Source organism: Collinsella aerofaciens (assembly GCF_015556945.1).
GTDB classification, from domain to species: Bacteria; Actinomycetota; Coriobacteriia; order Coriobacteriales; family Coriobacteriaceae; genus Collinsella; species Collinsella aerofaciens_AO.
Genome location: NZ_JADNNH010000003.1, coordinates 57,672 through 115,342, shown reverse-complemented (window position 1 = coordinate 115,342; position 57,671 = coordinate 57,672). Strand labels below are relative to the sequence as shown.

At 61.2% G+C, this 57,671-nt stretch carries 42 protein-coding genes and 1 tRNA gene (1 of these 43 only partly in view); 32 read left to right on the top strand and 11 right to left on the bottom strand.

The features are described from left to right. On the top strand, nucleotides 1-638 hold the 3' portion of the coding sequence (locus I2F59_RS01855) for an amino acid ABC transporter permease (protein WP_006235796.1). The gene continues 1 nt to the left of window position 1, outside the view; the window shows 638 of its 639 coding nt (coding positions 2-639); only part of the start codon is in view: it crosses the left edge, with 2 bases visible at nucleotides 1-2; it ends in the stop codon at nucleotides 636-638. 48 nt (nucleotides 639-686) lie between these two features. Next, nucleotides 687-1,310: a cytidylate kinase-like family protein gene (locus tag I2F59_RS01850; protein WP_195503073.1), complete on the top strand. Its 624-nt coding sequence runs from the start codon at nucleotides 687-689 to the stop codon at nucleotides 1,308-1,310. A gap of 126 nt (nucleotides 1,311-1,436) precedes the next feature. Here I2F59_RS01850 and gltA read toward each other — a convergent pair whose 3' ends face one another. The 6 genes from gltA to glmU all read right to left on the bottom strand — a co-directional run bounded on the left by gltA (nucleotide 1,437) and on the right by glmU (nucleotide 9,202). Continuing rightward, nucleotides 1,437-2,846, bottom strand: a complete 1,410-nt coding sequence (gltA, locus tag I2F59_RS01845) for an NADPH-dependent glutamate synthase (RefSeq protein ID WP_006235794.1) — start codon at nucleotides 2,844-2,846, stop codon at nucleotides 1,437-1,439. Then, nucleotides 2,837-3,676, bottom strand: coding sequence for a sulfide/dihydroorotate dehydrogenase-like FAD/NAD-binding protein (locus tag I2F59_RS01840; RefSeq protein ID WP_006235793.1), 840 nt, complete (start codon nucleotides 3,674-3,676; stop codon nucleotides 2,837-2,839). Before I2F59_RS01840 ends, gltA begins: the two co-directional genes overlap by 10 nt. A 372-nt stretch (nucleotides 3,677-4,048) precedes the next feature. Continuing rightward, nucleotides 4,049-4,678 carry an aminoacyl-tRNA hydrolase gene (gene pth, locus I2F59_RS01835; RefSeq protein WP_195503072.1) on the bottom strand — a complete coding sequence of 210 codons (630 nt, stop codon included), beginning with the start codon at nucleotides 4,676-4,678 and terminating at the stop codon, nucleotides 4,049-4,051. Between the two features lie 348 nt (nucleotides 4,679-5,026). Further along, nucleotides 5,027-5,863: an endonuclease domain-containing protein gene (locus I2F59_RS01830; protein WP_229065275.1), complete on the bottom strand. Its 837-nt coding sequence runs from the start codon at nucleotides 5,861-5,863 to the stop codon at nucleotides 5,027-5,029. Between the two features lie 746 nt (nucleotides 5,864-6,609). Beyond that, nucleotides 6,610-7,596, bottom strand: a complete 987-nt coding sequence (locus I2F59_RS01825; RefSeq protein ID WP_022094252.1) for a ribose-phosphate diphosphokinase — start codon at nucleotides 7,594-7,596, stop codon at nucleotides 6,610-6,612. Between the two features lie 193 nt (nucleotides 7,597-7,789). Beyond that, nucleotides 7,790-9,202, bottom strand: a complete 1,413-nt coding sequence (gene glmU / locus I2F59_RS01820; protein WP_195503070.1) for a bifunctional UDP-N-acetylglucosamine diphosphorylase/glucosamine-1-phosphate N-acetyltransferase GlmU — start codon at nucleotides 9,200-9,202, stop codon at nucleotides 7,790-7,792. Between the two features lie 199 nt (nucleotides 9,203-9,401). Between glmU and I2F59_RS01815 the strand changes: the two genes are divergently transcribed. The 3 genes from I2F59_RS01815 to I2F59_RS01805 are packed head-to-tail and all read left to right on the top strand — an operon-like array spanning nucleotide 9,402 to nucleotide 12,650. Further along, nucleotides 9,402-10,289 carry an energy-coupling factor transporter transmembrane component T gene (locus I2F59_RS01815; protein WP_271755737.1) on the top strand — a complete coding sequence of 296 codons (888 nt, stop codon included), beginning with the start codon at nucleotides 9,402-9,404 and terminating at the stop codon, nucleotides 10,287-10,289. Further along, complete coding sequence (locus I2F59_RS01810) at nucleotides 10,289-11,932, top strand: ABC transporter ATP-binding protein (RefSeq protein WP_195503066.1); 1,644 nt, start codon at nucleotides 10,289-10,291, stop codon at nucleotides 11,930-11,932. The genes I2F59_RS01815 and I2F59_RS01810 overlap by 1 nt, the downstream gene beginning before the upstream one ends. Nucleotides 11,933-11,936: 4 nt before the next feature. Next, nucleotides 11,937-12,650 (top strand): DUF6580 family putative transport protein, encoded by a 714-nt coding sequence (locus tag I2F59_RS01805; protein ID WP_195503064.1) that lies wholly within the window; start codon nucleotides 11,937-11,939, stop codon nucleotides 12,648-12,650. A gap of 148 nt (nucleotides 12,651-12,798) precedes the next feature. On the opposite strand, the gene I2F59_RS01800 is transcribed toward I2F59_RS01805, so the two are convergent. Continuing rightward, a complete protein-coding gene (locus I2F59_RS01800; protein WP_195503062.1) occupies nucleotides 12,799-13,617 on the bottom strand; it encodes an exodeoxyribonuclease III in 819 nt (272 codons plus the stop codon). Nucleotides 13,618-13,753: 136 nt separating this feature from the next. On the opposite strand from I2F59_RS01800, the gene I2F59_RS01795 reads away from it, so the two are divergent. The 4 genes from I2F59_RS01795 to I2F59_RS01780 all read left to right on the top strand — a co-directional run bounded on the left by I2F59_RS01795 (nucleotide 13,754) and on the right by I2F59_RS01780 (nucleotide 18,484). Continuing rightward, entirely contained in the window at nucleotides 13,754-14,506 is a 753-nt protein-coding gene (locus I2F59_RS01795) for an NAD-dependent protein deacylase (protein WP_195361661.1), read from the top strand. Between the two features lie 95 nt (nucleotides 14,507-14,601). After that, nucleotides 14,602-16,332: a dihydropteroate synthase gene (gene folP / locus I2F59_RS01790; protein WP_195503060.1), complete on the top strand. Its 1,731-nt coding sequence runs from the start codon at nucleotides 14,602-14,604 to the stop codon at nucleotides 16,330-16,332. After that, nucleotides 16,333-17,034, top strand: coding sequence for a hypothetical protein (locus I2F59_RS01785; protein WP_195503058.1), 702 nt, complete (start codon nucleotides 16,333-16,335; stop codon nucleotides 17,032-17,034). A 253-nt stretch (nucleotides 17,035-17,287) separates the two neighbouring features. After that, entirely contained in the window at nucleotides 17,288-18,484 is a 1,197-nt protein-coding gene (locus I2F59_RS01780) for an ATP-binding protein (protein ID WP_195503056.1), read from the top strand. A 105-nt stretch (nucleotides 18,485-18,589) separates the two neighbouring features. Here I2F59_RS01780 and I2F59_RS01775 read toward each other — a convergent pair whose 3' ends face one another. Next, nucleotides 18,590-19,363 (bottom strand): type III pantothenate kinase, encoded by a 774-nt coding sequence (locus I2F59_RS01775; RefSeq protein WP_158554584.1) that lies wholly within the window; start codon nucleotides 19,361-19,363, stop codon nucleotides 18,590-18,592. Between the two features lie 197 nt (nucleotides 19,364-19,560). Between I2F59_RS01775 and I2F59_RS01770 the strand changes: the two genes are divergently transcribed. From I2F59_RS01770 to I2F59_RS01730, 9 genes are all read left to right on the top strand, one after another. After that, nucleotides 19,561-19,637: transfer RNA gene (locus I2F59_RS01770), tRNA-Met, on the top strand. A 528-nt stretch (nucleotides 19,638-20,165) separates the two neighbouring features. Then, nucleotides 20,166-22,196: a bilirubin reductase, long form gene (gene bilR, locus I2F59_RS01765; RefSeq protein ID WP_229065274.1), complete on the top strand. Its 2,031-nt coding sequence runs from the start codon at nucleotides 20,166-20,168 to the stop codon at nucleotides 22,194-22,196. Between the two features lie 449 nt (nucleotides 22,197-22,645). After that, on the top strand, nucleotides 22,646-23,128 hold the full coding sequence (locus I2F59_RS01760) for a helix-turn-helix domain-containing protein (RefSeq protein ID WP_195503054.1): 483 nt from the start codon (nucleotides 22,646-22,648) through the stop codon (nucleotides 23,126-23,128). A gap of 94 nt (nucleotides 23,129-23,222) precedes the next feature. Further along, entirely contained in the window at nucleotides 23,223-26,105 is a 2,883-nt protein-coding gene (locus I2F59_RS01755) for a proton-conducting transporter transmembrane domain-containing protein (protein ID WP_195503053.1), read from the top strand. A 12-nt stretch (nucleotides 26,106-26,117) separates the two neighbouring features. Beyond that, the gene (locus tag I2F59_RS01750) at nucleotides 26,118-26,672 is read left to right on the top strand and encodes an NADH-quinone oxidoreductase subunit B family protein (protein ID WP_195503052.1); all 555 of its coding nucleotides are present in this window, start codon (nucleotides 26,118-26,120) and stop codon (nucleotides 26,670-26,672) included. Further along, entirely contained in the window at nucleotides 26,672-27,388 is a 717-nt protein-coding gene (locus I2F59_RS01745) for an NADH-quinone oxidoreductase subunit C (RefSeq protein WP_195503051.1), read from the top strand. Before I2F59_RS01750 ends, I2F59_RS01745 begins: the two co-directional genes overlap by 1 nt. A gap of 5 nt (nucleotides 27,389-27,393) precedes the next feature. Beyond that, nucleotides 27,394-28,482, top strand: coding sequence for a hydrogenase large subunit (locus tag I2F59_RS01740; RefSeq protein WP_195503050.1), 1,089 nt, complete (start codon nucleotides 27,394-27,396; stop codon nucleotides 28,480-28,482). A 7-nt stretch (nucleotides 28,483-28,489) separates the two neighbouring features. Then, nucleotides 28,490-28,831: a 4Fe-4S dicluster domain-containing protein gene (locus tag I2F59_RS01735; protein ID WP_055251494.1), complete on the top strand. Its 342-nt coding sequence runs from the start codon at nucleotides 28,490-28,492 to the stop codon at nucleotides 28,829-28,831. A gap of 729 nt (nucleotides 28,832-29,560) precedes the next feature. Next, on the top strand, nucleotides 29,561-35,857 hold the full coding sequence (locus tag I2F59_RS01730) for a Spy0128 family protein (protein WP_195503048.1): 6,297 nt from the start codon (nucleotides 29,561-29,563) through the stop codon (nucleotides 35,855-35,857). A 576-nt stretch (nucleotides 35,858-36,433) separates the two neighbouring features. Here I2F59_RS01730 and I2F59_RS01725 read toward each other — a convergent pair. After that, the gene (locus I2F59_RS01725) at nucleotides 36,434-37,063 is read right to left on the bottom strand and encodes a response regulator (RefSeq protein ID WP_195503047.1); all 630 of its coding nucleotides are present in this window, start codon (nucleotides 37,061-37,063) and stop codon (nucleotides 36,434-36,436) included. Next, on the bottom strand, nucleotides 37,060-38,205 hold the full coding sequence (locus I2F59_RS01720) for a sensor histidine kinase (protein ID WP_195503046.1): 1,146 nt from the start codon (nucleotides 38,203-38,205) through the stop codon (nucleotides 37,060-37,062). Before I2F59_RS01720 ends, I2F59_RS01725 begins: the two co-directional genes overlap by 4 nt. A 199-nt stretch (nucleotides 38,206-38,404) precedes the next feature. Between I2F59_RS01720 and I2F59_RS01715 the strand changes: the two genes are divergently transcribed. The 6 genes from I2F59_RS01715 (at nucleotide 38,405) to I2F59_RS01690 (ending at nucleotide 46,899) form a co-directional block, all read left to right on the top strand. After that, nucleotides 38,405-39,343, top strand: coding sequence for an ABC transporter ATP-binding protein (locus I2F59_RS01715; protein ID WP_195503045.1), 939 nt, complete (start codon nucleotides 38,405-38,407; stop codon nucleotides 39,341-39,343). A gap of 9 nt (nucleotides 39,344-39,352) precedes the next feature. Next, nucleotides 39,353-40,540 carry an ABC transporter permease gene (locus I2F59_RS01710; RefSeq protein WP_195503044.1) on the top strand — a complete coding sequence of 396 codons (1,188 nt, stop codon included), beginning with the start codon at nucleotides 39,353-39,355 and terminating at the stop codon, nucleotides 40,538-40,540. After that, nucleotides 40,527-41,732, top strand: a complete 1,206-nt coding sequence (locus I2F59_RS01705; RefSeq protein WP_195503043.1) for an ABC transporter permease — start codon at nucleotides 40,527-40,529, stop codon at nucleotides 41,730-41,732. The genes I2F59_RS01710 and I2F59_RS01705 overlap by 14 nt, the downstream gene beginning before the upstream one ends. 282 nt (nucleotides 41,733-42,014) lie before the next feature. Further along, nucleotides 42,015-42,728 (top strand): ABC transporter ATP-binding protein, encoded by a 714-nt coding sequence (locus tag I2F59_RS01700; protein ID WP_229065273.1) that lies wholly within the window; start codon nucleotides 42,015-42,017, stop codon nucleotides 42,726-42,728. A gap of 8 nt (nucleotides 42,729-42,736) precedes the next feature. Continuing rightward, entirely contained in the window at nucleotides 42,737-45,403 is a 2,667-nt protein-coding gene (locus I2F59_RS01695; protein WP_195503041.1) for an ABC transporter permease, read from the top strand. Between the two features lie 290 nt (nucleotides 45,404-45,693). After that, nucleotides 45,694-46,899 carry a DUF362 domain-containing protein gene (locus I2F59_RS01690; RefSeq protein ID WP_195503040.1) on the top strand — a complete coding sequence of 402 codons (1,206 nt, stop codon included), beginning with the start codon at nucleotides 45,694-45,696 and terminating at the stop codon, nucleotides 46,897-46,899. 251 nt (nucleotides 46,900-47,150) lie between these two features. Here the strand turns inward: I2F59_RS01690 and I2F59_RS01685 are convergent, their stop codons facing one another. Further along, nucleotides 47,151-48,116 carry an alpha/beta hydrolase gene (locus I2F59_RS01685; protein ID WP_195503039.1) on the bottom strand — a complete coding sequence of 322 codons (966 nt, stop codon included), beginning with the start codon at nucleotides 48,114-48,116 and terminating at the stop codon, nucleotides 47,151-47,153. 186 nt (nucleotides 48,117-48,302) lie between these two features. Between I2F59_RS01685 and trhA the strand changes: the two genes are divergently transcribed. From trhA to I2F59_RS01645, 8 genes are all read left to right on the top strand, one after another. Continuing rightward, on the top strand, nucleotides 48,303-48,986 hold the full coding sequence (gene trhA, locus I2F59_RS01680; RefSeq protein WP_172674639.1) for a PAQR family membrane homeostasis protein TrhA: 684 nt from the start codon (nucleotides 48,303-48,305) through the stop codon (nucleotides 48,984-48,986). 114 nt (nucleotides 48,987-49,100) lie between these two features. Then, the gene (locus I2F59_RS01675) at nucleotides 49,101-50,474 is read left to right on the top strand and encodes a hemolysin family protein (RefSeq protein WP_195503038.1); all 1,374 of its coding nucleotides are present in this window, start codon (nucleotides 49,101-49,103) and stop codon (nucleotides 50,472-50,474) included. 24 nt (nucleotides 50,475-50,498) lie between these two features. Further along, nucleotides 50,499-51,332, top strand: coding sequence for a cyanophycin synthetase family protein (locus I2F59_RS09855; RefSeq protein WP_229065272.1), 834 nt, complete (start codon nucleotides 50,499-50,501; stop codon nucleotides 51,330-51,332). 136 nt (nucleotides 51,333-51,468) lie between these two features. Next, on the top strand, nucleotides 51,469-51,858 hold the full coding sequence (locus tag I2F59_RS01665) for a YtxH domain-containing protein (protein ID WP_035136593.1): 390 nt from the start codon (nucleotides 51,469-51,471) through the stop codon (nucleotides 51,856-51,858). Next, on the top strand, nucleotides 51,858-52,613 hold the full coding sequence (locus tag I2F59_RS01660; RefSeq protein ID WP_055252569.1) for a PRC-barrel domain-containing protein: 756 nt from the start codon (nucleotides 51,858-51,860) through the stop codon (nucleotides 52,611-52,613). The genes I2F59_RS01665 and I2F59_RS01660 overlap by 1 nt, the downstream gene beginning before the upstream one ends. A 72-nt stretch (nucleotides 52,614-52,685) precedes the next feature. Then, on the top strand, nucleotides 52,686-54,092 hold the full coding sequence (locus tag I2F59_RS01655) for a polysaccharide deacetylase family protein (RefSeq protein WP_229065271.1): 1,407 nt from the start codon (nucleotides 52,686-52,688) through the stop codon (nucleotides 54,090-54,092). 328 nt (nucleotides 54,093-54,420) lie between these two features. Beyond that, the gene (locus I2F59_RS01650; protein ID WP_195503035.1) at nucleotides 54,421-56,265 is read left to right on the top strand and encodes a magnesium transporter; all 1,845 of its coding nucleotides are present in this window, start codon (nucleotides 54,421-54,423) and stop codon (nucleotides 56,263-56,265) included. Between the two features lie 74 nt (nucleotides 56,266-56,339). Further along, nucleotides 56,340-57,536 (top strand): Nramp family divalent metal transporter, encoded by a 1,197-nt coding sequence (locus tag I2F59_RS01645; protein WP_006235731.1) that lies wholly within the window; start codon nucleotides 56,340-56,342, stop codon nucleotides 57,534-57,536. Nucleotides 57,537-57,671 lie beyond the last annotated feature (135 nt).

Here is a 57,671-nt window from a genome sequence, read left to right as displayed (position 1 = left end):
TGGAAATCTTCAACGCGACCAACCTGCTCTACATTTGGGGCGGCTTTGTTAAGACGATCGAGATCTCGGCGCTGTCGATCTTTTTCTCGCTCATCTTTGGCACGGTGCTGGCGCTCGTTAAGAGCTATGCGCCCCGCCCGTTCCGTATTTTGGTGAGCGCCTATATCGAACTGTTCCGTTGCACGCCAAACCTGCTGTGGATCCTGTTTATCTACTTTACGGTGCAGGGTTTGGACATTGTGATTTCGACCATCGCCTTTACGCTGTTTACCAGCGCTGTTATGGCCGAGATTGTGCGCGGCGGCCTCAACTCGATTCCGCGCGGCCAGTTTGAGGCAGCGCAGAGCCAGGGCTTCGGCTTCTTTGCCACCATGCGCTACATCATTTTGCCGCAGACGTTTAAGACGATCATTCCGGCGCTGTTTAGCCAGTGCACGACCGTCATTAAGGACAGCTCGTATCTTTCGGGCATTAACGTGGCCGAGCTCATGTACACGGCAAACGTGGTGATGGCCCACGCGATCGACCTGTCGCAGGTGCTTATGCTCTACGGCCTGGTGTTTGCGATGTACTTTGTGCTCAACTTTGGTATCTCGCTGCTGGTTCGCGCATATCAGAGGCGAATGGTGGCAGCGTAGAATGTGGCAAAGGGACAGCCCCTTTGTCACATAGAGAAAGGAATCGCGATGAGCGATCTGGAGAATAAGAAGAATCCTGTGGTCATTACCATCGCGCGCGACTTTGGCGCCGAGGGCCACGAGATTGGCCGCATGCTTGCCGACGAGTTGGGGATTCCGCTGTACGATAACGAGCTGCTGGTACGTGCGTCGCTGCGCGCGGGCGACTCGCTCGATAAGATGGCCGCCTATGATGAGCGTCTGGCCGTGGAGAACATGGCGTTTCTGCCCGACCGCTACGATGCGCGTTCGTACTCGGATAAGTTGTTCCAAAAGATGAGCCAGGTGATTTTGGATCTGGGCGAGACCGAGAGCTGCATTATCGAAGGCCGTCTGTCCGATTACCTGCTGCGCAACAACCCCAGCCACATTGCCGTGTTGGTGACCGCACCCTTTGAGGACCGCGTCGAGATTGTGCGCAAGAAGCGTGGCCTTAACAAAAAGAAGGGCGCCAAGCTGGTCAAACAGCAGCAGAAGGCGCGCGAGGCGTTCTATAAGCGCTATAGCGCCGGCAAGTGGAAGATGACGAGCGGCAAGGACATCGTCGTCAACCGCGCCAAGCTGGGCCGCGAAGGCTGCAAGGACGTCATCGCCGCAGCCTACCGCTACAAGGTGGCGCAGCTCGAAGGCTAGCCGACCAAAACCACCGCAAGGGGGACAGGCACCTTTGCGGTGGTAGGGCGGTCGGTATAGAAAAAGTCCCCGCCGGGCGTGTGCTCGACGGGGACTTTGCCGTTTGGTGGCTAGTGCTGTAGGTGATTACTCGCCCAACAGGCTCTTGGTGATGGAAGCGGCGGCCTTCTTGCCGGCGCCCATCGCCAGAATGACCGTAGCGGCACCGGTGACGATGTCGCCGCCAGCCCAGATGCGGGGATCGGTGGTCTGGCCGGTCTCCTCGTCGGCGACGATGTAGCCCCACTTGTTGAGCTCCATCTTGCCGCCGATCTTCTTTGCGAAGGGGTTGGCGTTGGTGCCGATAGCCGAAATAGCGACGTCGCAGGGGATCTCCTCGATGGCGCCCTCGATGGGCACCGGGCGACGACGGCCGGACTCGTCGGGCTCGCCGAGTTCCATCTTCTGGACCTTGACGGCGCACACGGAGCCGTCCTCGCCAGCGACAAACTCGAGCGGGGAGACGAGCGGCAGAACCTCGACGCCTTCGGCCTTAGCATGGTGCAGCTCGGCGCGACGGCAGGGCATCTCGTCCTCGGTACGACGGTAGGCGATGATGGCATGCTCGGCGCCCAGGCGCTTGGCAGTACGGACGGCGTCCATAGCCACGTTGCCGCCGCCAAAGACGACGACGTTCTTGCCGTGCTTGGTGGGGGTGTCGTACTCGGGGAACTTGTTGGCCTTCATCAGGTTCACGCGGGTGAGGTACTCGTTCGCGAAGAAGACGTTGGGCAGGTTCTCGCCGGGGACGTTGAGGAACTTGGGCAGGCCGGCGCCGGTCGCCACGTAGATGGCGTCGAAGCCCTGCTCGAACAGCTCCTCGGCCGTGGCCATGTTGCCCACGACGGAGTTGTACTCAAACTTGACGCCCATATCCTCCAGGCCGTCAATCTCGCGCTTGACGACTGCCTTGGGCAGACGGAACTCGGGGATGCCGTAGACCAGCACGCCGCCGCCGGTGAAGAAGGCCTCAAAGACGGTGACGTCAAAGCCGTTGCGGGCGAGCTCGCCGGCGCAGGTGATGCCGGACGGGCCGGAGCCGACGACGGCGACCTTCTTGCCGTTCTTGGGGGCCATCTTGGGCGTGGAGGCGAGCTCGGGGCGGTCACCCAGGAAGCGCTCGAGCTGGCCGATGGCCACGGGCTCGGACTTCTTACCGCGGATGCACTTGCCCTCGCACTGGTTCTCCTGCGGGCAGACGCGGCCGCAGATGGCGGGAAGCATGGAGTCCTCGCGGATGGTATCGAGGGCGCCGCCGAAGTCCTTCTCGCGGATCTGCTCGATAAAGCGGGGGATGTTGATGTTGACGGGGCAGCCCTCAACACAGAACGGCTTCTTGCAGTTGAGACAGCGCTCGGCCTCGGCCAGCGCCATCTCCTCGGTGAAGCCCTTGTCGACGGGGCGGAAGTCGCAGGCGCGCTCGGCAGCCGGCTCCTCGTTATCGGGGGTGCGGGGCGACTTCATATCGGCAACGAAACGACCGTTAACTAGTGGCATGCGCAGCTCTTTTCCTCATAGGCCTTGAGGGACTCGCCCTCTTCGGAACGGTAAGCGGCCTGGCGGGCACGAAGGTCATCCCAGTCGACCAGGGTGGCATCGAAGTCGGGGCCGTCGACGCAAGCGAACTTGGTCACGCCGCCCACCTCGACGCGGCAGCAGCCGCACATGCCGGTGCCGTCAACCATGATAGGGTTGAGGGACGCGGTGATGGGGGTGTCGTACTTCTGGGCGGTGAGGGTCGAGAACTTCATCATCGGAACGGGGCCGACGCAGAAGACCTGGCTCACGGCCTTGTCCTGCAGCAGACGCTCCAGCGGAGCGGTGACAACGCCCTGTTCGCCGTAGGAGCCGTCGTCGGTGGTGATGTGGATGTGGTCCTCGTCGAGGAGCTCGCGGAACTGGTCCTCCATGAGCAGGAGGTCCTTGGTGCGGGCGCCCATGATGGCGTGAACTTCGTGACCGGTCTCGACCAGGTGCTTGGCGACCGGGAAGGCAATTGCCAGGCCGACGCCGCCGCCAATGACGGCGCAGGGGCCCTCGGCCATCTCGGTGGGAACGCCCAGCGGGCCTACGACGTCGCGCAGCGACTCGCCGGCCTCGTAGGTGGACAGCATCTCGGTGGTCTTGCCGATCACCATGAAGATGAACTCGACCCAGCCCTCGTCACCGTTCCAGCCGGCCAGGGTAAACGGGACGCGCTCGCCCGTCTCGTTGGCGCGAACCATGAGGAACTGTCCAGCGTGCGCATGCTTGGCGATTGCGGGCGCCTCGATGCGGAACTTGAACACCTTCTCCGAGAACTGCGTCTTCTCCAGGATCTTATACATAGAACCCCTCTCTTGTTAGGGCCGCCGAACCGTGCCTCCACGGAAATGGACGGTAGCCCGAATAAAACCGTACGCGCACAGGCGTTGTGCAGACATACGGTGCAAATTATACCCTCATGGACATGTCACTTACGTGTGTCTTCGGCGGTTGGGAGCAGGGTTTGTCCACTTTGGCCTACCAAATAGGGACAGGTTTATTTTGGTCGGTTTTATCAGGCAAAACGGCAAAGGGGGCCGGCCTCGCGCTTCGTTGAGGCCGGCCCCCTTTGGGGTGTTATGCATGTATGGTGGCAGCGTGTTTATTGCGATGTGCCGACTGCGGTGTTTCCGCAGGTAAAACCTGCCAAAATAAACATCCCTAAATGATAGGTTTTAGTGCTTGCCGTTGGCGGAGGCGGCGCCGTTGACATGGTCGCGGGCATAGACCACGCCGTGGACGATGGCCAGACCGGCGGCATCTGCGGCGCGGGCGCAGGTGTCCTGGAAGTCCTCGGCCTCGCGGGCGCGCAGCTGCTTGAGCACATAGTCTGCCACGGCCATCTTGCCGGGAGGGTTGCCGATGCCGGTGCGGATGCGACTGAAGTCGCGGCTGCCCATCTTGTCGATGATGGAGCGCAGGCCGTTGTGGCCGGCGTGGCCACCGCCCACCTTGACGCGTACGTCGCCGGCGGGAATGTCGAGCTCATCGTGAATCACGAGCAGCTCCTCGGCCTTGATCTTGTACTCGCGGCAGAGCTTGGAGATGGGACCACCCGAGGTATTCATATACGACTGCGGCTTGACCAGCACAATCTGGCGCTTGCCGTTCTCTTCCTCTGCATCGTTGATATTGATGAGCGCGACCTCGGCGCCTGCCTGGTTTTTCCAGTATGTGACGCCGGCCTGACGGGCCAGCTCGTCGATTGCTTTGAAACCAGCGTTGTGGCGGGTCTCGGCATATTCCTCGCCGGGGTTGCCAAGTCCGGCAACCATGCGAATCTTAAGCGGCTGTGCAGCTGCCATGTGCTTCCTTTCGTCGATTTGTCGCCTGCTATGGTGAGCGACCCCGTTGCTGCTGTCAAATGGAGGGTGATTGAGGCTGCATGAGGGCGTTTAGACGGTTGTCAGAAGTCGGGGTGGACAGTTAGTTCAGATTTGTATAAACCAAGAGGTCTTTGACTGCCAAAATTGGGACCGCGGAACTGCCACGGCGCTTTGGGGAGCACATTTTGCACTCTTTCAGATCTTTCGAGCCTTCAAATGAGGTGACTCGCGCCGGGATGGCGGCAAACCACCTCGATATTAGCCGTCTGTTTATGCAAATCTGAACTAACTGTCCAGCTATACTCGGTGACACTGAGTAAAAGTCTTTTAGACCGGCGCGAGGCCGATTCCGGCCCGCAGGGCGTTGAGCCAGGCGGCCTGACGCTTGCGATAACCCTTGATGCGATAGCGGAATCGAACCCCCGCAAGTCGATGCATCGTCTGGGCGAAGGCTTCGAGTGCAACAAGGTCCTTCATTTGGTCGCGATTGATAACCAGGACGTGGATACCCATGGCTTTAAGACCATTGTTGCGATTGCCATCGTGGATGCGGGCGTTTTGAAGCTCATGCCCAATTCCGTTGTATTCGTTGTCGACTCCGGCGGCCGGGCAATATAGGTCGCAGATGGCGTAGGGGATACCCGAGGACATGTTGACCGCAAGGGTGTCGAAATCGACGCGATAGTTGAGCAGCAGGCCTCCCATGGGCAAGCTGCAACACCCGAATCCGCCAAAGCGCATGGGTGCGCCCAGGACGGCGAACATCAATGATTCCGCTGGGGATGCGGATCCGGCCCGGGCGAGTTTGACAGCCGTACGAAACGAGGCGTAGGAACTACTTTTGGCAAACCGTGCGACTGCCTCGAGCTCTTCGATGGTTGTGGCGGGTTCGCATTTGTAGTGTGCCTGTTCGTAGCGGGTTTCGGCTTGCTTTTCGGGCGTCGGTTGGTCGCCCTGGCAATCGAGGTCGTCCATCGCTTCGAAGCTGTTGGCCTTGGGCCACGTGTCGTCGTAGGCGATGGGGTAAGTTGCCTCGGGCGGAAGTGAGTAGGTTCCGAGCAGCTCCATGAGAAGCATCAAGGTTTTGGCGACTGATTCATTTTTGGAGCAAAGCATGGCCGTCATGGCGGGAGACGTTGCGTAGATGTCGGTTTCAATGTGCATAATCGCACCTTGGGGAAGAGGGGCGGTGATGGTGTGCTGGAGGAGCCGTTCGTCGGGCCGTCTGTTGTTGCCGCCCGCAACAAAGAGCTCTAGACACTCGGAGTCGTCTTCGCTCCAGGCGTCAAGTATTGCAAGGGCCGCAAAGTCTATGGCGTCCTTGTTGGGAACGCAACCTTCGAGGGCTTGTGTCTGTTGCTCGTCATCGATGGCGTCCCAGGGAAGGGCGGAGTACGCCCGTCGAGCGCGGCGAATTGCGCGGAGGGCGGAGAGATGTGAAACCACGGTCGTCATAGCTATAAGTTACTAATCCGTTGGCGAAACGATATTGCCGTATTGTTCTTTTCGCTCAAAGGGGTGTCGCGCGCCGCAGGCGGTAGCGTGATCATGTGGAATGCCTTGAAAAAGTGGAGAATGGAGCGATGGGCTGGCCTTGGAGGCATCTACTGAGGTGGGTGTTGGGCAGTTAGTTCAGATTTGTATAAGGCGACCGGGGTGTATTGCCGTTGTTGAAGGAATCGGTGGGCAAAATGGGGCCAATGGCATGGTGAAGAGATCCATAGGCGGAGGGATCGAGCGGAATTATGCCGGCAAGAGAGCTTTCGACGTATTAAATGGCCCAAACGAATGCCTTAACAAATACAAATCTGAACTAACTGTCCATGACAGGTTGTCGAGTGGTAGAAAAAGGGTCGGAAGCGAGCTTCCGACCCTTTAAAAACACCAAAGATGATGAGATGCACGCTGGATTACAGCGCGAAGTCGCCGCCGACGAGCGTGGAGACGGGCTCCTCGTGGTAAACGGCGGAGATGGCCTGAGCGAACTCCTCGGCGACCGAGATGGTCTTGATCTTGCCGCCGACCTCGACGGGAATGGCGTCGGTGACGAGGCACTCGACGATCGGGGCGTCGTTCAGACGCTCGATGGCCGGACCGGAGAAGATGCCGTGGGTGGCGCAGACGTAGATGTCGCCAGCGCCCATAGCCTTGAGCTCCTTGACGTTGGCGCACAGGGTGCCAGCGGTGTCGATCATGTCGTCGTTGATGATGCAGGTCTTGCCCTTGATGTCACCGATGATGCCCATGACCTCGGCGGCGTTGTGGCGCGGACGGCCCTTGTGGGCGATGGCCAGGTCGCAGCCGAGCATGTCGGACAGCTTCTTGGCGGCCTTGGCACGACCCACGTCGGGGGAGACGACAACCAGGTTGTCGGTGTCGAAGTGCATGTCGTTGTAGTACTGGCCAAACAGCGGCAGCGCGGACAGATGGTTAACCGGGATATCGAAGAAGCCCTGGATCTGACCCTGGTGCAGGTCGAGGGTGATGATGCGGTTGACGCCGGCGCGCTCGAGCAGGTTGGCGACGAGGCGGGCGGTGATGGGCTCGCGCGGGCCGGCCTTGCGGTCCTGGCGGGCATAGCCGTAGTGGGTGATGACGGCGGTGATGGAGCGGGCGGATGCGCGCTTGGCAGCGTCGGTGGCGATGAGCAGCTCCATGAGCATGTCGTTGACGTTGCCGCCGGCCACGGACTGAATCAGGAAGACGTCGGCGCCGCGGACGGTCTCGTCGTAGCGGGCGTAAATCTCACCGTTGGCGAACTGCTTTAGCGTAAGGCCCGAAAGCTCGACCCCAAGGTACTCAGCGATCTTCTGAGCGAGGGGACGGTTGGAGGAACCGGAATACACGCGGATGGACTTGCGCATATTCTCCGACTTCTCGGGATCATTAATCGGCATTACCCTTCTCCTTTATATATCGAATGCCATATAGATGCCTTTTTGCATTGTAACCGCGCAACGGGGTTTATCGAGTCTTGATAACGTCTTTACCGTCAACGGACACGAACCGACCACTCATCCGGTTGCGCAGGTCACGATAGAAAAAGGAGCCGCCCCCATGGGAACAGCTCCTTAGATGCTTGGTAAAACGTTATACCTCGTCGTCCTCGTGCAGACGGCGGCGATAATCGGCGGCCCAGCCCTCAATGTTTACCTGACGGGCGCGGCCCAGGCCAAGTGCGTCGGCCGGGACCGGCTCGGTGATGACGGAGCCGGCGGCCACGAGCGCGCCGTCGCCAATCTGGGCGGGCGCGACCATCATGGTGTCGGAACCGATGAAGGCGTCCTTGCCGATGACGGTCTTGTGCTTGTGCACGCCGTCGTAGTTGCAGGTGATGGAGCCCGCGCCCACGTTGACGCCGGAGCCCATGGTGGTGTCGCCGATGTAGGAAAGGTGCGGCACCTTGGAGCCCTCGCCGATTGTGGACTTCTTGATCTCCACGTGCGTGCCGGCCTTGGAACCGTCGAGCATGTGGGTACCCGGGCGCAGGTAGGCGCGCGGGCCGCAGTCGACGCCGTTCTCGATGACGGCCTCGATGGCGATGGTCTCATCGATGGTGCAGCCGCTGCCGACGGTGGTGTCGGTGAGGCGGCTGTTGGGGCCGAGCTGGCACTCCTCGCCCACGGTGACGTGACCGATCAGATGCGTCTGCGGCCACACGACGGTGTCTCGGCCGATGGTGGCATCGGGGCCGATCCAGGCCTGCGTGGGGTCGATGAAGGTAACGCCCTCGGCCATCCAGTGCTCGTTGATGCGGTCGCGCGCGATGGCGGTGAGCTGTGCGAGCTGGATGCGGCTGTTGACGCCCAGGCCGTCGCGGTAGTCATCGCAGTGGAAGATGGAGACTGCCTGACCATGGCCTTTGAGGATCTCGAGCATGTCGGGCAGGTAGTACTCGGATTGCGCGTTGTCGTTGCCGATCTCGTCAATGTGGGCGGCGAGCTGCGCGCCGTCAAAGGCGTAGCAGCCGGCGTTGCACTCCAGCAGCGTGGCGGCCTGCTCGGGCGTGCAGTCTTTCTGCTCGATGATGCGCTCGATCTGGCCGTCGGCGCCCAGCTTGATGCGGCCGTAGCCGAAGGGGTCGGGCGGGGTCATGGTCATGACGGTGCAGGCGAGCTCGCCGGTGGCGACGGTTTGCGCGAACTTGGCAACGGTGTCGGCGGTGATGAGGGGCAAGTCGCCGTTGAGCACGACGACGGGGCCTTGCGTGATGCCGCAGGCCTCGAGCGCGACTTTCACGGCGTGGCCGGTGCCCAGGCGCTCGGTCTGCTCAACGCACTCGACCTTGGTGGCGCTGTTGGCGTAGGTGCCGTCGATAAGGGCGCGCATCTCGTCGGCGTGGCTGCCGATGACGACCACGACGCGGCTGCAGCCGGCCTTGATGGCGGCGTCGACGATCCACTGGACCATGGGCTTGCCCAGGATCTTGTGCGAAACCTTGCAGTGGTTCGACTTCATGCGGGTGCCCTCGCCAGCAGCGAGGATAATTGCGGTTGCGTCCATGTGATCTCCTGTTACGTTATAGAGACGTGTGTTTGGAAACGATACACGGCGCAATATGATACCGCAGGCATATGTTGAGCGCGTAGCGATTGGTTTGCGGCGGTTGAGGCTTGCGCCGCCGGCGTGGCGTTTGCGCTGCTTGCGTGCGGCGTTGGCGGTGCTGCGGAGCTGCCGTTTGAGCGAGGGGACGGGGGTGCCCGTGGACAACATACAAGAGGAGTTTGGCGGCGAGCCCGTCGCGGCATTCTCGATGTCGCATCCGGCTGTGCCGGCACTCTATATAGTGCTGACGCTGGGGCTCACCATGTTCTCGATGCAGCCGGTGCTGATCGCGCTGTCGCTTGCGGGCGGGCTGGCGTACGGGCTTGCGACGCGCGGTGCTGCGCGCACGTTGGGGGCGCTTCGCTGGCAGCTGCCGGTGATTTTGATTATCGCGGTGCTCAATCCGCTGTTTAGTGCATCGGGCTCGACGGAGCTGTTTCGTATTGGCATGCGTGCGGTGTATCTAGAGAGCATGGTTTACGGCCTGTGCATGGGTGGGCTGTTTGTGGCGAGCGTGCTGTGGTTTGAGGCAGCGGCGTCGATGCTCGAATACGACAAGGTGCTCGCGCTGCTGGGCAATGCCGCACCGGTGATTGCGCTTATGATCTCGATGTGCATGCGGCTTATCCCGCAGTTTTTGCGCCGCGGCCGCACGGTGCTGGCGGTGCAAGACGCGATTGACGTGCCGGGCCGCGCGCCCACCGATCCCGTGCGATCGCGCCTGCGGGCGTCGAGCGTGTTGATGGGCTGGGGCATGGAAGATTCGCTGGAGCGCGCGGACGCGATGCGCTCGCGCGGGTGGGGTGCCGCGACACGTCGTACGACGTATGCGCGGTATCGACTGGGGCGCAGCGACGTTGCCGCGCTGGTCGGGCTCGCGCTGTTTGGTGCCGCCGCGGTGGCCGTGGCGGCGACCGCGACGACGCAGTATTCGTTTTATCCGCAGCTCTCGGTGCCGGCGCCGTGGCTGGGCTATGTCGTGTACGCTGCCTGGATGATGCTGCCTTGCGCATTGCACGCGATTGATGAGAGGAGGTTTGGCTGATGGCTCGGTTGGATAGGGGCCCGGTGTCGGGCGCGGCGTGCGGCCCGGATATGCCGGCGATTGAGGTGCGGAGCCTGAGCTTTGCCTACCCCGATGCTGATGCTGCGGTGCTCGAGGGGCTCGACTGGTCTGTTCCCCAAGGTGCGTTTGCGCTGCTTGTTGGCGGTACCGGTTCGGGCAAGTCGACGCTGCTGTCGCTGCTCAAGCCCGAGATCGTTCCAGCGGGCGAGCGCACTGGCGAACTGCGCGTGCTGGGCGAGCCCGTTGCCGACATGGACGTACGGGCATCGGCGGAGCGCGTGGGCTATGTGTTCCAGGATCCCGAGAACCAGATCGTGTGCGAAACCGTGTGGCACGAGATGGCGTTTGGCCTGGAAAACTTGGGGCTAGCACGTGATGAGATGCGCCGTCGCGTAGCTGAGACCAGCTATTTCTTTGGGCTGGAAGATTGGCTTCACCGCGATACTGACACGCTTTCGGGTGGTCGCAAACAGTTGCTGTCGTTGGCGGCCGTTCTGGCGTTGCGCCCGCACGTGCTGCTGCTCGACGAGCCCACGTCTCAGCTCGATCCCGTTGCCGAGAAGAATTTCCTGCACGCGCTGTTTCGTGTGAATCGCGAGCTGGGCTGCACGGTTGTTGTGGCGACGCATCAGCCGCGCCCAATGCTCGAATACGCGACGTGTGCGTACCGGATTGAGGATGGCCGCGTGCACGAGGCGGCGGATATGGCATCTTTGGGACGCCGAGAATCGCTGTTTTCCGATGACACGTTGGGGTGGGGTGCCATCCGATGTGCAAAAAACGGAGTATTCAGCAGGCGTGAGGACAATTTGGGCTCTCTGGAGCCGCCCGGGGACGTATCGAGCGCGAAAAAAAGTTCAGAATTGGACAAATCGTCCGAATTTGTGGCGCAAACGTCGCTCGAGAACGGCTTGGAAGCCTTCTCGCGCACGGATGGAAGCAGAATACTCCAAAAAATGCACGCTGGGTCGGCTACCACCCTGTCGGAAGGTTGGTTTCGCTACGATCGAGCGTCCGGCTGGGTGTTGCGTGGGCTCGATGCGTCGTTTTCGGCCGGTGCGGTGCATGCGGTTGTTGGCGGTAACGGCTGCGGCAAGTCGACGGTGCTCTCGGTGCTGGCGAAGACCGCCAAGCTGCAGCGCGGCCGCATGGTGCGCGGAGCGGCCTCGGCGGCGCTGCTGCCTCAGAATCCCAAAGCATTGCTGGTTGCCGAGACGGTTCGCGATGAGCTGATGGAATGGGCCTCGACCTGCGGATATGACGAGAACTTGGCGCGGGAGCGTGCGGCGAGCTTGGGGTTGTCGGGTCTGGATGGACGCCATCCGTACGATCTTTCGGGCGGGCAGCGTCAACTGCTTGCATTGGCAAAACTGCTGCTAATCGGCCCCGAACTGCTATTGCTCGATGAGCCCACCAAGGGTCTAGACCTGTTCAGCCGCCGCATCATCGCCCGCGCCCTGCGTGACCATGCGAAGGCTGGCGGCACCGTCATCATGGCCACGCACGATCTGGATTTTGCCGAGCAGGTTGCCGATGACGTTGCCATGATGTTTGACGGTGAGATTGCCTGCATGGAGTCCCCGGCCGACTTCTTTGCCGACAACGTGTTCTATAGGGCGTGATGGGATGGCGGATTTTCGCGCCTCGCGCCTACTCACAAAACTTGAGATTCCGCTGTTGTTGGCGGTGCCGGCGGTAATGACCGCAGCATTGCTGGCAGGCATTGAGCAGGCAGCGCTTGCCATGCTGGTTGTGGTGGCGCTCGTGCTCGCGCTGTTCTTTGCGGGTTACGAGGCATCTCGTCCGGGTTTGCGCCAGATTATGCCCACGCTGGTGCTGGCGGCGCTGGCGGCGGCGGGGCGCATCCTGTTTGGGCCCATTCCCGACTTTAAACCGGTGAGCGCCATCGCCATTATCGCGGGGGCGACGCTTGGTCGCCGCAATGGTTTTATGGTTGGCGCGCTGGCAGCGCTGACCAGCAATTTCTTTTTTGGACAGGGCATGTGGACGCCGTGGCAGATGTATGCCTGGGGGCTCGTGGGATACGTTGGCGGTGTGCTGGCGTATGCGGGTGCGTTCGACCGCGCCGACGGCACCGTGCGCATGCCAGCGCTGCTGGCGTACGGCTTTGCGTCGGGCCTGCTCTATGGCGTCGTGATCAACGCGTATGACATCATTGGTTTTGTACAGCCGCTTACTTGGGCGGGTGCCGCGGCGCGTCTTGCCACGGCAGTGCCGTTCGATATTACGCACGGCCTTGCGACCTGCGTGTTTTTGGCCGCCTTGTACAAGCCTTGGTGTCGCCGCATTAACCGTGTCGTCGTGAAATACGGGCTGTAAGGCATTTCGCGTTCCCTCACGAACTTGCGGTGGAATAGTTCTCGTTTTTGGCTATTTGCTGCCCAAACAGGAACTATTCCACCGCAACTTATAGGGGGAGAGGGGTCACATGATCTGTTTTCCTCTGTCCCCCAGGAATTGCTTGGCGCTAGAGCTCTAGCGTGAGGGTGACGGGGCAGTGGTCGCTGCCGAAGATATCGCCGCGGATACCGGTGTCGCGCACGGTATTGGCGATTGAATCACTTACCAAGAAGTAATCGATGCGCCAGCCGGCGTTGTTCTTGCGGGCATTAAAGCGATAGCTCCACCAGCTGTAGACGCCCTCGACGTCTGGATTAGCCGTGCGCCAGGTATCGGTAAAGCCGGCGTTGAGCAGCTCGGTAAACTTGCCGCGTTCTTCGTCCGAAAAGCCGGCGTTGCCGCGGTTGGACTTGGGGTTCTTAAGGTCGATCTCCTCGTGCGCCACGTTAAAGTCGCCGCAGGTCACGACGGGTTTGCCGCTCTCGCGCTCAAGCGCGCTCAAAAAGCCGCGATAGGCATCATCCCAGGCCATGCGCACGTCGATGCGGGCGAGTTCGTTTTGCGCGTTGGGAGTGTAGACATCCACAAACCAGAACTTGTCGAACTCCAACGCGCAGACGCGGCCCTCGGTTGCGGCTTGGGCGACGAGCTCGGCCGCCTCGCCCTCGCCGGCGTAGGGTAACAGCGCGTCGGCGTGCAGCACGCGCAGCGGTTCCTGGCGGCTAAAGACCGCAGTGCCCGAATAGCCTTTACGCTCGGCGTAGCTCCAGGTTTGGCGATAGCCGGGCAGGTCAATATCAACCTGGCCTTCTTGCAACTTGGTCTCTTGCAACGCCAGGATATCGACGTCGAGTTCTTGCGCGATCTGGATAAAGCTCGGGTCCTTTTTGAGCACGGCGCGCAGGCCGTTGACGTTCCACGAGGCGAAAGTGTAAGTCTGAGGCATGGTGTCCTTTCGACGGGGTTGGCAGGCTTAAGATTAGCGCAACAGGGGCGGTGGTGGGCACCGCGCGTGCTGACCCAAAGGCCGCATGCTGGGACATCGCCCGACGCTGCCCGACCAACAAGGACGGAGGACTCATATGACGCAGGCGATAACGGACTCCAAACAGGCCTCCGCCGCGCTGGCGGAGCTGTTCGGCACCCACAAGCGCGTGGTCTTCTTTGGCGGCGCGGGCGTTTCCACGGCGAGTGGCATCCCCGATTTCCGCAGCGTGGACGGCCTATATCACCAACAGTTTGCCTACCCGCCCGAGACCATGCTCTCGCATAGCTTTTACGAGGTGCACCCGGCCGAGTTCTTCGACTTCTACCGCACCAAGATGATCGCGCTTGGCGCCAAGCCCAACCGCTGCCACACCAAGCTGGCCGAGCTGGAGCGCGCCGGCAAGCTCGACGCCGTGGTGACGCAAAACATCGACGGCCTGCATCAGATGGCCGGCTCACAGCGCGTGTTTGAGTTGCACGGATCGGTCCATCGCAACATTTGCCAGTCGTGCGGCGCGGTCTATAGCGCCGAGTGGATTTGCTCGCGCGAGCACGAGGATGCCGCGGGCGTGCCCGCGTGCCCCGCGTGCGGCGGCCGCATCAAGCCCGATGTAGTGCTCTACGAAGAGCCGCTCGACGAGCATGTGTTGACCGGTGCCGTTGCCGCCATCGCCGCGGCCGATGCCCTCATTGTAGGCGGGACCTCGCTCGTGGTGTATCCGGCGGCGGGCCTTACGCGTTACTTTACCGGCGATACGCTGGCCATATGCAACCTTGCTCCCACCGATCAGGATGCAAATGCCGACCTGCTGATTTCTTGCGACATCGCGGCCGCGTTTGCGTTCTAGCCCGCGCGCGCGGATACAATAGAAAGACTGATTGCAAAGCGACCCCGCCGCCAGCTCCCCAAGCTCGGCGGCGTGGGCATTTTAGGAGGATGTTCATGGCGAACGACAGCAAGACATGGCGGTGCGGAAAGTACGAGCTCAGCTTTGACCGTCCGCGCATCATGGGCGTCCTCAACGTGACGCCCGATTCGTTTAGCGATGGCGGGGAGCACTTCGACCCGGATGCCGCCATCGAGTACGGCCTGGCGATGCTCGACGCCGGCGCCGACATCATCGACGTGGGCGGCGAGTCCACGCGCCCCGGCTTTACCCCGGTCAACCCCGACGAGGAGGCTCGCCGCGTGCTGCCCGTGGTGCGCGCGCTGGCCAAGGAGGGCGCCATCGTCTCGATCGACACGCGTCATGTGGCGGTTGCCAAGGCGGCCGTGCGCTGCGGCGCCTCGATCGTCAACGACGTGACCGGCTTCACCGATCCCAAGATGGTCGAGTTTGTTAAGACGAGCACCTGCGGCATCATCGTGATGCATGCCGGCGAGGTCGCCGCGCCCACCCGCACGCACGCAACGGTGCAGCTCGATACCTCGGCAGCGGCGTTTGTTGCCGAGAAGGCGCGCGAGGCGGCTGCCGAGGCCGCGCGTGAGGCCGAGAAGCCGGCTCGCCGCCGTCGCGGCAAGTTGCTGGGTGAGCCTAAGTCGGAGGCCAAGCTTCCGGGCGGCGTGGTGCAGCCCTCGTTGCCGTTTGGCGAACCGGAGCCCACGTCCGAGCCTGCAAGCGAGCAGGAGACGCCCGCCACCGAGCAGACTGCTGCCGCCGAGACCGTCGCGCCCGCGCCCGCAGCCACCGAGGCCGCATCGGAGTCCAATGACCGTCTGGCCGCCATGATGCGCCGCAGCGCCCGCCGCGAGGAAGCCTACGTGCCCACCTCGCAGCTCCGCCGCTTCACCCTGCCCGATTCGGCGCCCATCATGCGCCGCGTCATGGGCTTTCTGTCCGACCAGGCCCGCACACTCATCCATGCCGGCGTGTCGCGCGACCGCATCTGCATCGATCCGGGCCCGGGCTTTGGTAAGTCGGCTAACGAGGACATCGTCATCCAGCGCGAGACTGCCAAGATGGCGTCACTGGGCTATCCGCTCATGTGCGCCGTGTCGCGCAAGCGCTTTGTGGGTGCCGTCTCGGGCGTGACCGAGGCCGCCGAGCGCGATGCCGCTACGTTTGGCGTGTGCCTGGGCGCCATCCAGGCCGGTGCCAACATCGTGCGCGTGCACGACGCCGCGGGTTTTGCGCAGTTCCTGAACGGTTACTGGGCGGTTGCCAATCCGCAGCCGCGCCGCGCGTTTGTGGCCGTGGGCTCTAACCTGGGGCATCGCTGCGACAACATCCGCGCCGCACGCGACATGATCGCCGAGATTCCACTCACCTGCGTGTCCAACTCCTCCAAGATCTACGAGAGCGAGCCGGCCTACGAGACGCGCCAGGACGCGTTTGCCAACGCCGTCATCGAGATTAAGACCGAGCTGGCGCCGTTGGTGCTGCTCGACGAGCTCATGAAGATCGAGGCCGATCTGGGGCGCGACCGCTCCAAGAAGGCCAAGGCCAACGGCCCGCGCACCATCGACCTGGACCTGCTGTGGATGGACGGCGAGACCCACGGCGGCAAAAAGCTGCGCCTGCCGCATCCGCTGATCGGCGAGCGCGATTTTGTGCTGGTGCCGCTCGAGGACCTGATGCACGACCCGGCGCGGTTCTTCCGCTACAACGGCGTCGAGGTCAAGGAACCCGAGGATCGCGTGGGCCATATCGTGGGTGAATTGGGGCGTATGTAGATGATCGAGATGAATGCTGTTGCCGCCGGCACCGAGCTCGACGCGGCGCGTGACGCAGGCCGCGAGGGCGTGTCCGCGGGCTGGTGCGCGTGGAGCGCGGGCGATGCTTCGCTGGCGTTTTCGCTGGTTGTGCGTCCGGACGTGAACATGCATGCCTTCCACGGCCTGCCGTTTGTGGCGGCGATGGGCATGATGGATGCGCTTGTGGGCACGGCTTCGACGCCGGGGTTGGGCCTTGCCGGTAAGGTGGGTATCCAGTGGCCGAGCGATATCGTGTGCGGCGCGCCCGCGTTTGAGACGTCGTTCGCGCGTGTTACCGTGAACGGCGGTGCCGGTGCTGCGGGCATGTTCGGTGCCGTGACGGTGGATATTGAGCGTTCGGCGCTGAGCGAGCTCGGTGTAGATATGGCCGACGAAGCGCTGGTCGAAGAGTTGGCCGCCGCCGTGCTGACCCGCGTGGACGCCTGGGCGGCTGTTGCCAACACGCCGCAAGGCGCCGCAGGGCCGCTGGCTCCCGTGCTGGGCGAGTACTTCGACATGGTGCCGCTGCTGGGCCGCCAAGTTGCGGCGGTGTCGCCCAACGGTTTGCCGCTTGCGGTCGGTGTGTTTGCGGGCCTGGACATCTGGGGTCGTGCGACCATCAAGACCGATGCCGGCGAGCAAGAGTTTCCGCCCGAGGCCGTACGGATTCGCGGGCTGTAACGTGGGGCGTTCGCGCCCAAAGATAACGATGACAACAAGACCCTCCTCGGCCTGTGCCGGGGAGGGTTTCGCCTATCTGGGGAACGGGGTTGCCAGCGCTCTATTCCTCAAAAATGAAAAATTTTCGTTTTTGAGGAATAGAATTAAGCCAGCTCGGCCTTTTGCGAGGTATATTCGTTGCAGAGTCTATTCCTCAAAACTGAAAAATTTTCGTTTTTGAGGAATAGCGATAAAAGACCGCAGGGAGGCGCCAATGAAACTCATCAATAGAACGTCATACATGGACATGTTGACGAGCCTTATTGGCGTGCCGGACATCAAGGTCATAACGGGCATTCGCCGTGGCGGTAAGTCAAAATTGCTCGAGGCCCTCCGCGATTACGTGGAGGCAAATCTGTCCAATTCGAATGTCATCCATATCAATTACAACCTCGACGAGTTCGAGGACCTGCTCGAATATCATGCCCTGCTCGCCTATGTAAAAGAGCATCGAGTGTCCGACAAGCAAAACTTCCTGCTTATCGATGAGGTTCAGATGTGCGACGGCTTTGAACGCGCGATCAACAGCCTCCATGCATCCGAGCAGTACGACATTTTCATTACCGGATCGAACGCCTTTTTGCTGTCGAGCGATCTGTCGACGCTCTTTACGGGGCGTACGTTCGAGATCGAGGTTTTCCCATTCTCGTTTGAGGAGTATCGTCTCTATGGCGACGAGGGCGATGTCGACCGCGACTTCGATGAGTACGCGAGAACCGGCGGTATGTCCGGCTCTTACCCTTATCCACTGCAGGAGCAGCGCTATCAATATCTCTCCAATGTCTTTAAAACGCTCATCGTGAGGGATATCGTGCAGCGGCATAACGTGAGAAACGAATCGGCGCTGCTGCGCATTGCCGATTACATGATGGACAACGTTTCCAACATTACGTCGGCACGCAACATTACTGATGCATTAAATGCGGATGGGCTAAAGATTACGAACAAGACGGTCGGCACGTACATGGGGTACCTGTGCGATGCGTTTGCCTTCTATAAAGTTCGTCGGTACGACATTCGCGGCAAAAAATACCTTAAGAGCGGCGAGAAATATTACCTGGCAGACCACGCGTTCAAATACGCACTGCTCGGTACACGTGATATGGATTGGGGACGCGTATACGAGAACATGGTGGCCATCGAGCTGCTGCGCCGCGGATACGAGGTATACGTCGGTGTGCTCTATAAAAAGGAAATTGACTTTATAGCAATCAAGCGAAGCGAGAAGCTCTACATTCAGGTGAGCGACGACATCAGCTCGGATAAGACATTTGAACGCGAGATTTCGCCACTGCTGAGCATTGGCGACGCGTACCCCAAGATGATTCTCGCCCGAACGCATCACGAGGCCACGGACCGCAATGGGGTGCAGATCGTGGACCTGGCGAGGTGGCTATGCGGCGAGGCGTAGCAGAAAGCCTATTCCTCAAACCTGATAAATTTTCGATTTTGAGGAATAGGACCGATGCGTTGCCTAGTTCGCCGCTCGCGTTCGTGCTCGACTTAAGCCCCTGCTCTATCCCAGCTCCTGCATGCGGCGGTAAATTTCGCAGATACCCTTGATGGTGAGCTGTCCATCGACCACGTCGAAGGCATCGGTCGAATCGGCGACGATGCTGGCGAGACCGCCCGTGGCGATAACGGTGGCATCCTCGCGGCCCAGCTCGCGCTTCATGCGCGCGACCAGGCCCTCAGCCATGGCGGCGGCGCCCGTTACGGCGCCGACCTTGATGCACTCCTCGGTATCGCGGCCGATGGCGTGCTCGGGCGCCTCGAGCGGCACGCTGGCGAGCTTGGCGGCACGGGCGGCAAGCGCGTCCATGGAGATGCGGATGCCCGGCGCGATCGCTCCGCCAATGTAATAACCGTCCTCATCGATGACGTCGATATTGGTCGCGGTGCCAAAGTCCACCACGATTGCCGGCGCGCCGTAGAAAGTCTCGGCCGCAACGGCGTTGGCGACGCGATCGGCACCTACGGCCTGGGGGCGCGCCGCGCGCAGCTTGGTCACCGCGGCCGTCTGCGGCCCGATGACGATGGCGTCCGCGGCAATGCGGTCGGCCACGGCGTGCCACTCGCGCGAGAGCTGCGGCACCACGCCCGCAAAGGCGATTGCGTCGACCGCATCGAGCGAAAGGCCGTACATCTTAAAGAAACCCATCAGGCGCACGTGGATCTCGTCGGCGGTATAGGAGCGGTCGGTGGGCATACGCCACGACTGCACCAGCTCGTCTCCGTCAAACAGGCCCATGGCCGTCTGCGTGTTTCCCATATCGATAGCGAGCAGCATGTCTACTCCCAGTGTTGGCATAAAAGGACGCGCACCATTGTATACGCGCCGCCGACGGCGCTCGGCTGCGATTCGTTTACGGTGATAGGGGCTGAGGGGTTTTAAATATGAAGGAATTATGCTCTACGAGATTTTCCTTGCCGCTTACCGAACTCCCGCGTAATATTCTTTCTAGCGCACATGAAGCGCCCAGACATTGCGGGGTGGAGCAGTCTGGTAGCTCGCCGGGCTCATAACCCGGAGGTCGTAGGTTCAAATCCTGCCCCCGCGACCAAGAACTTGCAGCTCGTCGGCCTAGCCGGCGAGCTTTTTTGTTATTTCGGGACCGTGTTTTCGATCCAATTCTCGGCCTCTCAAACAAAATCTCGATCTGTAACATCTAGACCCGATTTGGGCGGCTAGGTGTTACAGATCGAGATATACCGGTGGGCTTGGTCGTGTTTGTCTAAATCTGTAACACGAGGGACGGTTTTTGCCGAGTAACCGTTACAGATTGAGATTTTCTAGCAGGCGGGTTTGGTTTGTCTCGATCTGTAACAGGTTGGGGTCAAAAGTAGGTCTAGATGTTACAGATCTAGATTGTTGAGGATGGGTTGAGAGGAATACCTTGATTTGTAACAGTAAGACCCGGTTTTGCCGCGTAACTGTTACAGATTGAGATAAACCGACGGGCCGCCCCGCCCCATCCACCTGCCGCTACCTGTTATCCGCCGATTTCCGTTGCGCTGTTGTATTCCCATGCCATATCCTCTAGACAACTACGCGGCATCATCGCCGCCGCGCCTACAAGAGAGGAATGTCCATGACCGCACCTGCATCCAAGCTGCTTCAGCCCATTACGGTTGGCCCCCTTGAGCTCAAAAACCGCATTATGTTCCCGCCGCTGACCACCGGCTACGAGGAGCGCGACGGCTCCATTGGCGAGCGCAGCCTGGCTTTTTACGAGCGCCTGGCCCGTGGCGGCGTGAGCTACATCGTCATCGGCGACGTTGCTCCCGTCATGACCGCAAGCCCCACGCCCAAGCTGGCGACCGACGCCCAAATCCCCACGTTTAAGGCCCTGGCCGATGCCGTCCACAAGCACGGCGCCAAGGTCGCGCTGCAGCTGTTCCACCCCGAGTACGACGTGCCCGGCGTCGGCCGCATGGTCATGGGATCCATGGCCGCCGCCAAGGCCGCGCAGGAGGCCAAGGCCGCCGGCGACGAGGAGACCTTTGCCGCCAAGATGGCCGAGTCCAACGAGATCCGCAACCAGGCCTACGCCAAGCTGCATCACGACATGCAGCACTTTGTGAACGAGGCGAGCGTAGAGCAGCTCACCCAGATCAAGGAGGCCATCGCTGCCTCGGCCGCTCGCGCACAGCAGGCCGGGATCGACGCTATCGAGGTCCACGGCGACCGCCTGGTGGGTTCGCTGTGCTCGGCCATCCTCAACCAGCGCACCGACGAGTACGGTGGTTCGTTCGAGAACCGCGTTCGCTACGCGCTGGAGGTCGTCGCCGCCATTAAGGAGGCCGCGCCGCAGCTGATGGTGGAGTACAAGCTCCCCGTGATCATGGAGAACCCCGACGGCACGCCGCGCGGCAAGGGTGGCCTGCAGCCCGACGAGGCCTGCGAGTTCGCCAAGCTGCTCGAGGGTGCGGGCATCGATATGATTCAGGTCGCACAGGCCAACCACACCGGCAACATGGGCGACACCATTCCGCCCATGGGTGCCATGCCCTACAACTGGACGCTGCCCGTGGCCGAGCGCGTCAAGGCCCTGGTCTCCGTGCCGGTGGCAACCGTCGGCCGCGTTGTCTCGGTTGAGGCCGGCGAGAAGATTCTGGAAGACGGCGCGGCCGACATCATCGCCTATGGCCGCTCGCTCATGTGCGACCCCGACATTGCGCTGAAGGCCGCCACGGGTGAGCCCATCCGCGAGTGCCTCAACTGCAACAAGGGTTGCGTCGATGCGATTCAAAACCGCAAGTACATTTCGTGCGTGCTCAATGCCGAGAACGGCGACGAGGCGACCATCGCCATCAAGCCGGGCGAGGGCGACAAGAAGATCGCCGTGGTGGGCGGCGGCATCGCCGGCCTGGAGGCCGCGCGCGTGGCGGCCAAGCGCGGCTACGATGTGACTGTCTACGAGGCGAGCGACCATCTGGGCGGCCAGATTGTGCTGGCGGCCGCGCCCCCGCGCAAGGACGAGATCATGCGCTCGGTCGAGTACTACGAGAAGATTCTGCCCGGCCTGGGCGTGAAGGTTGAGCTCAACCATGCCGCTACCGCTGAGGACCTCAACGTCGCCGACGCCGCGATTGTGGCCGTGGGCGCGCACGACGTGGTCATCCCCGTTCCGGGTGCCGATTCGGACAAGGTCGTCTCGAGCTGGGACGTGCTGGCCGGCAAGGTGGAGCTCAGCGGCCGCGTCGCCGTCATTGGCGGTGGCCTGGTGGGCACCGAGACTGCCGAGTACCTGCTGCAGCACGGCTGCGAGGTGGCGATCGTGGAGATGCTCGACAAGATTGCCGCGGGCGAGTCCGAGACCATTCTGCCGCTGATCATGAGCGACTTTGCCGAGCACAACGTGGAACAGCATGTTAAGACCCGTCTGACCGCCATCACCGACGAGGGCGTGGAGGCCATTCGCACCACCGAGGACGGCGCCGAGGAGCCGGTAAAGATCGCCTGCGATTACGTGGTGATGGCCGTGGGCTCCAAGGCCAACGCGTTTGATCTGAATGGCGTGACGGTGCCCGTGACCTGCGTGGGCGACTGCTCGGGCGAGCGCACCGCCGACATTGCGAGCGCCATTCGCACGGCATATCACGCGGCCAACGAGCTGTAGTTGAGCATCGCGGCCAGGCGGGGCGGTAGCACGGATTCGTCTCGCCCGGCTGTGTCCCGTCGGGTGTCAACCGGTGCGGGGCCTGCAAGCGCAGCAGGTCCCGCCCTTTTTGTTTTGCTCCGGTGGATGGCAATGCGCGGTAATCATGAGGAGTGATGACGTCTACTGCCTCGCAGATCACTCAAAATTATTGGGGGAGGGGTTAATAACTATATCCTCTATACCAAAGGATATAAAGAGATGCCAATTTTGTTGACAAGCGAATGACGATTAGCTGCGAGTCAGCTACCAGCGTAAATAATCGATAAAGAAATGTCGTAATTTGGTGCCAAATGCCCAGATAACGCCGCGCCTATTTTAATTAACTGCTTTGAGCAAACAGCAAAATGCTACTATCTAACATGCACGTAAGAAGGCAGATTAACGGTTAAGGCTAAGAAGTGGCAGGTATGTCGGAAGCAACAAGGACTCGCACGCATGCGCCCGAGGTTAGGCAGCGCGCCGTCGAGATCCTCCAAGAGGGGGTCGGTCATCGCGCCCTCGCCGCGGAGCTTGGCATTCCCCAGGCCACGGCTCGTCAGTGGGCCCGCGCGTATGCCGTGGGCGGTGCCGACGCCGTTCTCAACGCTGGTTCGCATCACCACACCTATTCGTACGAAGTTAAGCTCGCCGTGGTTAAGGACCGTTTGGAAAACGGCCTGACGGTTCGCGAGGCCATGATCAAGTACAAGATTCCTAGCGAGTCTTCGGTCAAGGCTTGGTGCCGCCAGTATCGCGAGAACGGTGAGTCCGCGCTGGTCGATAAGCCGCGCGGTCGCAAGCCGCGCGTTAAAAAGGCGGAATGGCGAACGGGATGGTGCGCCCACAGGGGCGCATTTTTCTTGCCGCGCCACTGCTCCAATGCGGACAGACTCCTTACCCCGTACGTCTAAAACTCCCCAGTTGACCGAAAACCTGCCGCCGCTACTCCTCAATTGAGCTATAACGTTAAACAATTGCAGCGTTTTTGCATGGGGGAGTGATGGTATGACGCTACTGTATTTCCTTACCCTGTTTCCGCTGGTACCGGCGCTGGGCATGCTGCTCGCGCGCGGTGACCGAGCCCGCGATGCGGTGGGGCTCATAGGTTCCGGCATTATTATGGCGGTGACAGTTGTAGTCGCCGTCATGTTTTTTGGCACGGGTCCGCAGAGTTTTGAGGTTGCCCCCGGCACCTCGCATGTGCTCTCGATCGTCAGCTCCGCCATCGATGTCGTCCTGTGCGCCGTCATCCTGTACAACGCGCACAAATATAAGAGCGTGCTTACCACGGTGCTCGGCATAGTCCAGCTGGTGGGCTCGCTCGTCTTTGCGGCCATGACGCTGCCTGCGGCCGAAGCCGTCACGGCGACGCCGCTCTACCTAGACTACATGAGCGTGATCATGGTCCTCGCCGTCGGTATCGTCGGCAGCCTAATCTGCGTGTATGCCCTGGGCTACATGAAGGACTTCCAGGCCCATGACGAGCACGAGGCCGCACTGCGCGGGCAGACCGCGCCCGACCGACGCCCGCAGTTCCTGGCGCTTATGTTCCTGTTCCTCTCGGCCATGTTCGTCATCGTGACGAGCGACAACCTTGAGTGGCTGTTCTGCGGCTGGGAAATCACCACCGTGTGCTCGTTCCTTATGATTGGCTACACGCGCACGCCCGAGGCCATCAAGAACGCCTTTACCCAGATCATCCTCAACATGCTGGGCGGCATCGCGTTTTTGGCGGGCCTTATGTTCTTGCACGTTAACGGCATGCCGCTGACCATCTCGGGCATGATTGAGCTTTCCGGCGCCGGAACCGCGCAATCCGCGCTGCTGGTGATGCCGGTCATCCTGTTGTCGCTCGCCGCACTCACCAAGGCCGCACAGATGCCGTTCCACACGTGGCTGCTCGGCGCCATGGTTGCCCCCACGCCCACGAGCGCCCTGCTGCACTCGTCAACCATGGTCAAAGCCGGCGTGTTCCTGATGGTCAAGCTGAGCCCGCTCTATGCCATCTATCCCGTGACCGGCTTTATGGTCACGAGTGTGGGTGCCATCACGTTTTTGCTCGCTGCCCTCATGGCCATCTCGCAGAGCAACGCCAAACGCGTGCTCGCGTACTCCACCATTTCCAACCTGGGCCTCATCAGTGCCTGCTTGGGCGTCGGCGCGCCCGAGGCCGTGTGGGCCGCCATCTTCCTGATCCTGTTCCATACGGTGGCCAAGTCGCTGCTGTTCCTGTGCGTGGGCACGGCCGAGCATCATATCGGCAGCCGCAATATCGAGGACATGGACGGTATGTTCAGCCGCATGCCGCACCTGACGCGTCTGATGATGCTGGGCATCATGGGCATGTTTGTGGCGCCGTTTGGCATGCTCGTGTCCAAGTGGGGCGCCCTGGTGGCGTTCGCGCAGACTGGCAACGTGCTCATGATCATGGTGCTGGCCTTTGGCTCTGCCGCGACGTTCTACTTCTGGGGCAAGTGGCTTGCCAAGCTTTCGGGCGTCGACCCCACGGCTCAAAACGTTGAGGTCAATGTCCATAAGACCGAATGGATGGCCCTCAACACCATCGCCGCGCTGCTGATTCTGTGCTGCGTGGCGTTCCCGCTCATCTCGAGCGGTCTGGTGTCGCCCTATCTCGCCATGGTGTTTGGACGCGTGCCGTACGTTATCGGCAAGGACGCCATGTATCTGATGGTGGTTATCGTGGCTTTTATCGCCGTGGTGCTGCTGACGTCGTTCCGCGTGAGCAATAAGCCGCACGTCAACGTGTACCTTTCGGGCGTGGGAACCGACAAATATCGCCATTTCCGCGGCTCGATGGGACACGAGGTGAAGGCCGAAAAGCGCAATTGGTACTCGGAGGACGCCCTTGGTGAGAAGCGTATTGGTCCCGCGGGTAGCGTCGTGTGCTGCAGCATTATCTTGTTTGCGCTGCTGTGTTGCGCGTGGATTGGGCCCGAGCGGCTTGCCATGAGCGCGCCCTCGGTGCTGCGCGGCAAGTATTTTGAAGGCTCGGGCGTCGTGGGCATTTTTATTGGTACCGTGGCGTTTGCCTTGCTGGCGCCACTTGTGGGCGGCCTGATCGACGGCCTTGACCGTAAGCTTTCGGCCCGCATGCAGGGCCGTGTGGGCCCGCGCCTGCTGCAGCCCTTCTACGACGTTGCTAAGCTGCTGCGCAAGGCCCCCGCCAGCGTAAACACCATGGACGATACCTACATGGCGTGTGCGCTCATCTTTACCGTCGTGGGCGGCGGCATCTTTGTGTCGGGCTCCAACACGCTGCTGTGCGCTTTTATGGTGACGCTCGCCGCGATCTTTGTGGTGCTGGCGTCCGCCTCGACGCAAAGCCCGTTTGCCCAGGTCGGCGCCGACCGCGAGCTGCTGCAGGTTATGAGTTACGAGCCCGCCGTTCTGCTGATGAGCGTGGGTCTGTACCTTGCCACCGATAGCTTCGACTCTATCGCAGTGATGGGGCAGTCGGCCCCCATCATCGTGTACAGCGCGCCCATCTTCCTCGCGCTGCTCGCGGTGCTTACCATCAAGCTGCGCAAGTCGCCGTTCGATCTTTCGTACTCGCATCACGCGCATCAGGAGATCGTCCAGGGCGTCGCCACCGAGATGAGCGGCGGCACGCTGGCCAAGATGACCCTTATGCACTGGTGCGAGACCGTGCTGTTTTTGATGTGGGTGGGCATGTTCTTTGTTTGGGACAACCCCGTGAGCTGGCTGGTCGCCCTGGTCGTGATGGCCGCGACGTATTTTGTCGAGGTCCTGATCGACAACACCTTTGCCCGCAGCACCTGGCGCAGCTGCTTTAAGCTCGGCTGGGGCGTGGCGCTGGTGTTTGGCCTGCTCAACCTTATGCCCATCCTCGTCGACGTATTTATTTAGGAGGCGGCATCCATGGATCATAAAATGTCGCGCTCGCCGTGGGTTATTCATTACGACGGCTCGAGCTGCAACGGATGCGATATCGAGGTACTGGCCTCGCTCACGCCGCTGTTCGATGCGGAGCGCTTTGGCGTGGTCAACACCGGCAACCCCAAGCATGCGGATATCTTTTTGGTGACGGGGTCGGTCAATGCCCAGAATCTGTCCGTCGTGCGCCAGATCTACAACCAGATGCTCGAGCCCAAGTGCGTGGTGGCGTGCGGTATCTGCGCGTGTTCGGGCGGCGTGTTCCGCGATGCCTATAACGTGATCGGCGGCGTGGACCGCGCGATTCCCGTGGACGTGTACGCGCCCGGGTGCGCCATTCGCCCCGAGACCGTGATCGATGCCATTGTGGAGGCGTGCGGCATCCTGGACCAGAAGGAGGCCGTGATGCGCGCCGGCGGCGATCCGCTCACCGTGGGCGGTGCCGCTACCTGGGACGGTGGCGTTGAGCTGGGCGAGGACGGGTTTGTGGCTGCGGCTGAGGCCGGCGACGCGACCGCCGCTGCAAAGGAGGCCGAGTAATGCAAAAGGCTATCTATACCACCGTCGGGATCGAAGAGCTCCTGTCGCATGTCCAGGCGCTTAAGGGCGTCGGCGCGCGCTTTGTGCAAATGCACGCCGAGCGCAACGTCGACGACGGCTCGTATCGCCTGGTCTATACGTTCATCAACGTTCGTGCTGCCCAGGAGCAGATCGCCCAGGACGGCAACTATGTGATTGAGAACCTGGTAGTCGAGGGTATCGACCGGTACCAGGAGATTCCGTCCATCAGCTCGTATTACCCCGCGGTGTTCCCGTTTGAGAACGAAGCGCACGACCTGTTCGGGCTTGCCGTCACTGACATGCAGATCGACTTTAAGGGCTTTTTCTACCATGTTTCGACTGCCGAGCCCATGAGCGTTATCACGCCCGAGGTGAAGGCCGCGCGCGAGAAGGCCATGAAGGTCCGTGCCGCCGCCGAAGCCAAGGCGCGCAAGGCCGCTGCCGAAAAGGCCGCCGCTGCTGCGGCTGCTGCAGGGGAGGGCGCTGCGAGCGCCGGCGATGCCGCGGGCGCCGCTGCTCAGCCCGCTGCGGCTGCCGGCTCCGATGCTCAGCACGATGAGGCTGCTGCGAAGGCCGCGCTCAAGGCTGCCGAGATGGAGGCAAAGCTCGCTGCCATGGATCCCGAGAAAGCAGCCAAGGTCCGCGCGGCGCTTGCCGCCAAGGCCGCCCGCGACAAGCAGAAAAAGGAGGCGTAAGGCCCATGGCACATCGCTCCGTTATTCCGTTTGGCCCGCAGCACCCGGTACTGCCCGAGCCGCTTCATCTGGACCTGGTGATCGAGGACGACCGCGTCATCGAGGCAATTCCGCAGATCGGTTTTGTGCACCGCGGACTCGAGAAGCTCACCGAAAAGCGCGATATGCATCAGTTTGGCTACATTGCCGAGCGCATCTGCGGCATCTGCGCCGTGGGCCATAGCTGCGGCTATGCCAGCGCCTGCGAGCGCATGCTCGGCATCGAGGTGCCTGGTCGCGTGCAGTATATCCGCACCATTCTGCATGAGCTTTCGCGCATTCACTCGCATCTGCTGTGGCTGGGCCTGCTCGCCGACGCCTTTGGCTTCGAGGCGCTGTTCTATCGGTCATGGACCCTGCGCGAGCAGATACTCAAGATTTTTGAGAGCACTTGCGGCGGGCGCGTGATTCTGTCGATTAACGAGATCGGCGGCCTTAAGCACGATATCGAGGACTCCGAGCTGGCGGGCATTGTCCAGACGCTCGATGCCATGCGTCCTGACTACGAGGCCCTGGTGCATACGTTTTTGGACGACAACAGCTGCGGCGAGCGCCTGCATGGCGTGGGCGTGATTAGCAAGAAAGACGCGCTGGAGCTTTCGATGGTCGGTCCGTTTGGGCGCGCATCGGGCGTGGATTACGACGTGCGCATGTTTGACGACGGCGCCTATGCGGACTTGGCCGCGTTTGAGCCCATCGTTGCTACCGATGGCGATTGCTATGCCCGCTGCCAGGTGCGTTGCGCCGAGGTCACGCAGGCCATGGACATCATTAAGGAGCTTGTGGGCAAGATTCCGCACGACGGGATTGGCGGGCGCACCAAGCTTACGCCGGCCGACGGCGCGCGCGGCGAGGTTGTGATTGAGCAGCCGCGCGGCGAGGCGTATTACTATGTGCGCGGCAACGGCACCAAGAACCTGGACCGTTTCCGCGTGCGCACTCCGACGTCGCAGAACTTGGCGGGTCTGACGCATGCGCTGCAGGGCGTACTCCTTGCCAACGTGCCCATGATTATCCTGACCATCGACCCCTGCATTAGCTGCACGGAAAGGTAGGCGCGGCATGAGTTTGCTGACATTTGCCAAGACGGCCTTGGGCTCTATGGTCAAGCAGCCGGTAACGGTGTGCTATCCGCAGGAGAAGCTCGCGGCACCCGAGCGCTTGCGCGGGCATATCGTTAACGACATGGATGTGTGCATCTGCTGTGGCATGTGCGCGCGGCGTTGCCCGGCGGGCGCGCTCGCGGTCGATCGCAAGGGCGGAACGTGGTCGATTGACCCGTATGCCTGCGTGGTGTGCGGCGAGTGCATCGAAAGCTGCCCCAAACATTGCCTGACTATGGACACCGCCCGTACCCCAGTCGCAGCGGACAAGACTCCCACGGTGGAAACCAAGCCGGAATAGCTCTGAAATGGGGCTGGAATAGCGCTGGGATGGGGCCGGCGGGGCAAAAATGCCCCGCCGGCCCCGCGCGTGAGCGCGCGGTTGTGCCGCCGCGAACAAAACTATGCCGGATTACGGGGCTGGATAGCGAACCTCCGACCATACGGAAAATCCCAAAAACAAAACCGCAGGTAGATAGCCTACCGTTTTTCAAAAAATGAAGGTATGGATGAGGATCCCGACTTTAGCCCCGTAATCCGGCATGGTTTTGAAATGGCACCATATCAGTACCAGACCTTGATCTCCCGTGGACAGAGGGAAACGGATTATTTTGGCCTTGCGAGGACATCCGCGTGACCCGTTCGCCATGAAATGGGCCTATCTACTACATTTGGGTGGCTACCCTCAACCACGGCGAAAAATGCGAAAAGAAAACAGCAGGTAGAATGCTTGCGGTTTTTCGTAAAACGCGGTTATGGTCAGGGGTATCGGGTTAAACGTAGTAGATGGGCCGGTTTCGTGGCGAGCGTTACCAACTGATCCCCCGGGGACGGAGGAAAACGGATCATTTTTGCTTGATGGCTCCGAGTCGCACCCGTTTTCTTGCGAAAACTCTCGTGTCTCAACTTTGGTGAGACATTTGTCTCGCGCCCAAAACCGAATCTGGAACGTGTGTCACCTGCCCGAATTGTGTCTCATTTCGTAACTTTAGGCTGATACAAGGTCTGAGCCCGCGAGAAGGGAGACACGATGGGTAAGTACACGAGGGGTCTCTTGGCGGTGATACTGGCCGTAGTGCTGGTATTGCCGGCTGCAGCATTTGCCATGCTGCCCGAGGCCAACGCCAGGTCCAGTACCGGAATGGACGGGCCGACAGTAAACGGAACGGTCGTCGACCCCGATACCAGCGGTCGCTGGGAAATCTGGGCGGCAGGCCACGGTGGCAATAAGGTAACGACCCAAAACGTCGGCCGAATCTGGACCGACAAGACGGTCAAGGCAACCGGGGAAAACGAAGAGTCGGACTTTTTGACCACGCTTTCGGCGATGTCCTCGACGTCTAATTCAACCGTGACAGTCACCACGCCACTCGACATCGTGATGGTGTTGGATGCCTCCGGCTCGATGGATGATCCTATGGGTGGCGGAGATCGCACCAAGCGTATCGATGCACTGAAGAGCGCTGCGAACAGCTTTATCAATACCATCGCCAAACAAAACGAGGCTATCGAGGGCGTTGATAGGCAGCATAGGGTTGCCATTGTTAAGTTTGCGGGTGATAAGACTGATAAGGTCGGCAATGACACGTACTATCAAGGCCAATACAAGTACAACCACTCGCAGGTAATGAAGGGTTTGACCGATTGCTCCGGCGGCAACGTGAAAGCTCTTAAGGATACAGTTGCTGGAATCAAGCCAAGCGGTGCTACGCGCGCCGACTATGGTCTGGAACTGGCCGGGGATATCACTTCTGGTCGCGCAGATGCCAAGAAGATCGTTGTGTTCTTTACCGACGGCAAGCCAACGAGCTACAGCGAGTTTGATTCTGACGTCGCCAATGCTGCCGTGACGGCTGCCAAGAAGATGAAGGATGGCAAGGCCACCGTTTATACCATCGGCATCTTTAGTGGAGCGGACCCCGTTGCCGATCCCTCGAAAAAGGGGACAAGCGACGTCAATAAGTTTATGCACGCCGTGTCGAGTAATTATCCCGATGCCACGTCGTATGCGAGCGACGAGCTTGGCACGCGCGCGGAAAATTCCGACTACTACAAGTCGGCGACCAATGCTGAAGAGCTCAAGAAGGTCTTCGACGACATCTCACAGGCCATCACATCGGAGCCGCCTTATCCGACCGAAATCCATAAGGGCTACGACGAGACCAAGTCCGGCTACATCACGTTTACCGACGAGCTGGGCTACTTTATGCAGGTCGACGGATTTACCGAAGTCGTCATCAACGGCATGTCGTTTACCAAGGCGAGCAAGACGGTCAACAAAGAAACCAATACCGACACCTACGAGTTTTCCGGCAAGGCAAAAGACCTGCTCATCACCGTGCAGCGTGCTGGCGATGACAATCCCCGGAAGGGCGATATCGTAACGGTTAACATTCCTGCGTCGTTGATTCCGCTGAGTCACTTTAAGACCGTAGACGGCAAGCTTTCGGTCGACAACGTTAAGCCCATTCAGGTGAAGTATGCCTCGAGCGTGAAGAGCGCCGCACTTGACAACCTGTTTACGCCCGAGAAGGTAGCAGGGCTCAAGAACTACATCGAGCATAATACGACTGTCGTTGACGGCACCAAGACCGTGAGCTTCTACGCGAACAAGTGGAGCGGTGGTGCGCTGGGTGATACGGTTGCGACCTTTGAGCCGGCCGACACCAACCGCTACTACTACTTCCAGAAGCAGACTCCCATTTACGCGGATAAGGGCTGCACGCAGCCTGCAAAGAATTCGCTGGCAGATACTGGCACCTATTACTACAAGGATGAGTTTGAGGAGCGGGGCTCGAACGGCGAGGCCAAGCCCGCCACTGCTATCATCGAGTTTGTCGGCGGCGACGCAGCGAAGTTTGACGGCGCTCTTGTTGCCGACGAGGACGGCAACCTTTCGTTTAGCGTGGGAACCGCGCGTTTGGCCTTTATCGATGAGCTCCACACTACCAAGGGCAGCGTGGGCGGCAACAGCACTGGTACCGCGACCGACGTTCTCAACCCCAAGTGGAACAACGTGTCTGCCAAGGCGACCGCGACGCATGTCAATTCCTACCTGGGCAACAACGGCAAGATCAGCTTTGCGTATGACATGACGCCGGCAATGGTGAACACCAAGGCCAGCTTTGGCCTGACCAAGGTGCTCGAGGGTCGCGACTGGACGAATGCTGACGCGTTTGAGTTTGGCCTGACATCCGAGAGCAGCGCCCCGATGCCTGCGGCTAGGACTGCGACCGTGCGCAAGGCTGACCTGGACCAGGGCAAGGCTGCCATCGACTTCGGCACGATCGAATACACCGAACCTGGCACGTACGTCTACAAGGTCAGTGAAAAGCATGCCGGGACCACGATTGACGGCATCGCCTACAGCAAGAACGTCGCGGAGATCACCGTGACGGTAACGCCCGACAAGAAGGGTGAGCTGAGCGCTGGCGTGAAGGTGACCTCGGGCGAGACCGAGTTCAAGAACGTTTACGCCACGAATCCTGTTGAGTCCAGCGTTACCGACAAGATTGACGTGACCAAGTCTCTGACCGGGCGCGACCTTACGGCCGGTGAGTTCAGCTTTGAGCTGCGCGAGATTAAGGGTGAGGACTCTGAGTTTATCGAGACCGTTAAGAACGCCGCCGACGGCAAGGTGACGTTCAGTGCCATCAAGTACACCGAGATCGGCCAGCACACCTACAAGCTGCATGAGGTTAAGGGCAACGCCGGCGGTATTGACTACGATGACGCGGTCTACACCATCGTGACGACCATCGCCGATAACGGCAAGGGCCAGCTGGTTGCCACGCACGAGCTGAAGGACGCCAAGGACGTCAAGAGTATCGAGTTCAAGAACGCCTACACCACGAATGCTGCCGATGCATCGCTTGCGGGCATCAAGAACCTGCAGGTCGCCGACGGCTTGGCCCCGGCTGATATCACCGGCAAGTTCACCTTTACCGTGACCGGTGAAGAGGGCGCGCCTGTGCCCGAGAACGCGAGCGTGACCAATGATGCCAAGGGCAAGGTCGACTTTGGCAAGATTACCTTTACGCTCGACGACCTTAACAAGGCTGTGGGCGAGAAGCCCGAGAAGCGCGAGCACACCTTTACCTACACCGTGACCGAGTCCGGCGAGGTCGCTGGCGTGACCAATGACGCCAAGCTGTCGCGCAAGGTTTCCTTCACCGTGACTGATGACGGCAAGGGCAATCTGAGCGTATCCCGCAAGCCGGACGGCGATGTGGCATTTACGTTCACCAATACCTATAACGTGACGCCTGTCGAGACGAGCGTTACCGACCAGATCACCGCGAACAAGGTTCTGATCGGCCGCGACCTCAAGGAAGGCGAGTTCTCCTTCGAGCTCGTCGAGGGCAACAAGGTCGTTGCCACCGGCATCAACGACGCCGAGGGCAACATCACGATGAGCGCCGTGAAGTACACCGAGGCCGGCGAGCACACCTACACGCTGCGCGAGGTCAACGGCGGAACCATCAGCAAGGGCATCACGTACGGCGACGCCAAGTACACCATCGAGACCACCATTACCGACAAGGGCGATGGCACGCTCAAGGCTGAGCATGTCCTGAAGGACGCCACGGCTGCGACCTTCAAGAACACCTACAGCGTGACCCCGCTCGACGCAGAGCTCGACTTTGATCTGAGCAAGGCTATCGACGGTCGCGACTGGACGGACTCCGACGAGTTCAGCTTTACCATCACCGCCGCTGAGGGCACCTCGCTGCCCGATCCTTCAACCGTGACCGTGAACAAGCACGATGCGAAGGATGGCATCGCTGCCGTCAAGTTCGGCAAGATCCGCTACACGGCTGCCGGAACCTACACGTACGAGATCCGCGAGAACGCGGGTAACGCGGCCGGCATGGCGTATGACGGGCATGTCGCGACCGCCGAAGTGACCGTGACTGAGGACGGCGAGGGCAAGCTGACCGCCAATGTCACCAAGAAGGAAAACGGACGCTTCACCAACACGTACCGCACTGAGCTTAACTACACCGCGGCCGGCGGTCTGTGGCTCAGCAAGTATCTGGACGGCCGCCCCATGACCGAGGGCCAGTTCACCTTTACCGTGACACCTGCTGACGACGCTTCGGCTCGCGCGCTCGGTCTGCTGCCCGGGGCCAATAGCTTCAAGTCTCCCGAAGCGGCAGAGGCAACGGTCGGACTGATCGACATTCTGGCTGGTCATGAGGTTAAATTTACGCAGGCTGACGCCGGCAAGACCTTCAAGTACACCGTGGCCGAAAAGAACGACGGCCAGCCCGGCTACACCTACGATGACGCCGTACGCACGGTGACGATCGCCATCGCCGACGACACCGCCGGTACGCTCACTGCTACGACGACCGTTTCCGGTGGTCCCGAGGGCACGCATGAGACGGTCCACAAGAGTGGCGAGAACAAGGTCGAGAAGGCCCTGGTGCCGTTCCACAACAGTTACAGCGCTACGACCAACACGCCTGGTGGTACCGCTGCTCAGGTCGTTGCCACCAAGACTCTGACCGGTCGCCCGATGGCCGACGGCGAGTTCTGGTTCGGCATTGCCTATCAGGGCGAGCTTGTGGGCTACGAAAACCTCAAGCCCAATATCGGCGGGCATGTGAGCTTTGATGCGCTGCACTACGACACCGAGATGCTTGCCAATCTTGAGGCGGCTGGGCTTGCCCATCGTACCGACAAGGACGGTAAGCTCGCCTGGACCATTAACTACACGGCCTACGAAGATTTATTCGGGCTGCCGAATGGCGTTTCCGCTACAACGAGGAGCTTTGGCTTTAAGGTTATCGTCGTCGACAACGGTGACGGTACCCTGACGGCGACGGTCGACTACGGCGGCGTCGAGCCCTTGTTCGAGAACGTCTACGGCGCCGACGCCGTTGACGCCGCGCTCGCTGGCACTAAGAAGCTCCAAGCTGCCGAGGGCCTGACCCCGGCTGACATCACGGGCAAGTTCACCTTTACCGTGACCGCCGACGAGGCAGGTGCCCCGATGCCCGGGCGCACGACCGCAACCAACGACGCGGCTGGCAACGTGGACTTTGGCAAGATCCACTTTACGCTCGAGGACCTCAACCGCGCTCTGGGCGTGACGGACGATGCGACCGATAAGGCCGAGGCAGACGAAGCTGACGAGGCCGAGGCCGACGAGGCAGAGGCTGAAGAGGCAGAGGCTGAAGAGGCCGACACCGATGCCAACGCCGACGAGCCCAGCGACGAGCCCGAGCCCGCAGCCCCCACCGCTCCGCGCTCGCACACCTTTACTTACACGGTGACCGAGTCCGGTAGTGCCCCTGGCGTGACCAATGACACCAACGCCACGCGCAAGGTTTCCTACACCGTGTCTGACGACGGTGCCGGGCATCTGAGCGTCAAGCGCGAAGGCGACGACGGTGCTGCCTTCACGTTTACCAACACCTACGGCGTGGCACCTACCGATTCGTCCGTGACCGATCAGGTCAAGACAGTCAAGCGCCTGACTGGACGCGACCTTGCAGCCGGCGAGTTCACGTTTGAGCTGCTCGAGGACGGCGTGGTTGTCGCCAGCGGTACCAACGACGCCGACGGCACTGCGACGCTGAGCCCGATCCGCTACGAGGCACCCGGCACGCACACGTACACGCTGCGCGAGGCTTGCCCCAACGCGCTCGGCCTGTACAAGGGCGTCACCTATGACGGCACGACCTACACCGTCGTGACCACCGTTTCCGACAACGGCGACGGCACGCTGACCGCGACGCACAAGCTCGAGGGAACCACCGAGTCGGCTGGCTTTACCAACAAGTATCACGCCATGCCTACGCAGGTTTCCATCGGCGCTATCAAGGTGCTCGAGGGACGCGAGCTCAAGAAGGACGAGTTTAGCTTTAAGCTCGTTGGCGAGGACATCGAGTCTACCGTCACCAACGATGCCGACGGTAAGATCAACTTCGACAAGTTCGAGTACGACGAGCCCGGTACGTACGTCTATGCCATCAGCGAGGTCAAGGGCGACGAGTCCGGTATGACCTACGACAAGTCCGTCTTTACCGCGACCGTCAACGTGGTCGATGACGGCGAGGGCAACCTCAAGGCGAACGTCGCCTTTACCAAGGGCGACAGGAGCGTCGAGGGTATCGTGTTCAACAACACGTACAAGAAGCCCGAGACGCCCGTGCCGACACCCGATCCCGGCACGCCCAAGACCGTGACGAACATCGTCAAGACGGTCAAGGGTTTCCTGCCCACCACAGGCGACCAGCAGGCTGCCGCTCTGCTTATGGCATTTGTCATCGCCATGGCTGGCGTCGGAGCCCTGGTCTGGGGTATCCGTAAGCGCTAGGCACGCTGGCAGCGCCCGGGGCCAGAAGGCCCCGGGCGGCCGGCGGGGAGCCAGAACATAGCCCCACCCCCAGCCCCAGCCGCCACGGAGGTATCTCCCTCCTCCGTGGCGGCGCTTTTGTGCGTAGGCGAGAAGGGTTCGCCTCGAAACCGGTCCATCTACTACGTTTAGTCCCTTACCCCCAACCATGCCAAAAAACGCGAAAACAAAACCGCAGGTAGAACGCCTGCGGTTTTGTTCAAAACGAAGGCATGGTCAGGGGTATCGCGTCAAACGTAGTAGATGGGCCGATTTCGTGGCGGGCGGTTCCGGCTGATCCCTTGGGGACGGAGGAAAACGGATCATTTTGGTCCCGCGAGGCTGGCGGAGACACTCGTGCAGGGCCGCCCGAACAAAACTATGCCGGTTTACTACGATAAATTCGACATTCCCGACCATGACTGCATTTTTCTAAATATTGCAAGCGTTCTACCTGCGGTTTTGCAAGCGCGCAATTTACCGTGGTCGAAGGCGGGCGATTCATCGTAGTAAACCGGCATAGTTTTGAAATGGCATCAAATTGGCGGCAGCCAGCGGCTAGCCTCGCAGATAGGCGATGGCGATTTGGGTGCGGTTGCGTAGCCCCATTTTGGCTAGGATCGAGCTGATGTGGTTGCGCACGGTGCCTTCGCCCATATAGGCGGTGGCAGCGATCTCCTTGTTGTCGAGGCCGCGGGCGATGAGCTCGGCGACTTCGAACTCGCGGTCGGTCAGGCCGGCAAAGGCGGCGGGCCGGCGGGTCGCGCCGGCCTCGACGTCCGCCCCATCAAAGTTGATATCTTCGATCGCCTTGCCCTCGAGCACGCGTTTGCCGTCCATGACCTGCGCCAACGCCGGTGGAATGGCGGCGACATCGGTCTTGATCAGGTAGCCGCGGGCGCCCAGCTTGAGCGCCGACACTATGTACTCGTCATCCGAGAATGTCGTCAGAAACACCACGCGCGCCGCGGGGTCGTGCTCGAGGATTTCGCGCGCTGCCGAAAGCCCGTCGCGCCCCGGCATCTGGATGTCGAGCAGTGCGATATCGGGTGCGTGCTTGGCGTAGAGCGCCACTGCGTCGTCGCCATTGGCGCCGGTGCCCACCACCTCGATCTGCGGCTGGGCGCCCAGGATAATCTTGAGCGAATCGACCACCAAGCGGTCGTCGTCGACAACGATGAGCCTCATCGGTCCTCATCTCCTTGCTGTTTGGGAATGGTGGCAAACACGCGCCAGCCGCCGGTGCCGTCACGCGGACCGGCGGTGAAGGTGCCGCCAAGCGCCTCGATACGCTCGCGCATGGAGGCGAGCCCCATGCCCTCCGCGGCGCTGCGGCCGCTTGCTTGGGCCCCGCCCGTGCCATCGTCGGTAACGATGAGCTGGTAAAACGACGGATGTTCCATGCATCGTACGGTGACAGCATGAGCGCAAGCGTGGCGCATGGTGTTGGAGAGTGCCTCGCGCAGGACCGCCGCAAAGCAGTTCGCGACGTTTGCGGGCGCATGTTCGGTCATAACTTCAAGCTCAATCTGCGGACCGCCGTCCGAGCGTGCGCCTTCAACGATGCGCTCGAGCTGCACGGAGAGGTCGATGGCGTTGTCGTTGAGCGCGTGGACGCTGGTGCGCACAAGCTGGAGCGCCTCGTCAACCGTGCGTTTAACGTCGGCGAAATCGGCGGCGACGCCAGGCTCGTCGGCGTGGACCACGCGTAGGGCTTCGGCCTGCAGTGAGGCGCGCGTGAGCTGGTGCCCGACGTTATCGTGGATCTCGCGCGCGATGCGGGCGCGTTCGGCGAGCGTCGCGAGCTCGACTTCGTAGTCCTGGCGATCGGCAAGATCGCGGTTGCGCGCTTCGAGCGCGAGGGCTCGTTCCTGCAGCTCGTCGCGGGTGCGGCGCATGCGCTGCTGCTCGCGCTCCAACTGGGCGGTACGTAGCGATAGTAGGGTGGCGGCAACCGAAAGGATGGCGGTCAGCAGGAGCGTTCGGGCGGCGAGCGCGTCGGTGCGAAGGTCCGCGATAAGCGCGCAGACAAACACTGCGCCAATCGCCAGCGCGGGCCAGATGCGTTCACGGCGCACGCGCCGCGCGATGTCATAGAAGGCGAGGGGCGCAAACGGCACAAACGGCGGCACGAAGACAGCCGCGATGATGCAGGCGTAGCTCGCTGCCTCGCTTGCGCGTCGGGTGCGTTTCCCCTGTGTGACCTCGGCCAGCGAGGTGGCAATAATGCCAAGGCAAAACGCCACAACCAGACGAGCGTCCACGGCAAGACCCATGGCGGCCGCAATACAGCACGCCAGCACGATCGATTTGTCGAAAAGCCTGTTCATACGGGTATTGTACGCGAAGCTGCGCGTGGTGGAGGGGCCGCCTAGCGCAACCGTGACATTCCTCCCGCACGGTGGGGCGGTCGCGTCAGCGGGCCACGCGACCGAGCCCCCGCACTCGTGACAAAGCTCACTGGTGCGCGCCGTCCGCTCCTGCGATGATGCAATCGTACCGGGCCGCAATCAACAGAAGGGCCGCCTCATGACAGACATCGTCCACGTCGAAAACCTCGTCAAGCGCTATGACGACCTTATCGCGCTTGACCACTTTAACCTGAGCATCGCCCCCGGCGAGATCTTTGGCCTGCTGGGCCCCAACGGCTCGGGCAAGACCACGTCCATCAACTGCATCCTGCAGCTGCTCGCCTACGACAAGGGCACTATCGAGCTGTTCGGCGAGCCCATGACGCCCGCCCGCTACGACCTTAAGCGTCGCATCGGTGTGGTGTCGCAGCAGGTGGCGGTGTTCGACGAGCTCACCGTGCGCGAGAACATCGATTATTTCTGCAGTCTCTACGTCAACGACCGCAAACGCCGCCGCGCGCTGGTGGACGAGGCGATCGATTTTGTGGGCTTGGGCGACTTTACCAAGTTTCGCCCCGGCAAGCTCTCGGGCGGCCTGGCGCGTCGCCTCAACATTGCCTGCGGCATTGCGCACAAGCCCGAGCTCATCTTCTTTGACGAGCCCACGGTGGCAGTCGACCCGCAGAGTCGCAACGCCATCCTGGAGGGCATCTGCCGCCTGCGCGACGAGGGCGCCACGGTGGTGTATACCAGCCATTACATGGAGGAAGTCGAGCAGATCTGCAGCCGCATCATGATCATGGACGGCGGCCGCGTGCTGGCGCAGGGCACCAACGACGAGCTCAAACGCATGATTCAGATGGGCGAGCGCGTGACCGTCGAGGTGGGCGCCGTCGAGCCAGCCACGGTCGAGCGGCTGCGCGCCCTCGAGCACGTGCTCAGCGTCGAGCTGTCCGGCGGCGAGCTCGTCTGCACCTGCGAGACGAGTCCGCACAATCTGGTCGACATCCTCGACACGCTGCGCGCCGCCGATGTGGCGCTCGGCCGCGTGTGGAGCGAGCCGCCGACCCTCAACGACGTGTTCCTCGAGATCACCGGCCGCGAGCTGCGCGACTAGGGGGCAGTCATGTTCAACACCATCATCACTACGGTCAAGACGCTGCTGCGCCGGCCGAGCACGTGGGTCTGGGGCGCTCTCTTTCCCATCGCACTTTCCACGATGTTCATGTTTATGTTTGCGAATCTGAGCTCCGACGGCACGGTCGACCCGGTACCGGTTGCCGTCATAGCGGACGAGGCCTGGGACGCCTCGACCTTTAAGGACGTGGCGACGTCGCTTGCCAAGGAGAGCGACAATCAGCTGCTCGAGATCCACGAGTGCGACGACGCAGCCGATGCGAACCGTGCGCTTAAGGCCGGCGAGGTCGCGGGCATCTATACGGTCGACGACGCAGGCGCATCCAAGCTCACACTGCTATCGAGCTACGACAGCTCGCGCGCATCATCGGTGCTCACCGATCGCAGCATCCTGGAGACGGTGGCAAGCTCGTATACACAAAATGCCGAGCTCATGTCCCAGATTGCCCAGGACAACCCGGCGGCACTCGCCGACCCCGAGGCGGTTGCGCGCGCCCTGTCGCTCGAGGGCGGCACCCGTCGCGTGAGCCTTACGCGCACCACGCCCGACGGCACGGTCATCTACTATTACGCGCTTTTTGGCCTGGTCGCGATGATGTCTGCCGAGTTTGCCGCCTTGAGCGTCGTCGATCTGCAGCCCAATCTGTCGGGCCTTGGCGCGCGCCGCTGCGCGGGCGGTCTTTCCAAAACGGCGTCGCTGGCCGGTATCTTTGTGGGCTCGTGGCTGGTCTCCTTTGCCTCGATGACGATCGCGATTGGCTACGTGCGCCTGGTCGTGGGCGTCGACTTTGGCGGGCGCGAGGGACTGTGTTTGGTGGGCGGCGCCGCTTCCGCGCTTGCCGCCACGGGCTTGGGGCTCTTTGTGGGCACGCTTCCCGTTAAGGGCGGCAAGGCGTCCAAGTCCGGCATCCTCACGGGCTTTGCTACCACGTGCGCCCTGTTCGCTGGCCTCTACGGCGAGCCGGCGATGGCGCTTGCCGACGACGTCGCCCGCGCCTGCCCGGCCGAGTGCTGGCTCAATCCCGTCAAGCTTATCTGCGACATGTTCAACCGCCTGTATTTCTTTGAGGACCTGGGACCTTTTGCCGTTCGCGCCGGCGCGCTGGTCCTTATGGCGCTGCTGTTCGTTGCCGCCGCCACGCTGATCTTTGGAAGGAACCGCTATGAGCACCTTTAAGACCGCGCTTCGCATGGCGCTGGCACACCCGTTCTACCTGCTCATCTACACGGTGTTCATTTCGCTGATGGGCGTATTCATCGCGGCATCGGTGAGCTGGAACTCGTCGCAGCTCACCGAGTACAAGCCCTACGACGCCAACGTGATCGTGGTCGACCGCGATGGCAGTGATCTTTCACGTGCGCTCACCAAGCACCTAGGTTCGCGGTTTGACCTGGTCACGGGCGTCGGCGATGACACGTACGACCTTGCGGACGCGCTCTCCAAGAGCAACAGCGCCAAGGGCAGCGCCGACTGCGTGTTCTTTATCCCGGAGGGGTTCGAGGACGACCTGGTCGCGGCTGCCCGCGCGGGGGAGTCCCTGCCCAAGCTCGATGTGACCTACGGTGCCGGCACTATGGCGGCGGCGCTTTCGTCTGCCGAGGCCTCGCGCTGGATCTCGCTCGCGGGCGCTGCGGCGGCGCTTGAGCCCGCTGCTTCTAACGGCGATGTTGCCAAGGCCGCCGAGCATGCCGCTGCAAAGCGCGCGGAGGTCCAGATCGAGCAGGTCAAGGTCGACTCGACGGCTGCCGCCACGCTCGAGTCGTATTTCAACTTTGGCGCGTACGCGATCATCTCGTCGGTCATCGTGTCGGTGGGGCTGGTGTTCTCGGGCATGAACGAGCCCGAGCGCGTGCGTCGTATGGATGCCGGCCCAGTTTCCGAGCGTCGGCGCTCGCTTGCCGTGTTTGCGGCCGCCGCTGTGATCACCGTCTGCATCTGGTTTGTGTCGAGCATGATGGGCGTCGTGGGCTTTGCCGGCGCGGTCGCCGAGGTCGGTGTGGGCCGTGTGTGCCTTGCGCTGGCGGCGACATTTGCCCTGGCGTGCACGCCGCTGGCCGTTGGCTTTACGCTTTCGAGCCTGGGCGCGCGCGAGGAGCTGCTTAACGGTGTGGGCAACCTGCTTGGCATGCTCATGACGTTTTTGGGCGGCGCCTGGATGCCGCTGTCGCTCATGGGCTCGGCCGTGCAGACCGTGGCGCATTTTGTGCCGACGTTTTGGGTGAACGACGCGATCGGCAAGGCGCTTGCCTCGGATTTGACGTCCGCCGTGTTGGGCGACATCGCCTGCGACCTAGGCGTCACGGCACTCTTTGCCGTGGCAATCGCCGCCGTAGGCCTCGCCCTCGCACGCGCCAAATTCCGCGCCTAGCCACCTAGTCACTGGGGACGTTCTTAAACGACTAGTCATCGGGGACAGTCTTTGCCGATTCATCGGCTCGCCGGCCGGGCTGGCAAGGACTGTCCCCAGCTACCGGCAGATAAGGAACGTCCCCAAGTGCCGGGTGGCGAAAGAGTGTCCCTAGCGGCTAGTCATTTAAGAACGTCCCCAATGACTAGTCTGAAATAAATTCCAGGCCTCGCTCCAAAAATAGTTCGCCAAGGTTTACTATTACGTTCATAAAGTAGTACGAGGCTAACAATGGGGGATACCATGGCGACGAAGCAAGCCTACGTCCAGGTCAAGGGGCTCAAAAAGCACTACGGCGACGGTGATGCGCGCTTGACGGTACTCGATGGCATCGACACGTCCATCAACCGCGGCGAGATCTGCGTCATGCTGGGGCCCTCGGGCTCGGGCAAGTCGACCTTTCTCAACCTCATTGGCGGCCTGGAGGATGCCGACGGCGGCTCCATCATGGTGGACGGCTGCGACCTCACGGTGCTCAAGCCTACCGACCTGGGTGAGTACCGCCGCCGTGAGCTGGGCTTCGTCTTCCAGTTCTACAATCTGGTGCCCGACCTCACCATCAAGGAGAACATCGAGGTCACGGCGCACCTGTCCAAAAACCCGCTCAATGTCGACGACCTGCTGCGTTCGCTGGGCCTCTACGAGCACCGCAACAAGTTCCCGCGCCAAGTTTCGGGCGGCCAGCAGCAGCGCTGTGCCATCGGCCGCGCGCTCGTCAAAAACCCAGGTCTGCTGCTGTGCGACGAGCCTACGGGCGCGCTCGACTATAAGACGTCCAAGGAAATCCTGCAGCTCATGGAGGATGTCAATCACGAGTACGGCTGCACCATCATCATCGTCACGCACAACGCCGCCATCGCTCGCATGGCCAACCGCGTGCTGCGCCTGCGCGACGGGCGCATCGTCGAGGATGAGCTCAACGAGTCGCCCGTCGCGGCCGCCGAGCTCGATTGGTAGGCGGCGCCATGACACCTCTCGCAAAACGTCTCCCGCGCGAGCTGCGCCGCAATATCGGCAAGTACCTGGGCATCTTTTTGCTTATGTGCGGAAGCATTGCCCTTACCTCGGGCTTTTTGCTCGCGGCGCATTCCATCGGCTGCCTTATCGACGACATGCGCGATGCGTACACGATTGAGGACGGCCGCGTGACCACCTCCTTCGAGGCTACCGACGATCAGCTCAAGGCAGCCGAGGACGCGGCCGACGACGTCGGCGGCGTCACGCTCTACAAGAATTTCTCCATCGACGCCATCATCAAAAAGACCGCCGGCGACGACGGCACCAAGCGCACGCTGCGCACCTATGCGCATCGCACCAAGGTCGATATCGCGTCCTACTGTGAGGGCAGACAGCCCAAGACGGACGATGAGGTGGCAATCGACCGCGTCTTCGCCACCAACAACGACCTCGCCGTGGGCGATAAGGTCGAGCTCGAGGGCCGCACCTACACCATCTGCGGCATCATGACCCAGCCCGATAGCCAGGCGCTGTTCCTCAACAATTCGGACTTTACGGTGAACACCATCACCTATGGCGTGGCCGAGGTCACCGACGCCGGCTTTGCCGCGCTTGAGGACGCCGGCGGCGCACCCGCCTACACCTACTCCTTCACCTTTGCCGATCGCGATCTCTCCACCGCGGACCGCACCGATGCGGAGCAGGATATGGTCGAGGCACTGACCGAAGCCGATACGCGCGTGGACGATCTGATCGATGCCGATTCCAACCAGGGCATTGGCTATGCGCGCGACGACGTGGACGGCGACTCCATGATGTGGATGACGCTGCTCGACATCATCATCGTGATTATGGCGTTCGTCTTTGTGGTCCTTACCGACGCCACCATCGAGGAGGAGGGCGCCATCATCGGCACGCTGCTCGCCAGCGGCTATCGTCGACGCGAGATTGTCCTGCACTACCTGGCACTTCCCGCCATCGTGGGCGTGGTCGCGGCGTTTTTGGGCACTGCGCTCGGCGTTGTGTTCTTTACCGAGCCCATGCGCAGCCTCTATTACGGTTCGTACAGTCTGCCGCCTTTCCAGGTGTACTGGAGCTGGGAGATCTTTGTGAAGTGCGCCGTGGTTCCCGCCGTCGCGCTCATCCTCATCACGCTGGTGGGTTTGCTTCGCAAAATGGGCAAGACGCCGTTGCAGTTCCTTCGTCACGAGGCGAGCGGCAAATCGGGCACCAAGCGCGGCTTGCAGCTGCCGGAGCGCATGGGTTTTGTTTCCCGCTTCCGCCTGCGTATCTTCCTGCGCAACCTGGGCAACTTCGCCACGCTCTTCGTGGGCATTGCGTTTGCCTCGCTGCTGCTGCTCTTTGGCCTGGCGATTCTGCCCACGATGACGCACTACGCGGACAACCTGGAGACGAGCCTGGTCGCCGAGCACCAGTACACGCTCAAGGCTCCGCTGGAGCTCGAGGGCACTGCCGAGGAACGCGAGCAGTGGTCGGCGCTCGAGCGCTTGCAGTCGGTTGACGGCGCGCTGCTTTCCGCCGCCCAGGATGCCGATGACGAGCTTGACGACGCGGCCGATGCGGCGCAGACGGCAGCCGATGCCGCGACCGCATCTCCGTCTGCCGAGAGCCTGACCGCAGCGCAGGATGCGCTTGCCAAGGTCCAGGACAAGAAGGATGCGCTCTACGCGCGCCTCGACGATCTTGCCGATGCCCTCGGCTGCGACCGCGATGAGGCCATCGGCCTGATCGGCAAGGCCTCCAAGATTGACGCTGACAACGACGATATCCACCCGGTCAATACGACCGACAACGGCGTGGGCGCAATTGCACAGGCCGAGAAATACGCCGTTTACCAGCTGCAATACGACCGCGGCGATGGAAATGGCGAGGAGACGATTTCCGTCTACGGCATTTCATCCGATTCGCGCTATTGGAAAGACCTCAACGTCGGCGATGGGCGCGTCGTCTTTGGCGGTGGTCTGCTCGATAAGTTTGGCTGGAGCGAGGGTCAGAAGGTCACGCTCAGCGACAAGTACGAGGGTGAGCATTATTCCCTTGAGTACGCGGGCAAGGACTGCGCCTGGGGCTCCAAGTCGGACATGAATATCTATATGAGTATCGACGACTTTAATGAGCTGTTCGACAACGACGCCGCCTACTTTAACGGCTATGTGGGCAACGAGAAGCTCGACCTCGACGCACGTTACTTTGCCGGCGACACCACGCCCGACGACATGCGCGCCGTGGGAGACCAGTTCATTGGCATGATGAGCAAAATGATCGGCATGATGGTCGGGCTCGCGGTGTTTATCTTCCTACTGTTTATGTACCTGCTGACCAAGGCCGTGATCGACCATAGCGTCCGCTCGATTAGCTACATGAAAGTCTTTGGCTATCGTGATAGCGAGATTTCGCATCTGTACATCCGCTCGATCACGCTGTGCGTGGCGGCGTCGCTCGTGCTGAGCCTGCCGGTCATTATTGGCTCGCTCACGGCCATCTTCCGCTCGATGCTGCTCGCCTACAACGGCAATATCGAGATCTACGTGCCCGCTTGGTCCATGGCTGCGTGCGTGGGCATTGGCTTTGCGACCTACCTGGTCGTGGCGCTGCTACACACGCGCTCTATCAAGCGCGTCAGCCTGGCCGAGGCCCTCAAAGTCCAAGAGTAGTCATTGGGGACGTTCTTAAACGACCAGTCATCGGGGACAGTCTTTGCCGATTCGCCGGCTCGCCGGCCGTGCTGGCAAGGACTGTCCCTAACTGCCGGCAGAAAAGGAACGTCCCTAGCTGCCAGGTGGCGAGGCACTCATTTAAGTCTGTCCCCAATGAGTGGTTTCAGTCATTTAAGTCTGTCCCCAATGAGTACCCAATGACTGGGCGCCGTGCTTGACATTAACCCCGCTTCAACGGGTACCATCTCCTATGTCTGTAACGCCATATAGACCGAGGGGATAGATCTATGACCGCAACTGCACCCGCAGCACCCGCTAAGGTGTACTTCACCAACCTACGCACGCATGCTCGCGAGAGCCAGCTCGACAAGCTCAAGCGCCTCATCCGTCACGCCGGTATCGAGCAGATTGACTTTGAGAACAAGTTCGTCGCCATTAAGATTCACTTTGGCGAGCTGGGCAACCTGAGCTTTTTGCGCCCCAACTACGCCCGCGCCGTCGCGGATGTCGTGAAGGAGCTGGGCGGCAAGCCCTTCCTCACCGACTGCAACACGCTTTATGTCGGTAGCCGCAAAAACGCGCTCGAGCACATCGACACCGCCTACCAGAACGGCTTTACCCCGTATGCCACGGGTTGCCAGATCATCATCGCCGACGGTCTCAAGGGCACCGACGAGGCGCTCGTCCCGGTCGAGGGCGGCGAGTACGTGCACGAGGCCAAGATCGGCCAGGCACTCATGGATGCCGATATCGTGATCAGCCTCACCCACTTTAAGGGCCATGAGCAGGCCGGTTTTGGCGGCGCCATGAAGAACCTGGGTATGGGTGGCGGCAGCCGTGCCGGCAAGATGGAACAGCACGCCGCCGGCAAGCCGAACGTCGCGACCGAGCACTGCGTTGGCTGCCATGCCTGCGAAAAGATCTGCGCGCACAACGCTATCTCGTTCGACGACACCCGCGAGCGCGAGCTTGCCAACGGCAACACCCGCACGGTGCACGTGGCTGCCATCGACCACGATCGCTGCGTGGGCTGCGGACGCTGCATTGCGGCATGCAACCAGGACTGCATCAAGCCCGGCTATGAGGCCGCGGCCGACGTGCTTAACTGTAAGATCGCCGAGTACACCAAGGCCGTCGTCGACGGCCGCCCGAGCTTCCATATCTCGCTTGCCATGGATATCAGCCCCAACTGCGATTGCCATCCCGAAAACGACACGCCTATCGTCAACGATATCGGCATGTTTGCGAGCTTCGACCCGGTCGCCATCGACCAGGCTTGCGCCGACGCCGTCATGGCATCCGAGCCGCTGCCCAACACCGAGCTCACCGATAGCGCCGCTAAGATGGAGCACAATCACGAGCACCTGGAGGGCGAGCAGGCGCGTGACCCCTTCTGCATCACGCATCCCGACACCGACTGGCGCGCGTGCATCGCGCACGCCGAGAAGATCGGCTTGGGCACGAGCAAGTACGAGCTCATCGAGGTTAAATAGCGTCGTCCTATTGGACAAAGAACGCGATTTTGTTGCGTAACTCAATTAAAAACCGCCTGTGAGCACGGTGCTCGCAGGCGGTTTTTCGGAAGTATGCGGCAAATTCTGAGACTGCCGAGCACACGACGTTTTTTGGCAACAAAACCCCTGATAAATTGTTGGTAAAACTGCGGTCCGGTTGGCAGTTCCGGATTTTGCCGCATACTTCCGAAAATAGGGGGTTAGATAAATCCCCAGACGCCGCTTTTTCCCTAAAAATTCCTATCGAGGAAGTCGTCGACCGTATTCCAGTAGAGCTCGGGGTCAACTTGCGCACTCTTGGCGTGGGTGGCGCCATGGATAGTGAGCTTTTGCTTGACCTTGCTGGCGCACGCCTCGTAGTTTTGGTCGAGCATGCTGTACGGCACAAAGGTGTCTTGGTCGCCGTGGATAAACAGCATGGGAACCGTCGCGTGTTTGAGTTGCTCCACACTGCTCGCCTTATGAAAGTCGTAGCCCGCGCGCACGTTGCACACCAAGTTTGCTACATCGAGCAAGGGAAAGCTGGGCAGGCCGAACACGTCCTTGAGCTGCAGGGAAAACTCGTCCCAAACACTCGTATAACCGCAGTCCTCGATAATGCATTTCACGTTTGCGGGCAGAGATTCCCCCGCGACGTTCATGGCGGTTGCCGCACCCATCGACTCGCCAAAGACCAGGATGCGCGCCTCGGGGTCAGCCTGAACGATTTGCTCGATCCATGCGACGATGTCGAGGCGCTCGGGCCAGCCCATGCCGATATAGTCGCCGCCGGAGCGCTCGTGGGCGCGGGCGGCGGGTGCGAGTACGTTCATGCCGCGGTCGTGGAATCGCTTGACGTATCGGGCCATACCGATAGGCTCGTTGGTATATCCATGCAGGCAGACGGCGTAGTCGTGTGTGCTCTCCGACGCAGCAAAATACCAGGCGGCGAGCTCAGTCCCGTCGTCCGCGGTGAGGCTGCTGCTCTCGCGGTTCTCTTTAAACCACGCCCGTGCCTCGCCCTCCTCGGCATCCATCTGCTCGCCCTTTTCGGCGTCCTTGCCGTCCTGCATCATCTTCATGGTGTATGGCGCGCGGGGATTCAGCGCGAAGTCAAACAGAAAGTTGCCGGCAAACCCCAGCAGCGCGACAACGAGCACCAGCGCAACGACGCCGGCTATCTTGAGCTTTCGATGGGAACGTGCGTTTTGAGACATAAGAAGCTTTCCTATAAGATGTTAATACATCAACATTTAATGCAAGCGCATTATGGACGTTCGCCGTTGATGCGTCAACAGGCAAAGAATGGGTAAACAAAGGGTCACGTATGGTGCAAATTTCGCACGTACCTAGACGCTTTGATATAGTGTTGAGAACTCTTTACGTTGGAGGATGTAACCGGCATGTCCGATTCGAGCGACAGTTCTAAGCCGCGGCCCAAGACCGCGGCCGTTCCACACTACACGGTGGGCGAGGAGATCATGAACTCCGTCACCCATGGTGTCGGCTGCCTGCTGGGTATCGCGGGCCTGGTGCTCCTGATCGTATTCGCTGCCCTGCGCGGCGGAGGCCCGGCCCACATGGCCGCGGCAATTGTCTATGGCGTCAGCATTATCCTCGAATACCTAGCCTCCACGCTCTACCACGCGATTCAGCCCGCGCGCGCCAAGCGCGTGTTTCGCATCATCGACCACAGCTGCATCTACCTGCTCATAGCCGGCAGCTATACGCCGTTTTGCCTCATCACGCTCGCAAACGACGGCGGCGCTGTGCTGTTCTTTGCCGTATGGGCCATCGCCATCATCGGCATCGCCCTCGAGTGCTTTATGCGCGAGCGCCAGCCGCACTGGGTAAGCGGCCTGGTCTACCTGCTGATGGGCTGGCTCGTTGTCTTTAAGCTGCCCGAACTTGTGGCGCTGCTCAACCCCGTGGCACTTGCCCTGCTCGCCGTCGGCGGCGTGTGCTACACCGCGGGCGTGCCGTTCTATATCGCCAAAAACGTGCGCTATCTTCACAGCGTGTTTCACCTGTGGGTACTCGCCGGCAGCATCTTCCAGTTCATGGCGGTGATCCTCTTCGTAATCTAGCGATCGCGTCTGTGCCCGCGGACCTATCCAGGCGGCCGCCGGGCGCAACTGCCCTATCCGTCACCTACGCTTACTACCTAACGTCCCGAATCTTGGAGGTTCGAGAAACTCCCGATGGACATAACCATCTCTCTTATTACCACGCTCGTCCTGACCCTCATCAACGGCTACTTCTCTATGTCCGAGATGGCGCTCACCACGGCCAAGCGCGCCGTGCTGGAGCACGAGGCCGAGGAAGGCGACAAGCGCGCCGAGCGTGCCATTAAGCTGGCTGCCGACTCCGACCAGCTGCTCGCCACCATCCAGGTCGCCATCACGCTCGTGGGCTTCGCCTCGTCCGCCGTCGCCTCGACGAGTCTGTCCGACCCGCTCGCCACGTGGCTCATGAGTTTTGGCATCGCGCCGCTCTCCGCCATCGCGCGTGGCCTGGCGCCGGTCATCATCACCGTCGCGGTCGCCTTCGTATCCATCGTGATCGGCGAGCTCGTCCCCAAGCGCATCGGCCTGGCCAATGCCGAGGGCGTGTCCAAGCAAGTCGTGGGGCCGTTGTCGTTTTTCCAAAAGATTGCCCGTCCGCTCGTGTGGCTGACCGGCGCTTGTTCCGATGGCCTGGCCCGCATTCTGCGCATCAAGAGCGCCGACGACCGCCAAAACGTCTCGGAGGAAGAGATCAAGTACATGGTCTCGGAGCAGGACGACCTGCTCGACGAGGAAAAGCGCATGATCCACGAGATCTTCGACCTGGGCGACACCGTTGCCCGCGAGGTCATGGTGCCGCGCGTGGACACCACCATGTGCGAGGACGACGAGACCGTCGCCGACGTGCTGTCCACCATGCGCCAGACCGGCTTCAGCCGAATCCCCGTCTATCACGAGGATCCCGACAACGTCGCGGGCATCGCGCACATCAAGGACCTGATTCAGCCCGCGCTCGACGGCAAGGGCGACCAACTCATCGCCGATTACCTGCGCGACGCCACTTTTGTGCCCGATACCAAGGACATCCTGCCGCTGCTGTCCGAGATGCAGACTTCGCACGACCAGATCGTAGTGGTCGTGGACGAGTACGGCGGCACGGCCGGCATCATCACCATCGAGGACATCGTCGAGGAGATCGTCGGCGAGATCGAGGATGAATTCGACCCCGACAACAAGTACCTCACGCGTCTTTCGCGCCGCGAGTGGCTCGTTGATGGGCGTTTTTCGTGCGATGACGCGATTGAGCTTGGTTGGCCGCTCGAGGAAAGCGATGATTATGAGACCATCGCCGGCTGGATTTTGGAGCTTTGCGACTCGGTGCCCGACATCGGAGAGGTGTTTGAGGTTGCGGGGTACAAGTTTAAGGTGCAGTCGATGCGTGGCCAGCGCATCTCGCTCATTCGCGTGATCGCTCCGGCCGAAACCGATAAGAAGGATTCCGAGTCTTCGGCAGAGAAGCCGGCGGCGTCGGGTGCGGGCTCTGTGGATCCGCACGATGGCGACGAGTAGGGCAAGGAAGAGTAGGGGAGAGTTATGGCAGGCCTGTTCAACATCCTTAAGGTCACCGTCAGCGAGGACAAGATCTGCGCGCATGTGCTGGTGAACCCCGGCATGCCGCTCATGACCTCGGAGGATATCGAGGCCACGGCGCGCGTGTATTACCTGGTGCCGGCGATTGCCAAGCACCTGTGTCTGGGCGATTCCGGTCGCGAGTTCCAGGACTGCATGGGCCAGACCGAGCTTTGCCATCTGCTTGAGCACGTGACGGTCGAGCTCATGAACGAGACCGGCCTTGCGGGCAGCATTTCGTGCGGCCGCACCCGCGTGAGCGAGCACGACGAGCGCGTCTTTGAGATTGAGCTTTCGTGCCCCGATGATGCGCTGGCCATCGGTGCGCTGTCTTCGGCCACCTTTATGATGGACTGGGCCTACCTGCACGCCGACCAGCCAGCTCCCGACGTGGAGGGCACGGTCGCGGGCCTGCGCAACCTGGTGCTGGGCATGCGCGCCGAGGCCGAGGGCAAGGATCCTCACGAGGCCGTCGCCGCTGCGAACGGCGAAGATGCTGCCGAGGGCGAGGGCGCTGACGAGGGCGATGTGCCGGCCGACGCCGAGCCCGTTGCCGATGCGACCGCCGAGCCCGTTCCCACCGAGCCCCAGGGTGTCCCCAACTTTGACGACGAGCCCCAGGTGGCGATTGATACCGAGGGCGCGGTTGCCGAGAACCATGAGGCTTCCGCTGCCGTCTTTGGCGGTGCGGCGACGGTTCCGGCAGGACCTGCGCATGAGGGCAGCCTGCCGCTCGTGGACGGCGCCGGCGAGGACCCGGGTGCCACGGTGGCCATGCCGACTATGCCCCAGGAGTAGGCCTACGCGTTTATCACCATCACGTACCTGCGCCTTTGCCGTATGTAGATGAGCGGAGTGGCAAGTGATGTACTGCGGGTATAATGGACAGCATTCAAACGGTGGGCACCGACGTGCCCGCAGGAGAGGAATGATCATGGGTAAGACTTTCAGCTTTGTCTCCGGCGCACTTTTTGGTGCCGCTGCCGGCGCTATTGTCGGCGTTGCTCTGGCCCCGCGCTCGGGCGCCGAGACCCGCGCCATGGCTGCCGATATCGCCAACGACGCCTGGGACAATATGCGCGACACCTACGAGCACAGCGCCGAGGAGGCCCGTGCTGCGGTGAATGACTTTGGCCCGATGGTCGACGCCAAGACCGACGACCTGCGCGCCAAGGTCGACCTGGCCCGCGAGCGCATGGACCAGCTGCGCGAGCAGCTCAACGACGCCATTTCGGGCGGCAACGTGACGCCTGCCGCCGACGTCGTGGTCGAGAACGCCGTCGAGGCTGATACCGAGGCTGCGGAGCCCTCGACCGAGGCATAATGCGCGCCGGGGATTTTGTCGGCGCCAAGATCTATCGCAAGCCTACCGAGGACAAGCGCACCAAAAAGGACGGCACGCCGCGCAGCCCTAAAAAGCTCGGAAAGATTCACTTTCCGGTCTTTACCCCGGGCGGTACGCGCGTGGTCGGCTTTATGGTCCGCCAGTCCGATATCGCGGGCATGATCGAGCGTCCCGACCGATTCGTAGCGCTCGACGCCATTGGTGTCTACGAGGGCGCCATTGCGGTCGATGACGTCAAGGACACGTACGATGCCGCCGCCGCCAAGCGCCTCGACATCAACCTGGACGATTGCATCATCTGGGTCGGTATGGACGTGCGCACGGAATCGGGCGACGTCGTGGGCTATTGCTCGGATGTGGAGTTCAAGCCGCGTTCGGGCATCGTGCAGGCATTCTATGTGACCGCCGGTGCTGCTTCGAGTGTTTTGGTTGGTGACACGCAGGTGCCGCCGACGATGCTGCGCGGCTACGAGAACGGCGCGATGGTCGTCTCGGACGAGGTCAAGTCGCTCGGGTATTCGGGCGGCGCCGCCGCAAAGGCTGCCGAGGCAAGCGTCGTGGTGGGCGATAAGGTCAAGAAGGGCGCCAAGGTGCTCGACGACAAGGGATCGGTTGCCGTGGACAAGGGCAGTCGCGCACTGGGCAAGCAGCTCGGCAAGACGCGCGGCATGTTCAAGGCCTTTAAGGACGAATACCAAAAGGCGAGCGGAGGCTCGTCAAAAGCTACAAAATAGCGACGTACCAAATGATGGGAGGCAAGCCGGAGACCTGTTGCTCCGGCTTGCTGTGTTTATGGGGGAGGGCACATGCGCCAAAACGGATCCAACTTAAACGGGCGTTCGGGTACGCGTCCGACGGCGCGCCGCGACCTGGGGCAGCTGCCCAGCGGTCAGCGCAAGCGTCACCGTAAGCCCGGCGCGATGTATCTCAACCATAGCCGCGGCTTTAGCGATCGCAGCGCGCGCATCGGCAACAGCCGCACACCCCGTCGTTCGTCTCGCCTGCCCTATGCGCTGATCGCCGTGGGCTGCGCGCTCGTGCTGTTTGTCGCCGCCGTTGTGGGCTACGTCAACCGCAGCGTGGATGTCGTCCTCAACGGCCAGGAGACTGCAGTGCGCGTCGGCTCTACGCTGCAGAATCTCATCGACGACCAGGAGTTGACTGACACCTACGACGCAGGCGACCTGCTGGCCGTCGATGACAGCGTGCTCAAGCGCCATGGGGGCGAAAAACTGTCGGTGAAGGTCGACGGCAAGCGCGTGAAACAGGGCAAATGGGATAGCCGCGAACTTGAGGGCGGCGAGAAGGTGACGGTCAAGGATGGCCGTAACACCTACGAGAAGCACGAGGTTCAGGCTACGGTTATCGAGCCCAAGCTCAAGGTCGAGGGTACGGGCGCTATCGAGTATGTGCAGACGTGGGGTGTCCAGGGCCGCTCCGAGGTGTGGGTTGGTGAGCAGTCGGGCAAGACGCAAGACCGCGGCGAGGTTGTGCCCGCCACCGATTGCGTCGTTGCGTGCGCCAGCGTGGCGCCCAAGGGCAACAAAAAGTACGTGGCGCTGACGTTTGACGAGGGTCCGAGCGGCGCCACCAAACAGATCTTGCAGGTGCTCAAGGAAAAGGGCGTCACCGCGACGTTCTTCCTTTCGGGCGATGCGGTCGAGGCCTCGCCTGCCACGGCCAAGGCGATTGTCGATGCCGGGTGCGAGATCGGATCCAACAGCTACAGCGACGATTCGCTCAAGGGTCAGGACCGTGAGGCGGTACGCGAACAGATCACGAAAGGCACCGACGCGATTAAGTCGGCGACCGGCGTGAAGACGATGCTGCTGCGTGCTCCCTACGCTGCCTTTGACGAGCAAAACTGGATTGATGCGATGGACCTGGTCTCCGCCGTGGTCTCGTGGAATATTGACTCGGGCGACTGGCTGCTCAACGGTGCCGACGAGCAGGTCTCGACGGTGCTCGATTCGGTGACGCCGGGCAATATCGTGCTGCTCACCGATAGAGACGAATGCGCCGAGCAGACGCTCGAGGCGCTGCCGCAGATTATCGACGGCCTCATTGCCGACGGCTACAAGATCGTGACGCTCAGCGACCTGGTCAAGACGGACACGTCGCTGAGTAAAAAGCTCACCTCGCTGACGAAGGTCACCATGCCCAAGGACGCCGTGTTCCCCCAACTTGCCGAGGACGACGACACCACAGAGTAGTCATTGGGTAGTCGTTTAGGAACGTCCCCAATGACTATGTCACGGATGCGTCAGCGTTTGGTATGCCTGCAATGTGCAGCGCATAAATTCGATGCCGCAGGGCGATGCTGATGCTATAGTTACTGCGGTTAATGAGGGTCAAGAGAAAGGTTACAGGTGAAATCCAAACCTCGACCATACAGTCGATGACCCCATGCAGGTGCTTTTTGCGCATGCACGGGGTGTAAGCGTCGAGCGGCGTGCCGCCCGCGCATGCGTATACATATCCAGAAGCCCCCGGACGCCGCACGCGCGGCCGCGTCCGGAGGAATTATGATGGGGAGCACCATTGAATTATCTGAGTGAGATGCTCAAATTGCCGGTCTTGGACGTCGACGGCGAAAAGCTCGGCGTGGTCAACGATTTTGGTATTGCTACCGGCGAAGTTTTTCCGCACGTGACGTCGCTCGCGTTCCGCGGACCCGGCAAGACGCCGTTTATGATCAGCTGGCGCAAATGGGTCGACCGTATCGACGAGACGGGTGTACACCTTAAGACGTCGGCCACCGAAATCCGTTTTTCGTACCTGCAGCCGACCGAACTCCTGCTCGCCCGCGACGTGCTCAACAAGCAGATTGTCGACACGCAGGGCATGAAAGTCGTGCGCGTCAACGACATCAAGTTTTCCATGTCGGGCGAAAATCAGCTGCGCCTGCTGGGCGCCGAAGTGGGCGCCCGCGGTCTGCTACGCGCGATCAGCCCCGCACTTGAGCATATCGTCGAAGGCTTTATGAAGCACCTGGGCAAGCCGCTCAGTGAGGACATCATCGCTTGGTCCTACATGGACCTGCTCGACCGCTCGACCAAGAACATTCAACTCTCGGTGTCGCACAAGACGCTCGGCGAGCTGCACCCTGCCGACATCGCCGACATTATCGAGCAGCTCGACCCGCGCCTGCGTGCGCAGGTGTTTGCGCAGCTCGATACTGCCCAGGCCGCCGAGGCCATCTCGGAGTTCGATGACGACGAGCTTATGACCGAGATGCTCGAGGGCCTGTCCGATACCGACGCATCGTCGATGCTGGCCATGATGGACCCGGACGACGCTGCCGACCTGATCGACGAGCTCGATTATGAGAAGGCTGAGAAGCTCCTGCGGCTGATGGGCGTCAAGGAGGAGAAGGCGATTCGTAATCTGTTGGGCTACGAGGACAACACCGCCGGCCGCATCATGACCTCGGAGTTTGTCTCGCTGCCCGCCACGGCGACGGTCGGTGATGCCATCGAGGCGATTCGCAAACTCGACGAGGACTTTGAGAGTGTCTATTACGTCTATACCGAGGATCCGAGCGGCATGCTGACCGGCGTGCTTTCGCTGCGCACGCTGATTGTAGCCGACCGCGACGCCACGCTGGGTCAGCTGGCCTATCGCGACCTGGTCTATGTGTCGCCTGACGAGGACCAGGAAGACGTGACGGACGAGATGACCAAGTACGACCTGGTTGCCATCCCTGTCTGCGACGAGAACCGTCATATCCTGGGTATCGTAACCTTCGACGACGCCATGGACGTTATCGCCGAGGAGCATCAGGAGGACCTGCAGATCGCCGGTGTCGGCTCGGGCGATAGCGCGTCGGACGACTCGACGAACGTGCTCAGCTGGTTCGTGCATCGCCAGTACTGGGTTGTTGTATGGGGCATCGCGTCGTGCATCATGGCGACCGTGCTGGGGACGGCGCTCGGCTCCGCGCATCTGGTGGTGTTCCCCATGTGCGCCATGCCGCTCGTGCTGCTGGCGGCCTCGCGCATGGTGTCGTTCGTCAAGAACTACTTCCTGGAGTATGACGGTCACGACGACGAGCCCAAGCCGTATCTGGGGTTCTTCTTCCAGAGCACGGGCATGGGCCTGATTCTGTCACTCGTGACCTACCTGTGCGCTCAGCTGGTGCGCACCGCTGCGTTCCTCGATGCGCCCATGTTTGAGGAGCAACTCTTTACCGGGTGCTTTAATATTGCTGCCATCATTTGCCTGGTTGGTAACATGAGCGCCGTGATTTACCTGATGGTGCTGTTCTGGCGTGACGAGCATGACCTCAACACGTCGGGCACCGCCATGAACGTTATTGCCGTCATGATCTCGTGCGTAGCGTACTGCGCCGCTGCGGTGCTGCTCACCATGTCGGTCATGGGTTAGGTGGTCGCGTGCAAAATACCAAGCAAAAGTCGGGCACCAAGCAAAAGTTGACCATCGCGGCCATCTTTGGCGCTATGGGTCCCGGTCTGCTGGCGGCGCTTTCGGGCAATGACGCCGGCGGCATTGCAACGTATTCCAGCGCGGGTGCCAGCTATGGCTACAAGATGCTCTGGATGCTTCCCGTCATGACTGTGCTGCTCATCGTGACGCAGGAGACCGCGGCGCGCTGCGGCTGCGTCACGGGCAAGGGCCTGGCATCGCTCATTCGCGAGCGCTTTGGCGTGCGCAAGAGTGTACTTGCTATGGCGGCGCTGTTGATCGCCAACACGGCTGTGACCATTTCGGAGTTTGCGGGCATCGCCAGCGGCCTTGCCCTCTTTGGCGTGCCGGCGAGCATTTCGGTGCCGCTGGTGGCGCTGCTGGTGTGGATGCTTACCATGTCGGGCAGCTTCCAGCGCATCGAGAAGATTCTGCTGCTGGTGAGCTGCGTGTTCGTGACCTATATTGTCGCCGCGTTTATGGCTGGCCCCAACTGGGGTGAGGTCGCGGTCGACCTGGTCGTGCCTAACATTCAAAATGACCCCAGCTACGTGTCGCTCGTGGTCGCAACGATCGGTACCACCATCGCGCCGTGGATGATTTTCTTGGCGCAGAACAACGTGGTCGATAAGAACGCGGGCGAGGACGATATCGTGCTGCAGCGCATCGATACCGTGAGCGGCTCGCTTGCCGCCGATGTCATTGCCGGCTTTATTATCATCACGACCGGTACGGTGTTGTTCCCGGCGGGTATTCAGATTAGCGATGCTGCCGATGCCGCCCGCGCGTTGGAGCCTATTGCGGGTCAGTGGTCCACGGTACTGTTTGCCTCGGGCCTGGTCGCGGCGAGCTTCTTGGCTGCCTGTGTGCTGCCGGGCGTTACGTCGAGCGCTATCTGCGAGGCATTTGGCTGGGAGCGCGGTGCCGACCGCAGCTGGGACGAGGCTCCGGTCTATCGCGGCATCATTACGGCCATCATCGGTATCTCTGCCGTGCTGGTGCTTATGCCCGGCGTCGATCTGTTCCAGATTATGATGACCTCGCAGGTCATCAATGGCGTGCTACTGCCCGTGGTTCTGGTGTTCCAGGTGGTTATTGCCGCTGACCGTCACATTATGGGTGCCAACCGCAACGGCCGCGTGTGGAATGTGCTCACTTGGGCGACTATCGGTGTGATTACGGTGCTCACGGTCGTCATGTTTGTTCTGCAGGCGATGGGCTACAGCGCTTAACGCCCACTTTTGCTTCCGAACAGGCCGCAGCGATGGGCTGCGGCCTGTTTTTTGTCTGCTATAGGGTGTTAGTTATATAGCAATGGACAAAAAATGCCAAATATGAGTACTGTTGCTAAGTGAATAGCATTTACA

What these genes read in the sequence shown, in the direction of transcription:
- I2F59_RS01850 (WP_195503073.1), top strand. Translation starts at nt 687, where the DNA reads ATGAGCGATCTGGAGAATAAGAAGAATCCTGTGGTCATTACCATCGCG.
- gltA (WP_006235794.1), bottom strand. Translation starts at nt 2,846, where the DNA reads ATGCCACTAGTTAACGGTCGTTTCGTTGCCGATATGAAGTCGCCCCGC.
- I2F59_RS01840 (WP_006235793.1), bottom strand. Translation starts at nt 3,676, where the DNA reads ATGTATAAGATCCTGGAGAAGACGCAGTTCTCGGAGAAGGTGTTCAAG.
- pth (WP_195503072.1), bottom strand. Translation starts at nt 4,678, where the DNA reads ATGGCAGCTGCACAGCCGCTTAAGATTCGCATGGTTGCCGGACTTGGC.
- I2F59_RS01830 (WP_229065275.1), bottom strand. Translation starts at nt 5,863, where the DNA reads ATGCACATTGAAACCGACATCTACGCAACGTCTCCCGCCATGACGGCC.
- I2F59_RS01825 (WP_022094252.1), bottom strand. Translation starts at nt 7,596, where the DNA reads ATGCCGATTAATGATCCCGAGAAGTCGGAGAATATGCGCAAGTCCATC.
- glmU (WP_195503070.1), bottom strand. Translation starts at nt 9,202, where the DNA reads ATGGACGCAACCGCAATTATCCTCGCTGCTGGCGAGGGCACCCGCATG.
- I2F59_RS01810 (WP_195503066.1), top strand. Translation starts at nt 10,289, where the DNA reads ATGGCTCGGTTGGATAGGGGCCCGGTGTCGGGCGCGGCGTGCGGCCCG.
- I2F59_RS01805 (WP_195503064.1), top strand. Translation starts at nt 11,937, where the DNA reads ATGGCGGATTTTCGCGCCTCGCGCCTACTCACAAAACTTGAGATTCCG.
- I2F59_RS01800 (WP_195503062.1), bottom strand. Translation starts at nt 13,617, where the DNA reads ATGCCTCAGACTTACACTTTCGCCTCGTGGAACGTCAACGGCCTGCGC.
- I2F59_RS01795 (WP_195361661.1), top strand. Translation starts at nt 13,754, where the DNA reads ATGACGCAGGCGATAACGGACTCCAAACAGGCCTCCGCCGCGCTGGCG.
- folP (WP_195503060.1), top strand. Translation starts at nt 14,602, where the DNA reads ATGGCGAACGACAGCAAGACATGGCGGTGCGGAAAGTACGAGCTCAGC.
- I2F59_RS01785 (WP_195503058.1), top strand. Translation starts at nt 16,333, where the DNA reads ATGATCGAGATGAATGCTGTTGCCGCCGGCACCGAGCTCGACGCGGCG.
- I2F59_RS01780 (WP_195503056.1), top strand. Translation starts at nt 17,288, where the DNA reads ATGAAACTCATCAATAGAACGTCATACATGGACATGTTGACGAGCCTT.
- I2F59_RS01775 (WP_158554584.1), bottom strand. Translation starts at nt 19,363, where the DNA reads ATGCTGCTCGCTATCGATATGGGAAACACGCAGACGGCCATGGGCCTG.
- bilR (WP_229065274.1), top strand. Translation starts at nt 20,166, where the DNA reads ATGACCGCACCTGCATCCAAGCTGCTTCAGCCCATTACGGTTGGCCCC.
- I2F59_RS01760 (WP_195503054.1), top strand. Translation starts at nt 22,646, where the DNA reads ATGTCGGAAGCAACAAGGACTCGCACGCATGCGCCCGAGGTTAGGCAG.
- I2F59_RS01755 (WP_195503053.1), top strand. Translation starts at nt 23,223, where the DNA reads ATGACGCTACTGTATTTCCTTACCCTGTTTCCGCTGGTACCGGCGCTG.
- I2F59_RS01750 (WP_195503052.1), top strand. Translation starts at nt 26,118, where the DNA reads ATGGATCATAAAATGTCGCGCTCGCCGTGGGTTATTCATTACGACGGC.
- I2F59_RS01745 (WP_195503051.1), top strand. Translation starts at nt 26,672, where the DNA reads ATGCAAAAGGCTATCTATACCACCGTCGGGATCGAAGAGCTCCTGTCG.
- I2F59_RS01740 (WP_195503050.1), top strand. Translation starts at nt 27,394, where the DNA reads ATGGCACATCGCTCCGTTATTCCGTTTGGCCCGCAGCACCCGGTACTG.
- I2F59_RS01735 (WP_055251494.1), top strand. Translation starts at nt 28,490, where the DNA reads ATGAGTTTGCTGACATTTGCCAAGACGGCCTTGGGCTCTATGGTCAAG.
- I2F59_RS01730 (WP_195503048.1), top strand. Translation starts at nt 29,561, where the DNA reads ATGGGTAAGTACACGAGGGGTCTCTTGGCGGTGATACTGGCCGTAGTG.
- I2F59_RS01725 (WP_195503047.1), bottom strand. Translation starts at nt 37,063, where the DNA reads ATGAGGCTCATCGTTGTCGACGACGACCGCTTGGTGGTCGATTCGCTC.
- I2F59_RS01720 (WP_195503046.1), bottom strand. Translation starts at nt 38,205, where the DNA reads ATGAACAGGCTTTTCGACAAATCGATCGTGCTGGCGTGCTGTATTGCG.
- I2F59_RS01715 (WP_195503045.1), top strand. Translation starts at nt 38,405, where the DNA reads ATGACAGACATCGTCCACGTCGAAAACCTCGTCAAGCGCTATGACGAC.
- I2F59_RS01710 (WP_195503044.1), top strand. Translation starts at nt 39,353, where the DNA reads ATGTTCAACACCATCATCACTACGGTCAAGACGCTGCTGCGCCGGCCG.
- I2F59_RS01705 (WP_195503043.1), top strand. Translation starts at nt 40,527, where the DNA reads ATGAGCACCTTTAAGACCGCGCTTCGCATGGCGCTGGCACACCCGTTC.
- I2F59_RS01700 (WP_229065273.1), top strand. Translation starts at nt 42,015, where the DNA reads ATGGCGACGAAGCAAGCCTACGTCCAGGTCAAGGGGCTCAAAAAGCAC.
- I2F59_RS01695 (WP_195503041.1), top strand. Translation starts at nt 42,737, where the DNA reads ATGACACCTCTCGCAAAACGTCTCCCGCGCGAGCTGCGCCGCAATATC.
- I2F59_RS01690 (WP_195503040.1), top strand. Translation starts at nt 45,694, where the DNA reads ATGACCGCAACTGCACCCGCAGCACCCGCTAAGGTGTACTTCACCAAC.
- I2F59_RS01685 (WP_195503039.1), bottom strand. Translation starts at nt 48,116, where the DNA reads ATGTCTCAAAACGCACGTTCCCATCGAAAGCTCAAGATAGCCGGCGTC.
- trhA (WP_172674639.1), top strand. Translation starts at nt 48,303, where the DNA reads ATGTCCGATTCGAGCGACAGTTCTAAGCCGCGGCCCAAGACCGCGGCC.
- I2F59_RS01675 (WP_195503038.1), top strand. Translation starts at nt 49,101, where the DNA reads ATGGACATAACCATCTCTCTTATTACCACGCTCGTCCTGACCCTCATC.
- I2F59_RS09855 (WP_229065272.1), top strand. Translation starts at nt 50,499, where the DNA reads ATGGCAGGCCTGTTCAACATCCTTAAGGTCACCGTCAGCGAGGACAAG.
- I2F59_RS01665 (WP_035136593.1), top strand. Translation starts at nt 51,469, where the DNA reads ATGGGTAAGACTTTCAGCTTTGTCTCCGGCGCACTTTTTGGTGCCGCT.
- I2F59_RS01660 (WP_055252569.1), top strand. Translation starts at nt 51,858, where the DNA reads ATGCGCGCCGGGGATTTTGTCGGCGCCAAGATCTATCGCAAGCCTACC.
- I2F59_RS01655 (WP_229065271.1), top strand. Translation starts at nt 52,686, where the DNA reads ATGCGCCAAAACGGATCCAACTTAAACGGGCGTTCGGGTACGCGTCCG.
- I2F59_RS01645 (WP_006235731.1), top strand. Translation starts at nt 56,340, where the DNA reads ATGGGTCCCGGTCTGCTGGCGGCGCTTTCGGGCAATGACGCCGGCGGC.